Origin of the sequence: Erythrobacter oryzae, from assembly GCF_030271515.1 — a bacterium.
GTDB lineage: Bacteria > Pseudomonadota > Alphaproteobacteria > Sphingomonadales > Sphingomonadaceae > Erythrobacter > Erythrobacter oryzae.
Map to the genome: position 1 here is coordinate 1 of NZ_JASCXI010000005.1, position 57671 is coordinate 57671.

The window sequence follows — 57671 nt, forward strand, 5'->3', positions numbered from 1 at the left end:
CTACAGCGCTGACCGCATCGGCATGGGGCAGCCCATCCGCAAGCCATTCCGATATAGTGGAGAGCTTTGGGTCTGTGTCGGCACAGGCCCTGCGGGAGCCGAGGGCTACCGGCTCGTCCACCCTTCGCTCTATGGCGGCACGGCGCGCAGCTATCATGATCGGTGCAGCGATGGCGATCGCGCGCGCGGCGATCAGGCAGGCTTTTATGACGGCATCATTGTGCGTCACGCGGGACGGGAGCTTGTGATGGCCGGTCCGCCCGTCATGTTCGTCGCAGGCGAGGAGGCGCAGCTGTCCCTGTTCTGATCTGGTCGGTGGATGGAGGTCTACTGGCCGAGGCGCGCCGCCTGACACGTCAGGCGGCGCGGTGATCCACGAAACAATGTTCATTGTGCCAGTCGAGAAAAGCGGGTTCGGGATCGAACCGCGCTGCCGGGCGCAGCGTCGCCTTCTCGAATTGCTGGAAATAGTCGCGCGTCTCGCGGCTGCGGCTGTCGCGCAGCTGGCGCGAGACATGAATGCGCCGCGCGCGGTCCACCGTTATCAGCCCGCGATCGAACGCCCGGTCGAGCGTTGCCGACAACAGCAGGCCATTGGCAGGATTATGGCGGTTCTGGCTGTCCTTGCCCCACGGCTTGATATGGCTGGCGGTCAGCAGGCGCGGATCGGCAATGCCGGTGATGCAGCACGCCTCCTCATAATTGGCGAGCACCGCACGGCGGAAGAAGTCCTGACCGACGCGCTGGTTCACTTCCGCCTGCGTGGTGGACTCGCCTTGCCAAGGCTCGAATTTGAACTCGCTACGTTTTTCATGGAGGAGCTGGCTGACGGGCAGTGGCAATTGCGCGGCGGCCATCTGGCGGTCGACCTGGCTGGACCACAGCTCTTCGGCCCGCGCCACAAGGCCCGACCAATCCTGCCCGAACTCGGCATAGGTGGCGCGGTCGAGCTTCGATGCGCCGTCCAGCCCCTTGCGCCCGCTCTCCGTGATCTTGGGATCGAGGCTGGCAAAGTTGCACAGCTTCATCGCCACCGAGCTGCTCGACCGGTCGATGGCAGCGGCCAGCGTCTGGATTTCGGGATTGCCCGAATGCAGCTTTCCGAACGGCAGCTGGAAATAGAGGTAGAGCGCGAGCACCGTCTCCTCCTCGCTCCAGCGTTTCCGCGCGGTGCCTTCCATTGCCATGACAAGGGTTTGGGGCAGAGCGTGGCATGGTGCAAGCGGGGGATAGAGGGGCTGGCCTGTGTGCCCTTCGGTCCGGTGGCTTCGTTTTGAGCACCCGCACTGGCCGCACGCGGTCGAGGGTCAATGTCCGGCCCGCACCGGTTCCTTGCAGTCAGCCGTGTTGGACATGACCCTGCGCCCTACGCCGCGCGGCCTCTCTGTTTGGTGCAACGAGCCACCAACACGAAAGGAACATTCCATGGCCCGCACCACCCAAGCATCCGCCCCAGCCACCGCGCCCGAGCCCAGGGCTCCCGATTTCATCGCCTGGCATGTCAGCAATCGCGGCGAGAAAGCCTTCTGGACCAAGGTCGGAGCCGCCTGGTTCCACCGCGACCGCAAGGGCCTGTCGCTCCAGCTTGAGGTTGTGCCGATCAATGGCCGGATCGTGTTGCGGACCCCGCTCGACGAGGAGACCAAGGAAGTGCAGCCGGGTGCTTAGCGCCCGGCGATGCCCGCTACGCCCCGGCTTTGAATGCTAGCATTGGGTCCAAGCCGACGGATCTAAAGCCGGACAAGACGATTCTTGTCCGGCTTCATGCGATCAGACCTCTTCGGTATCGCGTTCTTCGCCTTCCCCCTGTTCCTCGCCTTCGTCAGCGTCCCACTGATCTTCGATTTCGTCATCAAACTCGCGATCAGCATCATTGTCGTATGCGGGAGCGGTGGTCCGAGGCTGGCCATGCCGCCGACGAAATGCGCGCGACCAAAGAAGCAGCTCCTCGTCAACTGAGCGCAGCGCTTCACGCCACGGCTCCGTCAGCCTCAATTCGACTCCCCTCTGTTCAACGAGCGGCTGGCCATCATCGCCAACTACGTCGGCCAGAGCATCAAAGCAGCGCTGCAATTCCTGCATCGCTCCACCGAGTGCTTCGACCGCCCGGTCATAGCGATCCGTAGGCGAGTCGCCGGGCCGCGCAGCCTTAGCCTTACCCGCCGGAGGATACTCATTGCGCAGCCACACATCGCTGACGACCTGTTCCTCTCCGCTGCCCTGCAACTTACGAACCGCGCCATCCTCGCCAACTGCACGGATGGCTACGCCATCAGAGTAGTCGCGCAAGGCCTGCGCAAGCTGACGAACCCCCTGCGGATTCCGCCGCATCGCATCGAGAACTTCACCGGGAGTGCGGCGGTCAGGCTGGTCATTGTTTGACGTGCCACGATCCGCGTTGAGGCGACCATCGACCACAAGCGGGAAGGCTGCCCTCACCGCCAACTCAACCGATGCTGGTCCCGGCTCCTCGCCCTGTGTGGCAATCGCCTGGGCGACCTCCTTAAGAGCGGCGCTTTCGAGATCAGAAATTGACCGGCTCGTGGCAGTCCAAGCCTCGCGACGATGAGCTGCCTTACCAAAAGCGTGACGCAGATAGCGCCGAATCTGGTCAACGTCGGCGCGATCCTTGGAAACCGCGCGCAGGATCAGCGCAGTCGCCAGATCGTTCTTGAGCTTTGGCGTCATGCGCTTGCGCGTGGACTGACTGGTCACGGCCGTCCGGATGGCTTCAAAAACCTCGCCGTCTCCTGCCGTGAACAAATGCACCAGCCGGGCCGCGCGCAATACAGGATCGTCAGGCAAATGCGCAGCGCGCGCTTCGGCCTTCGTGCAGGAACCTGCATAATACTCGCGTTCAGTAGCGGTAATCAGGCCACGGCGCAGCAGTTCATCGAGCACTTCGTCTGCCAGAGACTCATTTTCAGGCCCTTCGCCCCAGGGCTTCGGCGGATCGACGTGACGAAGCGCCACGAAAGAACGCACGGCAGTCGGAAAGCCGGTAGCGCCGCCGGGATATGGCTCAAAGCCTACCAAGATAAGTGCCGGAATCCGCTCGCAGCGCAATGCAACCAGCGTGTCAGAGTCCCGTTCTCCCCGGTCGAATGCATCGTTCAACCGCTTAACCCGGGCGCGCATACCGGCATCGTTGTCGTCGTATGGCACGTCGCCCGACACAACCTGAAGAAGGTTGTGCACAGCCGTTGCACGCGACGAGCCTTCCGCCGTCGTCAACGTAGTTGCGGGATCGGAGCCATCGGCGTGCTTGAACGTCGTGGCAACCAGCCACACAGCTTCCATTACGCCCTGGCTCCGGATCGAAACCCGCCAGTCATTGTCATTCAGGACGTAAGCGGCAGTCTGCTGTGCGGCCCATGCCAAATGGTGACGGCTCTCTACTTCTACGGCGAGTTCCGCCGACTGTGGCCGGTCCAAATCGAGCGGCTGCGGTTCAGGAACGGGACGGAAACGCGAATCCTCATCGCCAGTCCCCGGATCAACCGCGAAAGGATGCTTCCGCGAAGGAAGGGTGCGGGGATTACGAGGGTCGGGCATGACACGCCGCGCCCAAACCTGAGTGCGGATACCGAGCAAGGTACCGCCCGGCACCGGGATGCGCTCAACGTCAGGATCGCTGGGTTCACCGATTGAACGCCGGACCTCAGTCGGATTCACGATGGCATTGGCGATAGTCGTTGCGGAAGCCTCAGTCAGTCCAAAGGCATCGGTCAGCCTTTCAGCGAGGGTCTGGCGCGCCTTGGCATTTGCGTAGTCGGGCAGACGCTCAACAGGACGCGGAAGAACGTGGTCATCAGGGTTGATCTTAATCATGGGAATTTCCTTCCGAGCTCATCAGCTCGCGAAAATGGAACAAGGGGTGAGTAAGTGCCGCGCGAGGACAACGCCTCGCGCGGCATCGCTGTTCAACGGTCGTTCGCGGCACGAAGCTTGCGCTTGAGCAACGCGAGCATGTTCTTCACGCTCCGGTGATCGGAGGGAGTGCCCGGCCCGATGATACACCCGCTGATCGCAGGGTGCTGAAACTTGATGTGACCCTTGCGCGTGCGGGTCGCGATAAAGCCATCCCGCTCAAGTTCGCGGATCAGCTTGGACATGTCAGAATGTGTAGCCATGATAATACTCCTCGGCACGCGCCGGGAGCATGGAGCCAACCCGGACGCGCAATGGTTGCGGTTTTCCAGGCTGCCAAGGAGCATTGAGCTCCGTGCGCATCCCCCAACGCTTGCCGACAAATTCCGGCGTCACGCAGGGCGGCAACGGGTCATAAAGGCGGTTCCGAGACGTGAGAGTTGGCCGATATGATCGACCAGCTTTCGTTGCCGCCCTCGCGATCGAGTCGAGAGGTGAAGCGCCCGCAAATCCGTGTCGCGGTGAATCCCACATACAGGATGGCCAGAAAAGTGCAACCCAAAGATTTCGCGACTGGCTGAACGGTGACTAAAGGCACTACCGCGTCAGAATGACCGCTCTCGGCTTGAAGTCCGTCAATTAGCGGCGCCTCAAAAGGTATCGGGGCGGCTAAACTATGGGGTGTTGGAGCGACCCCGCATCACCTCGTTTGAAGGCTACGTAGTGCCGCTCCAGATGGTAGCCTAATTGGCGGATTTGCCCGCCCTCAGATCATCCAAATAGTCGCTCCACCACTGCGCCATCTTGACCCGCTCATCCCAGTACTGGCCGCGGTTGTACGTACCACGAATGGCATTGCTGTCGCCGTGCGCCAGCGCCCGTTCGATAGCGTCTGGGTGCCAGAGCCCACTTTCGTTGAGCAGCGTCGACGCCGTCGAGCGAAACCCATGGGCGGTCATTTCATCCTTGCTGTAGCCCATTCGGCGAAACGACGAGTTGATCGTGTTTTCGCTCATTGGGCGCAGTCGGGTGTGAAAGGCAGGGAAGATGTAGCCTTGCCCCCCGGTAATGGCCTTCAGCTCTCTGAGCAGTTCGAGCACTTGGCGGGACAGTGGCACCGCATGCGTGCGGCGCGCTTTCATCTTGCCCGCGGGGATCGTCCAGATCGCTTTTTCGAAGTCAATCTCCTGCCACTCGCCATGCCGCATCTCGCCCGGACGTACGAAAATGTGCGGGGCAACCTTCAGTGCAAGCTTTGTGATTGGGTAGCACTCGAACGCGTCAATGGCGCGCAGCAACTCGCCTAGCTTTTCCGGTTCAAGGATTGCAGCATAGTGGCGCGCCTGCGGCGTCAGGAGCGCGCCTTTGAGGATAGCCGTCGGGTCTGTGGCGCAGCGCCCGGTGGCGGCTCCATAGCGGAACACCCTGCTTGCAAAGGAGCGGCACTTCTTCGCGGTCTCACGGTTGCCTCGCGCTTCCAGCTTCTTGAGCGGCGCGAGCATCATCTGCGGGTCCACATCCGAAATCGGCATATGCCCGATCGCTGGCTTGAGCAGGTCGAGGAACCAGCGAGCCTTGAGTAGGGTGGCCTCGGCCCGGCCTTCGCCGACCATCTTGATCTCGATGTACTCGCGCCCGACCGACTCGAAGGTGTTGGCGGCGCTGATCTTTGCCGTCGCCTTGTTCTTCTTTCGCGTCAAAGCAGGGTCTTCGCCCTTGGCAATACGCAGCCTGAGCTCGTCGCGCTCGAGGCGGGCCGCCTGAAGACTAACTTCGGGCCAGGCTCCAAGAGCGATCCTCTTTTCTTTCCCGCCTACGTAATACTTCAGCCGCCAGAGCTTCGAGCCGTTGGGGAAGATTTCGAGGTAGAGGCCGCGCTCATCGGCGCGCTTGTAGGCGGTAGCTCCGGGCGAAAAAGCTCGGATTTGTAAGGCTGTCAGTGACATTTGGGGGCATGACCTTTCGCCAGAAAGGGGCATGTGGGGGCATATGCCCCGCTCCATGCCCCTGATTGTGGGGGCACGGCCTGAAACAGCGTGAAACACGCGGCATCAAAATCCAGCCAAAAATGGCAGAATTCTGCGGTTTTTTCAAGGTTCTTGATGCCACTCCCGCAGGAGTTTTGGTGCCCAGAAGAGGACTCGAACCTCCACGCCCTTGCGAGCGCCGCCACCTGAAGACGGTGCGTCTACCAATTCCGCCATCTGGGCACGGGGCCTTCGGTCATCGCTGCCGCAGGCCGGGTAGGCGCGGGCCATTAGCGAAGGGTTCGGGGGGCTGTCAATGCAAACCTCCTGCCTCGCGCGCATTTCGCGTGGCGATGGTCGCGCCGCCTCTTGCGCCCTCTTGCCTCGTCCGCGTGCTTGCCGCAAAGCACCCGCGCAACACTTGGCAGCCAAACGAGCGAGCACACCCCAATGCCCCCCTCCAATCCTTCCCCGCTGGCCGGCAAGCTGGTCACTGTCTTCGGCGGCACCGGCTATATCGGCAACTACGTCGCGCAGGCTCTGCTGAGCCGCGGGGCGCGGCTGCGGCTGGCGAGCCGGGCGCCGGCCAAGGCGCAGAGCTTGAAGCCGCTTGCCAATCTCGGCCAGCTTCAGCTGACCCCCCGCGACGTCACCAACCCGCTGCATGTCGCCGCCGCGCTTGACGGGGCGGACCATGTCGTCAACCTCGTGGGCGCCTTCGCGGGCGACCTCGAGAAGCTCACCGGCGAGGCGCCCGGGACCGTCGCCCGGCTGGCCAGCGAGCGCGGCGTCACCGCACTCGTCCAGATCAGCGCGATCGGCGCCGACCCTGCCAGCCCCACCGCCTATGCCCGCGGCAAGGCGCTCGGCGAGGCCAACACCCGCGCCGCCTTCCCCAATGCCACCATCCTGCGCCCCTCGATCGTGTTCGGGCAGGACGACCAGTTCATCAACCTCTTCGCCGGCATGATCGAGCTCTTCCCCGTCCTCCCCGTGTTTGGGCCCGAGGCGAAGCTCCAGCTGGTCCACGCCGAGGACGTTGCGGAAGCCGTGGCCCGCGCGCTCGAGCACCCGGAGCTCCACGGCGGCAAGACCTTCGAACTGGGCGGGCCCGAGCAGCTCACCATGATGGAGATCCACCGCCGCATCGCCGCCGCGCAAGGCCGCAAGCGCACCTTCCTCGCCATGCCCGACGGCGTCTCGGCGACCTTCGCCGCGCTCCCGCTCACCCCGATGAGCCGCGACCAGTGGACGCTCTTGAAGTCCGGCAGCACGGTGGCCGAGGGGGCCCTCGGTCTTGCAGACCTAGGGATCGAGGCGAAGCCGCTCGGCCTGTTCCTCGACAAGTGGATGCTGCGCTACCGCAAGCACGGCCGCTTCGGCGCGGCGAACGAGCGGGCCAAGCGCCACAGCGCCTGAGGCGGGCGGCGGCGAGTCGTCCCGCCCCGTTCAGCTTGCTGCGTCTCTGGCCCGCTGTTGGAGACACATGAGACACTGTCCAGGAGCGGAAAACCCTCCTCCCGCGCAGCGTGCTGCGAGGGGCGGGCAGGAGGCAGACAAGGGGCAGGGGACGGGCCATGAGGGCGAGCCTAACCCCGCGCAGGGGCAGTAGGAAAGCGCGCAGTTCCGCGAGCGCAGGGCCCGCGATTTCCAACCGGGCCGCTGCGCCATCCCGGCAGCAGGACGGCGGCTTCACCTTCGCGACGGAAAATTCCTGACATTCTGCAATCGACCCCGAAGCGGTCGCTCCCATTTCGTCGCCCCGCATCTTGGAGCCTGCGCTTGTTGATGTGTCGCCCCCCATGGGTGCAAACCCCGTGGCAGTCGACTATGGTATGCCGCTTTTGGCTAGACGGGGCGGACCTAACTTGGCGAAACCTTATTCCAATTCAGACCTGATGAAGCTCGCTGTCGAGGAGCATTTGAAATGCACAGAATTCCCGAAAGTAGGAGTGGTGGTAGCCAAAGAAGGTGAGCTTCTTTCCACTGGATTCCGAGGAGAGGTCCCTAATTTGCATGCGGAACGGGTGGCGTTAGAGAAGTTGTCGCCGTCAGCTCGAATTGGAGCAACGGTCTTTACGACCCTCGAGCCGTGCGTCTCGATTCAGCCTAGCCAAGTAATTGAATCGTGTGCCGACTTGATTATCGCTTCCGGGGTTCGGGAAGTGTTCGTTGGCGTCCTTGATCCCAACGGAACCATATACTCTCAGGGTTTCAGAAAACTTTTGGAAAACGGCATCAGCGTCAAGTTCTTCCAACGGAAGCTGAGAGAGGCAATTGAGGAAGAAACCTTCGAATACGGCGTTATCGAGAAGGTAGTCGGAAGCGGCAAGCGCCGCGTGCCAGTTGTCGGGAGCGGGATCAACATCACGGTCCAGTTTAGCGAAGCCGATCAGCGATCAATAGACATTTCATGGGGAAGCCTGCAGCCTATCCACGGATGCGTAGATCTCTTGAGCAATAATGGTGCGGTTCGGATTGCATCCGGTGCTAGCAAGTTCAGCGATATCAGTGACCCAACCGTCTTTAGATTCCCGAGTCATTTCGCCAGAATGAAGAAAGGTATGATTGCGATTGTTCAACCTAAAGGGGCTACGTTCTGCATCTTAATCAAATTGATCGACCTGTTCGAAAAGGACATTTATTTTCAGTGGGAAGTCCGTAATTTACCATAGCTGGCCTCTCTCACCGATAGGGCTGGAACTTTCGGACCCAAGCCATCAAATTAGCCGTTGCAGTTTTATCATCCTCTTTTCAGGCAATTAGTTTCGGAAACAGCATGAAATAGCACTTGTTACTCCTGACACTTGCCGTTTCGCTCCCCACCCAACCCCGCTCATACGCGGGGCGGCCGGGTGGGCTGAAACCTGCCGGGCAGCTTCAGCGGGTTTCGCCACGAAGGCCGAAGGTGTGAAAGCGACCGTAAACTGGTCGCACGATGGCGCAAGGAAGTTCGTCAGAGGGGCCCTGCACCTGAGAGGGCGCTGCCATCCGGAAAGGCGCGTTCGCCCTTGTTCCGGGCAGCATGGCTGCCCCACCGGAATTTTCACGAATCTTGCGCCAAAAACCCGGCGCAGCCGATCGCCGTTGCCTTGAGGGTCGATCTATATATCATCGAATATAGATTCGAACCACGCGCGAGGCCCTCTTGCACACGCTACTCCGGCTCGGCCTCATCGGCGGCGCGCTGAACCTTGCTCCCGCCATGGCGATGGCCGAGAATGCGTCGGCAAGCGAGGAAGCGGGCGAGGCCACCGGCGCGCCGATCATCGTCACCGCGCGCCAGCGGGCGGAGGATGCGCAGGATGTGCCCGCCGCGCTTTCGGTGGTGGACGCGCGCTGGATCGAGCAGTCCTACACCTTCAACACCCGCGACCTGACGACGCTGGTGCCTGCACTCAACTATTCCTCAGCCAATCCGCGCAACACCGCCTTTACGATCCGCGGACTGGGGTCGAGCGTGGTCGCGGTCAGCCAGGCCAATGACGGGCTCGAGCCGGGGGTGGGCTACTATGTCGACGGGGTCTATCACGCGCGGCCTGCGACCGCCGCCTTCGACTTCTCCGACATCGAGCGGATCGAGGTGCTGCGCGGGCCGCAGGGGACATTGTTCGGCAAGAACACCACGGCGGGCGCGATCAACATCGTCTCGGCCGCGCCCAGCTTCACCCGCAGCTACAATGCCGAGCTGAGCGGCGGCGAGCGGGCTTTCGCGCAGGGGCGCTTTTCGGCCACCGGGCCGCTCGCGGGCGAGACGCTGGCCTACCGTCTCTCGGGCACCTTCACCCGGCGCGACGGGGTGCTGCGCAACGTGCGGACCGGCGCCGACCAGAACACCTTGGGCGCGCAGGCCGTGCGGGGGCAGGTGCTGTGGCAGCCTTCGCCGGACTTCCGGCTCCGGCTGATCGCCGACTTCGCCAATTTCGACAGCGAATGCTGCACGCAGGTGTTCCTGCGGGTCGGCACTAGCCTGCGCCCCGCCGCGCGGCAATATCCGGTGCTGGCAGCAGCGGCAGGCTATGCCCCGGCGAGCACCGATCCCTATGACCGTCTGACCGATATCGACGCAGAACTCGGCGTGGACACCAGCGAGGGCGGGGTGGCGGCGACCGCGGACTGGGACATCGGCCCGGCGACGATCACGTCGATCACCGCATGGCGCTTCTGGAACTGGGATGCGGCCAACGACCGCGACTACACCGGCCTGCCGATCCAGTTGATCCAGCGCATCCCCTCGCGGCAGGACCAGCTCAGCCAGGAGGTGCGGATCGCGTCGGACGGGGATCGCCCCTTGTCCTACGTCGCGGGGCTCTATTTCTTCCGGCAGGTGCTGACCGGCAGCCCCAATTCGGTGTTCGGCCCCTATGGCGCGCCGTGGCTGATCGGGGCAACGACCGGCTCGAGTGCGACGCCCGTGCCCGCGAACCTCCTCGACGGTTACGGCCAGACGGGCGAGACGCGCTTTGCGGTGAACAGCTATGCCGCCTTCGCCGAGGCGAACTGGCGGATCGCGCCGCGCCTGACGCTGACCGGGGGCCTGCGCTACACCTACGAGAGCAAGGAGGGCGACTACAGCACGCGGGTGTTCGGGGGGGCGGAGGTCACCGCGCCCGCGCTGATCAATGCGCGGCTCGGCGTGCTGCGGCCGCAGACCTATGCCGCGCGCGACAGCGAGGGGAGCCTTTCGGGCCGCGCCAATATCGCGTGGGAGCCCGCGGACGACCTGCTGCTCTACGCGAGCTTCGCGCGCGGGTTCAAATCGGGCGGGATCAACATGTCGGGCCTGCCGCTCGATGCGAACAACCAGCCCGCGCTGGCGACGGCCGTGATCGCGCCGGAGCGCAACACGACATGGGAGGCGGGGCTCAAGGCGGCGCTGTGGGGCGATCGGTTGATCCTAAACCTCGCCGCCTATCGCACCACGGTGCGCGATTTTCAGGCGACCGTGGTGGATTCGAGCCAGACCGTGGCGCTGCGCGGTTACCTCTCGAACATCCCCGAAGTGCGGGTGCAGGGGGTGGAGGCCGATGCGCGGCTGACTGTCGGCCGCCTCACGCTTATTGGCGCGCTTGCCTTTGGCGACGGGGAGTATACGGACTACCCGGCGGGCCCCTGTCCGCTCGAACGCCAGACGGCCGCGACTGCCGCCTGCGACCTGACGGGCGAGCGCGTTGCGGGCCTGCCGCGCTGGTCGCAGACGCTGAGCGCGGATTATGCCGTACCGCTCGGCCGGGGCGCGGTGTTCCTGCACGCCGACAGCAACTGGCGCAGCGGCTATCCGGGCGACCCGAGCCTGTCGCGCTTCACCTATATCGAGGGTTACAACCTCACCAATGCCAGCCTCGGCTACCGGCGCGAGGACGCGGGCGGCAAGGGCTGGGAGATCGCGGTCTTCGCGCGCAACCTGCTAGGTGCCGACTACATCCAGAACCTCACCATCCAGGCGGGCAATTCGGGGCTGATCCTCGGCAGCCCGAGCGATCCGCGCACCGTGGGGGTGACGGTCAGGTGGCGGAGCTAGGCGGGCCCCTCGCTGCGCTTCGGGGGTAGGGGAGCGGGGAGCAAGGCTTCGGCGATGGCGGTAAAGCCCGCGCTGGCGGCGGCTTCGGCATCGCCTTGCAACTGGCGGTAACCGGCCAGCACCGCCTCGCCCAGCGGGGTCAGGTGCGCGCCGGCCTTCGGGTTGCCCGGGGTGGTCGCCACCAGCGGCCCCTGCCAGCAGCGGTTCATGGCATCGACCAGCAGCCACGTGCGGCGGTAGCTCATCCCCAGCGCCCGTCCCGCCGCCGAGATCGAGCGGTGCGCGGCGATGGCATCGAGCAGATCGGCCTTGCCCGGTCCCATCGCGATCTCGTCGCCGCACATGATCTGGAGCTTGAGCTTGAGGGGGGAGGGCGTCGTCATGGCGCGATAGGTGCCGGGCGGGGCGAGGCGTCCTAGGCCAGCGCCGCCTTGTAGAGCGCGAGCAGGTCGGCCTCCCCCTTGGTCGCGGCGGCGGCGTTGTAGGCCGGGCTGTCGGACACCATCCAGCCGTGGTCGCCGGCGTAGACTTCGACTGTCGCGCTCACGCCCGCAGCCTTGGCGGCGTCGGCAAAAGTGGTCTTGTCGGCGGGGGCCTTGGCGTCGTCGTCCTGCGCCACCGCGATCAGCAGGCTGGCGTCGACCTTGTCGAGCACCTTGTGCGGGCTCATCGGGTTGTCGGGGCGCACGAGGCCGCCGCCGTGGAAGCTTGCCGCGGCCTTGATCCGGGCGGGGACGGCGGCGGCGCTCCAGACGGTGAAGGGGCCGCCCATGCAATAGCCCTGCGTGCCTATCCCGCGCGCGGTGTCGATGCCCTCCTGCTGGTCGAGCCATGCGGTGATCGCGGTCGCATCGCGCATGATCGTCTCGGCATTGAGCTTGCCGCGCCATGGGCCGACCTTCTGGAAGCCGCCTTGCGAGATGAATGCCGCGAAATCGGCGAACTGCTCGCCGGCGACGTCGCGGTAATAGGGGTTCACCACGAGCACGGCATGGCCCGCGCTGGCGAGGGTGCGGGCGATGTTGCGCTTGGATTCGCGGATCGAGGCGATGTCGGGCCACAGGATCACCGCGGGGTGCTTGCCCGTCTCGGGCTGGACGAGGAAGGCGTCCATCGTGCCGTCGGGGGTGGCGAAGCTGACGCCCTGCTCCTTTAGGCCCGCCGCGACAGTCGCCTTGCTCTCGCTCGTCCCCGAGGCGCAGGCCGCGAGCGCCGCCGCGCCGCTCAGCGCGCCGAACTGGCGGCGGCTCACCACGCCGCGGGCCCATTCCTCGAGCTTGGTTTCATCGCACATCGCTGGTCTCCTCACCGCACCCGTCCGGGCCCCGTTCTGGCGCGCCCGCGCGTGTTCCACAAGCGACAATGGACAAGCCGTGCATCGCGCGGCAACATGCGACAAAAGAGAATACGGGGAGAGGGATCGATGGACGTGAGGCGCTGGGCCGCGGGGGCGGCCGTGTTGCTGTCGGCAGGGATGCTGGCGAATTGCAGCCAGATCTTCGGCGGCGAGAGCGGCGAGGGCGTCACCACCGCCATGCTGGTCGGCGCGGACGGCGACAGCGCCAACTGGATCAGCCACGGGCGCACCTATTCCGAGCAGCGCTTCTCCCCGCTCGACGCCGTCAACCGCGACAATGTGGGCCAGCTCGGCCTCGCCTGGTATGCCGACATGGACACCGCACGCGGGCAGGAGGCGACGCCGATCGTCATCGACGGCAAGCTCTACCTCACCACCGCGTGGAGCAAGGTGAAGGCCTTCGACGCGACCACCGGCGCGAAGCTGTGGGAATACGACCCCGAGGTCCCGGGCGAGACGGGCGTGAAAGCCTGCTGCGACGTGGTCAACCGGGGCTTGGCCGCCTATGGCGACAAGCTGTTCTTCGGCACTCTGGATGGCCGCCTGATCGCGCTCGACCGCAATACCGGCAAGCCCGTGTGGGAAAAGGTCACGGTCGACCAGTCCAAGAGCTACACCATCACCGGCGCGCCGCGCGTGATCGACGGCAAGGTGATCATCGGCAATGGCGGGGCCGAGTTCGGCGTGCGCGGCTTCGTCGCCGCCTATTCCGCCGACACCGGCGAGCAGCTGTGGAAGTTCTTCACCGTCCCCGAGGGCGGCGACGCGAAAGACCAGCCCGCCTATCTCCAGAAGGCCGCCGAAACCTGGAACATGGATGTCCTCGGCGCCAATGACGCGATCGGCGGCGGCGGCACCGTTTGGGATTCGATGGCCTACGACCCCGAGCTTGACCTGCTCTATATCGGCGTCGGCAACGGCTCGCCCTGGAACCGCGCCTATCGCTCGCCGGCCAAGGACGGCAGCGGCGGGGAGGGGGACAACCTCTACCTCTCAAGCATCGTCGCGATCCGGCCCAAGACCGGCGAATATGTCTGGCACTACCAGACCACGCCCGGGGAGACGTGGGACTTCACCGCCACCCAGCACATCATGCTCGCCGACATGGAGATCGAGGGCAAGCTGCGGAAGGTGCTGATGCAGGCGCCCAAGAACGGCTTCTTCTACGTGATCGACCGCGAGACGGGGAAGTTCATCTCCGCCAAGCCCTATGTCAGCATCAACTGGGCCACCGGCATCGACCCCGCGACCGGCCGTCCGATCGAGAACCCCGAGGCCCGCGTCGACCGCACCGGCAAGCCTGCGCTGGTGATGCCCGGCGCGCTGGGCGGCCACAACTGGCACCCGATGGCCTTCAGCCCGACCGAGAAGCTGGTCTACATCCCGGCCTTCGAGGCGGGGATGATGTATGCGCCCGAGTCCGGGTGGAAGCCCGACAAGGCGCGCGGGTTCAATGTCGGCTTCAACTTGGGCGCGGGTGATCTGCCGCCCGACGGGGGCTTCAGGAAGCAGGTTGCCGGAACGCTCCGGGGGATGCTGGTGGCGTGGGATCCCGTAGCGCAGAAACCGCGCTGGACGGTCGAGCATCCCGGCCCGTGGAACGGCGGCTTGCTGGCGACCGGCGGCGGCCTCGTGTTCCAGGGCACCGCGGGGAGCGAGTTCAACGCCTACGACGCTGCCAACGGCAAGAAGCTGTGGAGCTTCGCCGCCCAGACCGGCGTGGTCGCGCCGCCCGTCACCTACACCGTCAATGGCGAGCAATATGTCGCCGTGCTCGCAGGGTGGGGCGGGGCCTATGCGATCACGGTCGACGGCGATCTGCTTGAGCGCAAGGCCCCCGTGCGCAACATCAGCCGCCTGCTGGTGTTCAAGCTCGGCGGCAAGGCGCAGCTGCCCGCGCCGCCCGCTTCGGCCGACCTGCCGCTCGACCCGCCGCCGAGCACCGCGCCCGCTCAGGTGATCGCGGTGGGGCAGACCAAATATGCCCGTTACTGCGCAGTATGCCATGCGCCGGGCGCGGTGGGTTCCACCGTGCTCCCCGACCTGCGCCGCGCGGGCGCTCTGGAAAGCGCCGCCACGTGGAGCGCGGTGGTGCATGATGGCGCATTGAAGGATCGCGGTATGGCGAGTTTTGCGGGCTCTTTGTCGAAAGACGAGATCGAGGCGATCCGCGCCTATGTCATCAAGCGCGCGAACGAGGACAAGGCGCTCGAGGCGGGGAAAAAGATCGCCCGGCGCTAATTTCAGGGGGTCGCACCGCATGAGAATGACCATTGCCGCAGCGCTCGCCGCGCTGGCCTTCACCGCGCCGCTCGCCGCCGAGGAGGCACCCGCGCCCACCCAGACTCCGGCGGCATCGGGCGAGTGGCGCACCTTCGCCACCGAGGCCTATCGCGGCAAGCGGGACTCGGTCAGCTTCGTCGACCCCGACCACGGCTGGTACGGCACCGGCGCGGGCGATCTCTTTGCGACGACAGACGGCGGCGCGACATGGGAGAAGGTCGCCAGCCGCCCCGGCACCTTCGTGCGCGCGGTCGGCTTTGTCGACCGGATGAACGGCTTCATCGGCAATATCGGCACCGACTATTACCCCGGCGTCACCGACACGACCCCGCTCTACCGCACCCGCGATGGCGGCAAGACTTGGGAGGCGGTCGATACCGGCGAGGCGACCATCAAGGGCGTCTGCGCGATCGACATCCTGACGGTGAAGCGCATCTATCAGGGCACGCTGGTGCCGCGCACCGTGATCCACGCCGCCGGGCGCGTGGGCGGGCCGACCGGCATCCTGCGCTCGGTCGATGGCGGCGAGACTTGGGACGTGATCGACATGGCCCCGCACGCAGGGATGATCCTCGACATCAGGTTCTTCGACGAGAACACGGGCCTCGTCTTCGCCGCCACCAATGCCGACCCCCAGCAGGCCGAGGGGCTGGTGCTGCGCACCGAGGACGGGGGCAAGACGTGGAAGGAAGTCTACCGCTCGGGCCGCAAGCTCGAGCTGATCTGGAAGGCGAGTTTTCCGCAAGGCGGCGACACCGGCTATGCCACCGTCCAGTCCTATGATCAGACGCGGGCGACCCAGCTGGTGATCCGCAGCGATGATCGCGGACGGACATGGCGCGAGATTGAAATGGCGCAGGACGCGACCGCGCGGCAGTTCGGCATCGGCTTTGTCAGCAAGGACGTCGGCTTCGTCGGCACCGCCGCAGGGGGCTTCGCCACCCGCGACGGCGGCGCGACATGGGAGCGCGCCCCGATCGCGCGGGCGGCGAACAAGTTCCAGACGGTGCCGACCGACAAGGGCCTGCGCGTCTACGCCATCGGCACCGAGGTGCAGGCGATCGACCTGCCCGCCAGCGCCGGGAAGTGAACCCTGTGCTGCATATCACGGCGCGCCGAACATCGCGCTCCCGAGCAGGCGGCCGGGGAGGAAGCTGAAGGCCCCGGCGATCACCAGCCCTGCGTAGAGCCCGGTCATCATCCCCCGGTGCGCCGCGATCCGCCCCTGCCGCGCCGCGCGCACGGCGAGCGGCACGCTCACCAGCGTCCACACGGTGAAGGCGTGGATGAAGCTGAAGCCGGTCCCCGCGATGCCGCCTCCCGGCGAGCGGATGAAGGCCGAGGTGATCGCCGTCACCAGCATCAGGCACACCCACACGCGGCCCAGCATCCGGTGCGTCGCGTCGCCCTTGCGCCGCAGCAGCACCACCGGGCCGAGCAGCAGCGCGGGCACCACGGTGGCGAGGTGGAGCATGATCGGCAGCGACAGCGCGCGCGCCTGCGGGGTGGCCGGGCTGCCCGATCCGAAGCCGCCGAACATCATCGACAGGATGGTGAGGGCAGCGGTGACGAGAATGGTGAGCGCTGCCGTCGCGCCCAGGCTGATCTGGCGCTGCGGGGCGGCGTTGTGCTGGCTCATGCTTGCCTCCTTTCGGTCTGGCGATTTATGACGATGGCCATGAAAAGCCGCCGCTTCCGCCCTGCCGCAAGCCCTCCCTTCGCGGGCTGTCGCGGCGATGCGCGGATGGTCGGCGGGGCTGCGTGAATGGTCGCGCGGCGACTATCCGGGGCCGAGCGCCTGATGGCCGAGGCGGGCGTCGTGGCGATGGTCGCGGTGGTGGTGGCGGTGTTCGATCTCCTGCCCTTCGGCGAGGTGGCGCTGGGCGCGCGGCTGGCCCTCTCGCTCGCCGGGTTTCTGGCGGCATGGCTGGTTTATCTTGCAGCCGCGCGTATCGGGATTGCGGTGGCGCGGTTGCTGGGGCTCGCCGACTATTGGGGCCATGCGCTGGCGGTGCCCTTCGTCGGGGTGGCGGTGACCTATGGCGTGCTTGGCCTCGTGGGTGGCCCGCGCGCGATGTTCGGCAGCGAGTTCGGCGCGGTGTGGGTGCAGGCGCTGGTGGTCGCTGCGGGGTTCTTCGCGCTGTTCTTCGTGCTCTATGCCCGCGCCGAGCACGCCCGCTTGCCCGAGCCGGTGGAGGCTGTGGCGGCGCCCGAGCCGCCCCCTCCCGCGCCGCCCGTCCCCGGGGTGGCGACCTCTGCGCTGCACCAGCGGCTTGCGCCCGGCTTCCCTGCGATCCTCGCGCTGGCGGCGGAGGACCACTATGTCCGCGTCATCGCCGAGGGGAAGAGCGCGCTGGTGCTGATGCCGCTGGCCGAGGCCGCCGCGCTGATGCCCGAGGGTGGCGGCGCGCAGGTGCATCGCAGCTGGTGGGTGGCGAAGAGCGCGGTGACAGGCCAGCGCCGCACCGGGCGCGACCTGCAACTGGTGCTCCACGGAGGGCTTGCCGCCCCGGTCAGCCGCAGCCGGATTGCAGAGTTGCGTAGCGCGGGCTGGATCAGCCCCTGAACACCCTAACCCCTGAACACCACCGTCCGGTTGCCGTTCATGAGCACGCGGTCCTCGGCGAACAATCGCACCGCCTCGGCGAGCACCCGGCGCTCGATGTCGCGGCCCTTGCGGACGAGGTCCTCGGGGGAATCGGCGTGGGTGATCCGCTCGACATCCTGGTGGATGATCGGACCTTCATCGAGGTCGGCGGTGACGAAATGCGCGGTCGCGCCGATGATCTTCACGCCCCGCGCGTGGGCCTGGTGATAGGGCTTGGCGCCCTTGAAGCCGGGGAGGAAGGAGTGGTGGATGTTGATCGCGCGGCCCGCAAAATGGCCCGAGAGGTCGTCCGAGAAGACCTGCATGTAGCGCGCCAGCACCACCAGCTCGGCGTCGGTTTCGTCGGCGAGCGCCCGCAATTGCGCCTCGGCGGCAGGCTTGGTGTCGGGGGTGACGGGGATGTGGTGGAAGGGAATGTCGCCGATATCGACGCGGATCGCGGCATCGCGCGGGTGGTTGGAGACGATCGCCACCGGATCGATCGCCAGCTCTCCCGTGCGCCAGCGGTAGATCAGGTCGACCAGACAGTGGTCGAACTTGCTGACCATGATGATGGTGCGGCGCGGACGGTCCTCGCGCGCCATCTTCCACTCCATCCCGAATTCGCCCGCCAGCGCCGCGAAATCGGCGCGCAGCATGTCGCGGGTCGAGCCGTCGGGGTCGAACACCACGCGCATGAAGAAGCGGTCCGTCCCGCCCGCCTCGCCGCGGTCGTTGAACTGCTGCGCGTCGAGGATGTTGGCGCCCCGCTCGAACAGGAAGCCGGTCACGCGCGCGGTGATGCCGGGCCGGTCGGCGCAGGCGAGGGTGAGGACGAGCGGGTCGGCCATGCTACCGCGCCAGCGCCGCCTCGGCCTGCGCCATCAGCTCGGCGATGATGTCGGCGGCGGGTTCTTCCTTGGTCACCATGCCGACCGACTGCCCGGCCATGACCGAGCCGTTCTCGACATCGCCCTCGATCACCGCGCGACGCAGCGCGCCGGCCCAGAAATGTTCGATCTGGAGCTGGGCCTCGGCCATGTCGACCTCGCCCGCGTCCAGCAGCGCGGCGACTTCGCGCTGCTTGGCGGTGAACTCCTCGGTGCCCTTGTTCTTCAAGGCGCGCACCGGGATCACCGGCAGGCGCGGATCGACCTGCACGCTCGCGACCGCCTCGCGGGCCGAGGCGCGGAAGAAGGCCTTCTTGAAATCGGGGTGGGCGATGCTCTCGGTGGCGCAGGCGAAGCGGGTGCCCAATTGCACGCCAGCCGCGCCCATTTCGAGGTAGGAGGCGATCGCCTCGCCCCGGCCGATGCCGCCCGCGACGAAGATCAGGTGATCGGCGGCGAGCTCGGGCAGGATTTCCTGGGCCAGCACCGAGGTCGAGACCGGGCCGATATGCCCTCCCGCTTCCATCCCCTCGATCACCAGCGCATCCGCCCCGGAGCGCAGCAGCTTCTTGGCGAGGGCAAGGGTAGGGGCAAAGCAGATCACCTTGATACCGCTCTCGTCGGCCTTGATCGCCTCGACCGAGCCCTTGGGCGGGATGCCGCCCGCCAGCACCACATGCGTGACGCCATGCTTGCGGCACACCGCGATCAGATCGAACAGCGCCGGGTGCATGGTGATGAGGTTGACGCCGAAGGGCTTGACGGTGAGAGCCTTGGTCGCCGCGATTTCGGTATCGAGCAGTTCGGGCGTCATCGCCCCGCAGGCGATCACGCCGAAGCCGCCTGCGTTGCTGATCGCGGCGACGAGGTTGCGCTCGCTCACCCAGCTCATCGCGCCGCACAGGATCGCGGTGTCGCAGCCGAGGAAGTCGGTGCCGCGCTCCATCAGCGCGGCGGTCTTGGGGTAGGTTTCCATCCGCTGCGCCCTAGTCGCTGGAAGGCGAATAGACAATCCGCACGGCCGTTGCCGCCTGCTTGGCAAGGTCGATCGCTGCGGGCGCGTCGGCCGCGCGGGCCAGCGCCACGCCCATGCGGCGATAGGGGCGGGTGACGGGCTTGCCGAAGATCCGCACATCGGTGTCGCCCAGCGCGAGCGCTTCGGCGAGGCCTTCGAAGGCGAAGCTGTCCGACTCCCGGTCGGCGAGGATCACCGCGGAGGCGGCGGGGCGGGCGGCGATGCTCTCGGGCACCGGCAGGCCGAGGATCGCGCGGGCGTGGAGGTCGAACTCGGTCAAATCCTGGCTGACCAGCGTCACCATGCCCGTGTCATGCGGGCGGGGGGAGAGCTCGGAGAAGATCACCTCTTCGCCCTTGACGAAGAACTCGACCCCATAAAGCCCCCAGCCGCGCCCGCCGCCTTGCAGCGCCATCACGACCTTGGCGGCCATGTCCTGCGCCTTGGCGAGCGCGGCGGGAGACATCGCGGCAGGCAGCCAGCTTTCGCGGTAATCGCCGCGCTCCTGCCGGTGGCCGATCGGCGGGCAGAAGCTGATGCCGCCCGCGTGGCGCACGGTCAGCAGGGTGATCTCGTAGTCGAAGGCGATGAACTGTTCGCAGATGACCCTTGCGCGATCCCCGCGCATATTGGCGACGGCATAGTCCCACGCGGCCTCGAGCGCCTCGGGCCCGTCGACCTTGCTCTGGCCCTTGCCCGAGGAGGACATCACCGGCTTCATCACCAGCGGATAGCCGATACGCGCGGCGATGGCCTCGCATTCGGGGAAGCTCTCGCCATAGCCGTATTGCGAGGTCACCAGCCCCAGCTCGCCGGCCGCCAGGTCGCGAATCGCATCGCGGTTCATGGTCAGCTGCGCGGCGCGGGCCGAGGGGACGATAGTGAACCCTTCCGTCTCCAGTTCGGCCAGCATCTCGGTGCGGATCGCCTCGATCTCGGGGACGATGAGGTCGGGCTGGTGCTTCTCCACCGCCGCCCTCAGTGCCGCCCCGTCGAGCATCGAGAACACCTCGCGCCCATCGGCCAGCTGCATCGCCGGGGCGTCGTCGTAGGAATCGCAGGCGATCACCCGTGCCCCGAGGCGCTTGGCGGAGATGACGAATTCGCGGCCCAGCTCGCCCGAACCGAGCAGCAGGATGGTGGCAATGTGGCTCATGAGGGCGGTTTAGCGAACCGCCCGCGCGAGTCCAGTTATGCGGCTCTGCGATGCCCGGCGACGGCCACCTGCCGCCCGCCGCCTGCGCGCGCCAGCACCAGCCCCAGTTCCGCCTCGCGCAAGGTCCAGTCGACCGTGCACTCGACCCGCGCGATCCCCGCGCTTGCGGTGAGGTGCGGGGTCCTGGCCTTGCCGGCAGTGGGGGCGGGCGCGGCGAGGCCGGCGAAGGTCTCGATCACGTCCTCGGTCCATTCGCGCGCGGCTCTCGCGGTCATGTCGGGCAGCAGCACCGCGAAGCGCTCGCCATCGAGCTGCGCCAGCTCATGGCCCGGCAGCGCCATCGTCTCGAGGAACTTGGCAAAGCCCCACAGCACCTCGTCCGCGGTGCGCTGGCCATAGCGCAGCAGCAGCGCGCGCATGTTGTCGACCGCGAAGACCGCGACCTTCTGCCCGCCGCCGCGCGCGAGGTGACGGCGCAGGCTGGCGCAGAAGGCGGTGCGGTTGGCGAGCCCGGTCAGCGGATCGGTGACCGCACGGGCGTGGAGCTCGCCCTCGAGGCTGCGCAATTGCTGGACCGAGCGCATCAGGCACAGTGCCCCGTCGGGGGTGCCGTCGGGCATGCACATCGGCTTCAGCGTGAGCGCATACCAGCGCGGGAAATGCACCTCGCGGATCGTGCCGCGATCGGCGCAGGCGGCGACCGGAAACTCGATCCAGCCGACCTGCGTGCAGCCCTGAAGGCCGCGCGTCACCTGCTCGCCGAGGAAGGCGGCGTGATCGCGTTCGGCCAGATCTGTGATGTGCGGCGGGAGCAGCGCGGCGGTCAGATCCGATCCCAGCTCGGCGATGTTCGCCGATGCGTGAACGATAAAGCCATGCCGGTCGATCCTGATCACGATATCGCCGGAAGTTTCTTCCAGCAGACCATGCAGAACATGGCCTTCGACCTCACTTAAACCAATTTTCATCCCAATAGTGCCCCAGCGGTCCAACGATGAATTCGCCAACTCGCTCCTAGTCAGATTTACTTGGTAACTAAATTAAGCCGTACCTAAGAAAACTTTCCCCTGTTTTCCCGAAGACAAAGCAAATTCTTGTTAGCTAAGTAATGTTACTCGACTAAAAAACGAATCACCTCCGGGTTCCGTTTACCATAATTTGCCAATGGAGCAGCCCATCCAATACGTATTGGACGCAGTAGGTAGCGCTTTCTAGCTGCGGGAACTCGTGCGAATCAGAGCTCTATCATGATCCGCACGGCTTCCGGCGCGGTGCCGCAGGCCGCGGCAATGCGCGCGCGGCACTCGGCGATCACGCCCTCGATCTCGCGCGGGGCGGGCGCGGCGGCGAGGATCTCGGGATCGACACCCAGCGCGGCGGCGATGGAATCGAGGCGTTCGGGCAGCGGGCGGGCCTTGCCCTTCTCCCACGCCCAGACGGTCGGCTTGCTGACCCCCAGAGCATTGGCGACATCGGCAAGCGTCAGCCCCGCCTCGCGCCGCAGCCGGTTGAGCCTGCTGCCGAGCCCCTCGCTCGCCGAAGCGCCGGAAGGCGGCGCGGCGGCCGCAAGCGGGCTCTCCGGCGGCCGGGTCGGCACGCCGGGGGCAAAGCCCTGCAACTGTGCCGCGGCGAGCGCGGCATTGCTCAGCGGGGTGGCGAAGGCGCAGCCGTAGAGCTTCTCCGAACGCCACACCACCGTCGCCACCACCGCGCCCGCCTCGGGCAGATCGAGCGCGAGCTCATCGCCCTCGGCCAGCACCAGCGCGGTCTCGAGCAGCAGGCCGGCGGCCGAGATGTTGTGGATCGTGACATTGGCCGCCACGCCATCGGGGTCGGCATCGGCGGGAAAGCCGCTGGTCTCCAGCCACAGCGCACGGCGGGGGGCGCCGCGCTGGTTGCCTTCGGGGCTGGCGACGGGCTGGGAATCGAGGTGGGCCTTGATGGCCATGACACAGGGGGCTCCGGGCTCGGGAGTGAGCCCGGTTACACTCTGGTGAGAATCCTTAAGGCGAAGTCACCGAAGATGGTTAATGCCGATATAGCGGGCTATCTTTCAGCTAACCCGCTCCCTGGCGTCAGTCCTTCGCGTCGAGCCCGTAAGCCGTGTGCAGCACGCGCACCGCGAGTTCGGTCTCGTCCTCGTCGATCATCACGCTGATCTTGATCTCGCTGGTCGAGATCGCCTGGATGTTGATCCCGCGGTCGGAAAGCGCGCGGAACATCGAGGAGGCGACGCCCGCGTGGCTCTTCATGCCGACGCCGACGACGCTGATCTTGGCGATCTTGCTGTCGGTGATAATGCGGTTGAAGCCGATTTCGCCGCGCCGGTCTTCCAGCAGCGCCTGCGCGCGGGCGAGGTCGGACTGGGGGACGGTGAAGGTCACGTCGGTCTCGCCCTTGTCGCGCCCGACGTTCTGGATGATCATGTCGACATTGATGCTGGCCGCGGCGAGCGGCTCGAAGATGTTGGCCACCGCGCCCGGACGGTCGGGCACGCGGGTGAGGATCACCTTCGCCTCGTTCTTGTCATGCGCGATGCCGGTCACAAGCTGGCGTTCCATCAGGCCCTTCTCCACCAATTCGTCCATTTCCTCGTCCGAGACGATCATCGTCCCGGGCAAATCATCGGCAGGCGGCGCGCCCTCGCCGATGAAGCTCGACAGCACCTGCACGCGCACCTTTTCCTTCATGGCAAGGCCGACCGAGCGGGTCTGGAGCACCTTGGCCCCGACGCTGGCGAGTTCGAGCATTTCCTCGTAGGTCACCGCCTTCTGCTTCTTCGCCTTGGCGACGATGCGCGGGTCGGTGGTGTAGACGCCGTCGACATCGGTGTAGATGTCGCAGCGATCCGCCTTGATCGCGGCTGCAACCGCGACTGCCGAAGTGTCCGATCCGCCGCGCCCGAGCGTGGTGACGCGGCCCGCTTCCGACAGGCCCTGAAAGCCCGGAATCACGGCGATCTCGCCCGCTTCCATGCTGGCGATGAGAGCCTCGGCGTCGATGCTCTCGACCCGCGCCTTGGCGTGGGCTTCGATGGTGTGGATGGGGAGCTGCCAGCCGAGCCAGCTGCGCGACTTGCAGCCCAGCGCTTGCAGGGTGAGGGCGAGGAGGCCGCTCGTCACCTGCTCGCCGCTGGCGACGACCACGTCATATTCGGCCGGGTCATAGAGCGGATTGGCCTCGCGGCAGAAATTCACGAGGCGGTCGGTCTCCCCCGCCATCGCGCTGACGACCACCGCCACCTGATCGCCGCGCGCGGCCTGCGCGCGCACGATATTGGCGACGCGGCGGATGCGCTCCGTCCCGGCCATCGAGGTGCCGCCGAATTTCATCACGATCCGGGCCAAAGCTCAGCTCCTGCTGGTGAGTGTTCGCGCGCGCTGTTAGGGATGGATGATGGCAAACGCAAACATTCCGAATGTTACAATCCGCCCCGAAGAGGCAGATTTTTTCGCAAAGCTGGCGCGTGACTGGTGGAATCCGAAAGGCCCGATGGCCTCGCTGCATCAGGTGAACCCGGTCAGGCTCGCCTTCGTGCGCGATGCGATCGACGCGCATTGGCCCGAGGCGGCGCGCGCGGCAAAGCCGCTCGCGGGCAAGTCCGCGCTCGATATAGGCTGCGGGGCGGGGCTGCTGTGCGAGCCGCTGGCGCGGCTTGGCGCGGCTGTGACGGGCGTGGACGCGGCGGCGGAGAATATCGCTGCCGCGAGCGCCCATGCCGAAGGCGTGGGGCTCGATATCCGCTACATGGCGGGCGAGGTTGCGGGGCTCGACATCGGCCAGTTCGATCTGGTCACCAGCGTCGAAGTGATCGAGCACGTCGCCGACAAGCCCGCCTTCCTGCGCGACGTGGCGGCGCGGCTGGCGCCTGACGGGTTGCTCGTGATGTCCACCCCCAACCGCACCGCCGCGAGCCGCGTGCTGCTGGTGGGGGCGGCCGAGGCGGTCGGCTACGTCCCGCGCGGCACCCACCACTGGGAGGATTTCGTCACGCCCGACGAACTGGAGGCAATGCTGGCCGATGTAGGGCTGACGGTGACCGCCAAGCGCGGGATCGCATGGCGGCCCGGCAAGGGGCTGCACCTGTCGGACGACATGGCGCTCAACTACATCCTGTCAGCGCGGCGCGCCTAACACTGGGCGAGCTGGAAGGAGGTCGCCTCGACGCCGATGTTCGAGATGATCTCGACCCGGATCTTGCCCCCGCGGGTGAAGATGTGGCGCACGCTCGAGATGTCGCACAGCTTGCCCCGCAGCAGCTTGCGCGCGAGGTTGGGGTCGAGCGTGTCGTAGCCGGTCGGCGCGTCGACGATGCGGACGGTGATGGTGTCCTTGCCATCGACCTTCGCCTCGACTCGCGCGTCGCCGAATTCGGACGGCAGCGACACAGTCCCGCGCCGGTTGAAGAAGCCCGCGGCATCCTCGAGGGTTTCCTCTAGCGTGGCCGGCGGGCCGAACAGCGCGCCGCAGCCGGACAGGCAGACGAGCGCAAGCGGCAGCAAGGCGTATTTCATGTGCGACCCCGATTGATGTGTTTCGGGGAGAGTTAGCCGGAATAAGTGAAAAAAAAGTAGTGACGGAACAGAGCGGAAACCGCTCTAGCCCGCCGGGCAGCTGCGCCCCTTCAATGGCCCGTCGCTGAACACGCCCGCCACGCCCGCCGCCTTGAGCAGCGCGGCCAGTTTCACGTCACCGCAGCCGCGGCCCTTGGGGTCCTCGCCCGTCCGCAGCATCGGGGGGAGAAAATCATTCTCCGGGCGGATCGTCCACGCGTGGACCTGCAAGCCTGCCGCCTTCGCGTCGGCGACCAGCGCGGTGGGCGTGCCGTCGGGGTTCAGCACCATCCCGGCATAGGCACCCACCACATCGGCATACTTCGCCACCTCGGCGAGCCCCGTCGAGCTCACCATCTCGGCATAGCGCAAGGAGGGTTCGTCCGCCGGGCCGCCGAGCGGTTCGACCAGCAGCACCTGCTTGAAGCCGGGGGCGCGCTGGCGGAGGCGCTGGAGCGGGGCGACCTCGAAGCTCTGGATGAACACCGGGTCCGCCGTCGTGATGCCCAGCACCCGGAAGTCGCGCAGCAGCAGGTCGACGAGGTCGATCCCTTCGCTCTGGAGCAGGAAGGTCGGGTGCTTGAGTTCCGGATAGAGCCCGATCCGCCGCCCGGTCTCGGCCTCCTTCGCACGCACCAGCTTCACGATGTCGGCGAGCGTCGCCACCTGATAGAGCCCGTCGAAGCGCGTATTGGCGGGGCGCAGCGCGGGGATGCGCTCCTTGGCGCGCAGGGTCCGCAGTTCGGCGAGGGTGAAGTCCTCGGCGAACCAGCCTGCCACCAACCGGCCGTCGATGGTCTTGTCGCGGCGGCGATCCTCGAATTCCTCGCGGGTGGCGACATCGGTGGTGGCCGAAAGCTCGTTCTCGTGGCGCGAGACGAGGACGAGGTCCTTGGTCGCCACCAGATCGGGCTCGATATAATCCGCGCCCTGATCGATCGCGCGTTCATAGGCGGCGAGGGTATGCTCGGGCCGCTCGGCGCTCGCCCCGCGGTGGGCGATGATCAGCATGTCCTGCGCGGCCGCGGGTGCTGCGGCGAGCAGCGCGGCGAGGATCATCACGGGTTTCATCATTCCATCGCTCCTATCGCCGCGCGTGCCGCCGCGAGCCGCGCTTCGCCTTGCCCGGAAACCCGTGCGAAGGGCACGCCGGCATCGACCAGCACCTGTTCCACGATCATTGCGAACCTGTGACGGTCGGCGGAATCGCTGAAAAAGCGGGTGCCGTCGTCGACCCAGGGGAGGTCGGGCTCGAACAGCAGGTAGAGGTCGCACTTTGCGGCCTGCATCAGCGCGGCGGGGCGTGTCCCCAGCAGCATTTCGGCCCACGCGGCGGTCATCAGCGCGTCGGTATCGGCGATCAGCAGCGGCCCGGCGTAAGGCGCGGCGGCGGCGATCATAGCGGTCTGGGCGCGGCCGATGAGGAGGAGGTCGTCAAGGGTGAGCGGGCCTTCATGCACCTCGCAATGGCTGCGACCATATTCGCCCACGGTGAGCGCGCCGGTCTCGGCGGCGAGGGCGGCGGCGAGGGTGGACTTGCCGGTGCTCTCGGCCCCGTGGAGGCAGACGGTGCGGCGGTAATGGGCCTGCACGGGCGCGGGGAGGTAGCGCCAATGCGCTGCCGGATCGGCGCGGATCGCGCTGGCCGAGAGGCCCGCGACGGGATCGTCCGACAGGCCCAGCACCCGGCCGCCCAGAGGGACGAAGAACCCGCCCACCTGCCGCGCCAGCTCCGCCCCGTAATCCTCGCCCGCGAAGAGGTAGTCGATGGGTTCGGGGTGCACCTCCGCGACAATGGCGCGCCAGATCGGCCAGAAATCGGCGCTGTCTTCTGGGGCCTGCGGGACGACTGCGCCGTGGCCGACCACGCGGCAATCGGGGGCCAGCGCGCGCATCCATTGGAGGCGCGTCTCGCCCGGGATCGGATCGTCCGGCAGCCAGCACACCAGCACCGTCAGCTCGTCCACCAGCGCGCGCGCGGCGCGGATCAGCGACAGGTGCCCGGCGTGCGGGGGCATGAACTTGCCGAGGAGGAAGCCGCGCTTCACGCTTCCACCGCCGCGCCGCTGCGCGCCGCCTTGGTCCATTCCCTCAGGCCCGCCACCGCGAGCACGAGGAACACCACATAGAGCCCGGCGGTGAGATAAAGCTCGCGGTTGATATAGACCCCCACCGACAGCACGTCGATCGCGATCCACAGCGCCCAATTCTCGACCCGGCGCATCGCCAGCAGCACCTGCGCGACGACGCTCGCTCCGGCGATGGCGGCATCGGCAAAGGGCAGGGCGGCATTGGTCCAGGTCGCCATCGCCCAGCCGATCGCGAGGCTCGAGGCGGCGACCAGCGCCAGCGCGGCGACGCGCGCGGGCCAGCCCATCCATTCGACTTCGACCATCCGCGCCAAGCCCCCGGCGCGGGCCCACAGCCACCAGCCCCAGCCCTGCACGACGAAGAAGAACACCTGCAAGCCCGCCTCGCCATAGAGTCGCGCCTCACGGAAGATGACGAAGTAGAGCGCGACCATCGCCATGCCGAAGGGGTAGTTCCAGATCGAGCGGCGCACCAGCAGGCCGACATTCGCGATGCCGAGCACGACGGCGATGATCTCGAGCGGGTTCATTTTGTGCGTGGAGTTGGGCTCAGCCGAGCGCGGCGGCCCATTCGTCGGGCTTGAAGCCCACGAGAATGCCGCCCGCGTGTTCGGCGATGGGCCGCTTTATGACACTGGGGTTGGCGGCCAGCAGAGCGGGCGCGGTGGCGGCATCGGCGGCACGGGCCTTGTCGTCCTCGGACAGCGCGCGGAAGGTGGTGCCCTTGCGGTTGACCACGAGATCGAGCCCGGCGGCAGCGATCCAGCCCGCGATGCGCTCCGGATCGGCGCCCTCCTTCTTGTAATCGTGGAAGATGTAGGCGCGGCCCTGCGCGTCGAGCCACGTGCGCGCCTTCTTCACCGTGTCGCAGTTGGGGATGCCGTAAAGGTGGATCGTCATTGCAATTCCGTTGCTTGCCTCAATTTGCCGTCTTGACGGGCCGGGGCCCGGAGTGGGACGTGTTTGGCGATCAATCGCGGGGGTGGCAATGGCGATCTGGGATGCGGACCTTTCGACGCGCGGCGGAGCGGAAACCGCTGCCGATCAGGGCGGGCTGGCGTGCTTCATCACGGCCGGGCTGACGGTGCTGAGCGCGCTGTTCTACGGCGGGATGGCGGGCTTCGACACCTTGGAGGGTCAGGTCACCGCAGGGATGATCGGCCTTCAGGCGCTGATCGCGCTCATCGCGGGGTTCCGGCTGAAGGCGGGCAAGGGCGTGTTCTGGGGCGGCGCCGTGGCGGCGATGCTGGTGCTCGAGATCTTCAACAAGCTGCTGACGCTAACCGGGCTGGGCGGGTTGGTGCTCAACCTGTTCTTTCTGGTGATGGTGGTGCAGGGCGTGCGCGGCGCTTGGGCGCTGCGTCGCGGCACCGGATTCGGCGACGACGACCTCGAGGTCTTCGAATAGTCAGCCCCGCGGCGCGAGATGCGCGTCGGCGATGGCGACTGCCAGCGCATCCGCCGCATCGCTCCCGGCGATCTGCACCCCGGGGAGCAGCACCTTGACCATCGCGGCGACCTGCGCCTTTTCCGCCGCGCCGGTGCCGGTGACCGCCTTCTTGACCAGCCGCGCGGCGTGTTCGTTGACCGTCAGCCCCGCCGCCCCGCACGCCGCCAGCACGCTCCCGCGCGCCTGCGCAAGCTTGAGGGTCGACTGCGGGTTCTTGTTGACGAAAATCTCCTCCGCCGCCGCGCGGTCGGGGCGGTGAGCGGCGATCACTTCGGCGAGGCCCGCCTGAAGCGCCGCCAGCCGCTCCGCCATCGGGGCGGCGGGGTCGGTCTTGATCTGGCCATTGGCGACATGGCTGAGCCGCGCGCCCTCAACGCGGATCACGCCCCAGCCGGTCGAGGACAGCGATGGGTCGAGGCCGAGGATCAGCATCGCCTTACAACCCGATCGTCAGGCCGAGGCGCCAGGCGGCGGCCAGCAGGAAGGCGCTGCCGAGGGCAATCGCCAGAAGCCATTCCCGGAAGGTCAGCCGAGCTTCTCCATCACCTCGTCGGAGATTTCGTAATTGCCCCACACGGTCTGGACGTCGTCATCGTCCTCAAGCGTGTCGATCAGCTTCATCAGCGTGGCGGCCGTGGCTTCATCGGCTTCCACCGTCAGCACCGGCTTCCACGCCAGCTTCACATTGTCCGCCGGGCCGAGCACCTTTTCGAGCTCGCCCGCCACGCCGTGCAGGTCTTCGGCGGCGGTCCAGATGGTGTGGCCGTCCTCGGAGCTTTCGACATCATCCGCGCCCGCCTCGATCGCAGCCTCGAGGACCTTCTCCTCGTCGCCCGCAGCGGCGGAGTATTCGATCAGCCCGCGGCGTTCGAAACCATGCGAAACCGAGCCTTCGCTGCCCAGATTCCCGCCGTTCTTGCTGAAGGCGGTGCGGACATTGGTCGCGGTGCGGTTGCGGTTGTCGGTCAGCGCCTCGACGATCAGCGCCACGCCGCCCGGGCCATAACCCTCGTAGCGCATCTCGATATAATCCTCGCCGCCCGCCTGCGCGGCCTTGTCGATCGCGCGCTGGATATTGTCCTTGGGCATCGACTGCGCCTTGGCGGCGTTAACCGCGAGGCGCAGGCGCGGGTTCATGTCGGGATCGGGCATGCCCATCTTGGCCGCCACGGTGATCTCGCGCGAGAGCTTGGAGAACATCGCCGCGCGTTTCTTGTCCTGCGCGCCCTTGCGATGCATGATGTTCTTGAACTTGGAATGGCCTGCCATTGGATGACTTCACCGGAAATGTTGGAGATACGGGCGCGGGCCTTACTCCGGCAGGCGCGGGGGACGCAAGGGCGCGTGCGCTGAGCTTGCGCGCGGGGGCAGCCGAGGCGGCGCGCTTCCTGCTGCGCCCGAGCTACGCCGCGCAGCTCGTGGCATCGCCGGGCGAGCGGGCGCGCGTGCTGCTGGCGGCGGGCGCGGTGCACTTGGTGCTGCTCGTCGCCGTGGTCGGCCCGCTGTGGCTGGCGAGCCGCAGCGCCGGGGTGCTGCCTACGCCCGACGCCGAGGCGAAGGGCCTCGCGACCAGCCCGCTCGCCTTCCTCGTGATCGCCCCGCTGCTCGAGGAGCTGGTGTTCCGCGGCTGGCTCTCCGGGAGCGTTGCGGCCCTGCGCTTTGCCGCCTGCGGCTTTGCGGCGATGGCGCTGATGCTGGCGGGGGTGGCGCTGGTGCCCGAGCATGGCCGGATGCTGGCATGGGCGGGCGCGGGCGTGGCGCTGGCGGGCCTCGTCCACTGGAGCCTGACCCAAGCGCGCGCCGATGCCCGCACAGTGCCCCCCGCCTTCATCCGCCATTTCGCCGTGATCGTGTGGGCACAGGCGCTGCTGTTCGGCGCGATCCACCTCGGCAATTACGCCGCTCTGGCGAGTCCGCTGGGCGTTGCCGTAGTGCTGCCGCAGGTGCTGGGCGGGCTGCTGCTCGCCTTCATCCGCACCCGCGCGGGGCTGGCGACGGGGATGGCGTACCACGCGGGATATAATGCGGTGGTGCTGGTGGTGGGGGCTATGTGATGCGAGGGGGTGGGGGTCAGGATGCTAAGGGAACCCAGAAATGCCCTTCAATGAGGCTCGGTGCGCCATAGAGCTGATAGGCGGGATCAATTGCCAGTCTGACCTCGGCATAATCCGTTAAAGGATCTGCGGTCCCTACGTCCACGCGCGCTTCGCGGAGCGGAAACCGCGCGCGGGTCTCGTCCGACATCGTTTCGTCGGTGCTTACCCACGTCTGGACCCAGTCGGTGAAGTCGGCTTGGAGGGTGGCGGTATCTGTCTTGCTGACCAACCGATCCCGGTGCATGCACATAAGGTGATGCGCGAAGCGGGCGTGGGCGAGCTCGTAATGCAAGCGCGATCCCATAGGGCTGCTGATTGGAGACGCATCGTCGACCGACCGGTAAAGCGTCTGCGCGCTGACAAAGCATGTCCGATCGGCGTCCTTTATGCCCAGCACAGGCGTAAGCCCCAGCTGTGAGAGCGCCCATTCCCGGCGATCAGTAACCATCACCTCGACATTGCGGGGCTGCACTTCCCCCTCGAATAGTGCTTCGGGCAAGTTGTCGATGATGCCGCCGCTTTCAGCTCCCTTGATGCGGACCGGCCAACCATAATCTGCGCAGGCTCGGGCAATGCAATGCCCGAGCCCCCAGGCGGCATTGATCAACACTGGGGGGGAGTTCTCGTTGAAGGAGAAGGCCTCGACCGGATTGTCGCGGTCCGACCACTGCGGACGGCCTACTATACCCGGCAGAGTCAGGACTATATGCCGCGCCGCATCAGTGTTGCGGAACCACTCGGTATAGTTGCGACTGCCCGACAGCGTCAGCCGGTCAGGATCCAGATCGCGGGGATCGGCGAGGTTGTCCCAGCTATTCAGTTCGAGCGCTGCTGGGGCGGCTGCGGCGATGAAAGCTGTGCGGGCATATTTGCCGATGGTGCCGAGCTGCTCGAGAATGTCGAGATCATCCTTGCCGTCGCCGAAGGCAAAGTCGCAGACTATGGCCGTGAAAGGTTCTCCGCCGCGCTGGCCGAAGACCGCTTCGTAGATGTGCCGGAACAACTCCCCTCGCGTGCCATCCGGGGCAAGCGGCGCGCGGCACCGAGATGCCGCCGACAGCTCATATCGAGCGATGTCGAGTACCTTGATCTTGAGGTTTGGCCCGGTCGCACTGCGGCTCAAAAGAAATTCGAGCCCACGCCATGTGCTCTCCAACCTGCGGAAATCGGGATGGGTCATGATCTGATTGATCTGGCGTCCGATGTAATCGTCGAGCACCGAGATTGCGGCGTCGATGGTAGAGAAGGCGTCGCCATCGTTGAGGTCGGGATAGTCGGCGAGAATGGCGCAAACTTCGGCGATCGCTATTTCGATCCGGTCCTGCCGCTCTTGATCTCGCGGGGCGAATGCTACTTTCACGCGTTCGCTGATCACCTCCACAATCTGCGCAGGAAGGGGCTTTTGTTGCCGCTTGAAGGACTGCCTGCGCGAGCGCTTCCGAACATGTGGGTCGGGTTTCGTTCCCCTCGACTGACCTCCAGTCTGCCCCGAAACTTCGCCAAGTCCTTCCTCCTGAAGCGCCAACAGGCGAGCCAGAAATGCCTGATCACTTGCCAGTTGTGTTTCCGGACTGCCGCGTGGGAACCCCTCCATCGTTGCGATTGCGCCTGAGATGTCGCCTTTCAGATATTGCTCTCGGGCCAAGCGCCTTTCGCTATCGTAACGGCGGCCGAACCGCCCGACCGTCATGGTCGACAACGCAAAAATGTAATCGTCCTTTGCAAACACATCCCGCATCAGGCTCTGGGCCCCGTCTTTCCCATCCATGAAGGCCAATAGGTCCGTTAGGCACTGGCGGGCACTGTAAAGAGACTTTATTTCGGGTACTTGCTCCATGATTTTGTCCGGCTGAAAATCAGCCATCGTTGCGAAGGAAAGGCGGCACTCACTTACCGAAACGTCTGTGATGACGTCCCGAACCATCAGATTCAGGAACGGTCGAATGCGCGACATTTGCGCATCGAGGTTGGCATAATCGACCTCGACAAACTCTCGCATTGCCAGCCGCGTGCGTCCCGGCATCCGATGCCCCCCAAGGTCAGCGATGACGCCGATGACAAAGGGAAGCTCTACCGGCCGTATCTTGCCGAACATTTCGGTTTCGTATGTAAGGTGGACGCGCGGCTTGCGCCTTTGCTGGACAAATCTCTGCGTCGGGGCGCGCACCCTCATCCGCGTGCCGTCCTCCGCTGTGATCGTGAGATTGTCGCTCCCCGTCTCTACAAGCGTCGGCGCGTTGGCGCGCAGGGCGAGGGGGTGGGTCTGCCCGCCGTTCTCGCGCACCTCGATCACCTGCGGGAAGCGCGCCGGCAGGCTGATCCGCTGACCGTAGCGCGCCTCGCTCGCCGGGCCGAACTCGATGCCGCCTTCGACCAGCGTCACACCCAGTTCGGTTCGATCCATCGCTTCGGGGGCGAGCCAGTCGAGCCATTCGCCGAGCCTGTCGTCCGCGAGCGTGGCCAGTTGGTCGCGTTGCCCGCCGGTGCGCATCGCCGCGCCGATGCCGAGCATCCGGTATTCCTCGAGCTCGCGCACCGTCGGATCCATCCGGCCGATCGCATCGATCGCCCAGGCGGCAAAGCCGGGACGTCCGGCATCGACCACCGTGCTCACACAGGCCCGCAGCAGCTCGCGGACCGCCGGGGTGTCGCCGCGCAGGGCGTGCCATTGCAGCAGCTCCTCGGTGCGGGCGGTGGCGGAAATGTGCTCATGACGGGCGGACACGAGCTGCCAGGCCTGTTCGAGCCGCGCGGGATCGGCAGCGAGGCGCAGGCGCAGATGGTGTGCCGCTTCCGGCCTCAGAACCAGTCGCGCGGGATTGTGATCGAGCACCAGGTCGCTGAAGTAGAGATCGGCCTCGGTCTCGGGCCCGGCGCCGGGCAAGGACAGCCGTGCCTCGCGCAGCAGCGTGCGCTCGACGGTTACCGCCAGCGAAACGATTTCGGCCAGCGCCACGGCTGCGGGACGGGTCGCCGCGAGTGCCGCGATCGCGGCAGGGCCGTCGAACGGGCGGTTCATGCCGCGTCGCTCGCTCCGGCCTGTGGCCCGGACGTCGCAGCGCGGGTGCGGGCCTTGCGCAGGTCGGCACTGCGCAGTGCCTCATGCCAATGGAGGATCACCGCCGATGAGCCCATTGCCGCGGGCCAGCGGTCGGGCGGGTAGGGATTGAGCACCAGCACGCGGCAGCCTTTTGCCGTGAGCGCATCGAGCTCGCCGGCGGGCAGCGGGAGGGAACGCGGACCGATCCCGAGGTCGCCGAGAATGACGATCGCGTCACCGGCCTGGACCTCGCCGAGTCCGGCCCCTTCCGCGGCGCGGGGATCGCGCGGGCCCCAGACGATCGACCCGGCAAAGCGCAGGACCCTGATCCGCTCGTGCCCGACCGCGCGGCGCAGCGCGGCGGCGAAAGCCAGCTGGTCGGCTGCGAAGGGATCCATCCCGGGTCCCGCGTCGAGCAGCAGCAGGATCCGGGCGGGAAGATGACTGGCAGCGCGGCGCGGCAGGCGGCCAATCTGGCGTCCGCGCGCGACCTGATCGACCAATCGCGCCAGATCGAGCGGCCCTGTCGCAGCCTTGCGTGCGGTCAGCTCCAGCAGGAGCGAGCGGCGCGAGGCGAGCGGGAGCAGGCATGGCTGTGCACCTGCGGGACGCGCGGGGAGGGATTTGGGGCGCGCTTCGGGCAGGGGCGGCGCCGGGATGGTGTGTTTTCCCAGCCATTGCGGCCGGGCGGTGGGCTGCGCCTCGAGTTGCTCGATTTCGGTCGGCCGTGGTTCCGGACGCTGCGGTGCCGGTTGGGGACGTCCGGGCTCGCTGCGGCGCGGCGGCGCGAGGGGCGGCGAGGCGGAGTTTGCAGCGGGCGCAGGACGCTCTTCGCGCTGCTCGACAAGCTCTACCCTGAAGCCTGCGCAGATCGCGATGCGCGCGGCGCTGCTGGATGGCCGCAGCCGTTCCAGAGCGCGCAGGGCGCCAGCAAGATCGGCGACAAGGCTCACCGCGAGGCGAAGCGCGACTTGGTCAGCGTCGCATCGATCACCAGGCCGAACATTTCGTCCTCGCTGGTGATCCCCAGCTCGGCGCAGGCCTGAACCAGATCGAGGAATTCGGCGGTGCTCACGCCCGATCTTTCGGCCTCCATCGCGGTGATTGCCAGATCCGCCAGCCGCGCCAGCGTGGCCGGGTCGAAATCCGGGAAGTGCGCCATCGCGATCGCCTCAAGCTGCGCGCGATCGGGAAAGGGGATCACCAGCTCGATGCAGCGACGCACGAAGGCGGCGGGCATGTCGCGTTCGTCGTTGGTGGTGATGACCACCAGCGGCGGCTGCTCGCAGGCAATTGTCTGCCCGAGCGGTTCGACCATGAAGGCGAGGTTGCCGAGCACCGTGAGGAGGTTGTTCGGCACGTCCGGATCGGCCTTGTCGATCTCGTCGATCAGCAGCACGGCGGGCTGCGCGGCGGGGGGCCGGGCACCGTTGTCGCCGTCCTGCGGTGCCGCTCCCCGACGGTAGGCCGCAGTTTGTGCCGCCGCCGAATGTTTGTCGAATGCGATCCACAGCGGCCCGGGCCGGATATAGGCGGCGTCGGGCTTGAGTTGCTGGACCTGCGCATCCTGCAGGCGGCGGATTGCGTCGAATTGCCACAGCAGGTCCTGTGCCTCGATGCGCGAGGTCATCTGCACCTCGGTCAGCACCCGCCCGGTGCGGCGGGCGAGATCGCGCGCGAGCGAGGACTTGCCGGTGCCGCTGGGCCCGCGCACGAGCAGCGGCCGGCCCGTGGCGAGTGCGAGATTGACGGCCAGCACGACGGCGTCCGAATAGACATAGGCGACCGTATCGCTGCGGTCGGCAATGCGGGTGGCCGTGCCCATGCCGGCGGGGCCGGGCTCAGGCAGCGGCGCGGCGAGCGGATCGAAGAGCTTTGTGTATGACATGCGCCGGTCAATTCCCCGTCAGCTGGCTGTTGATGTTGTCGTATTGAAGCTGGGCTCTGGCCACGTCGTCCGGCCCGAGCCGCGGTTCGATAATGCGCAGGCCCGGCAAGCCAGCCGCCTCGTCGCTGTCGGCACCGCCCAGCACGATAAAGCACAAGGTCGGGAAGCGCTGCTTCAAGGCTTTCAGATGCTGCATCAGTCCGGCAGAATAGCGCATCACCACGAAGACTGGCTTGCGGGCCGCTTTCCTTTCCTCCAGCAAACCCGCCAGCCGGTTATCGAGATTGCCCGCGTGGAAATCGTCGACCAACCGCAACTTGTTGATCAGCGCTTCACGTAGTCCCTCGGCCAGGCTCTCGACGTCCTCGTCGAGCACGTCGGCAAGGGGCACGTAGGGCCAGCTTTCCGGATTGGGGCTGCCGCTCGCGCGGCGGATGAACATCTCCGCTGCCCAGGTTGTCTCAGTGTTCAACAGCAGGGACGTGCCGGCATCTTCGCCCACCGCCAAGCCGGCAAGGTGATGCGCGGCGCATAGATCCACCCAGCCAGGAGCGATCACATCCAGCACCGATCTGAGACAGGCGGCGGCCGTGCCGTATTCGTGCAGATGCACCAGCGCTTGTTCGCTGCCCGCCATGCCGAGATGGAGGATTTGCAGCGCGAGGCGGTCGATCAGGTCGGCATCCGGCCGCCACGGGCCAAGTTCGACATTCGTAAGTTCGGCTGCCCTGGGCAGGAGGCGAGGACTGACTTTCTCCAACTCGGTAGCGAGCCGGTCCGCGAGGCGCCTGACGGGTGCCTCGGCGGCAATTCCCGAACCGCCCGCCTTGCTCTTCAGCCGATCGGCCAGCGGCTCTATCCACGCGTTCCCGCCGTCATCGGTCACGACCTCGCTCTGCACCGCTTCGAGCAGCAGGTCGCGGAACGGCCCGGCCTGGAGACTCTCCACTGTCACCCCGTCGACCAACACCGGAACCACAGTGAAGCCCGGGTCCAGCGCACGGCGCCACATCAGGATTGTCGCCTCACGCGCCACCCACGGATTGTCCGGCTCGAGCGCGCGCGGGGCGATGAGCACCACGGCCATGTCGCACAATCCGAGCCAGGTGTAGATCTCTTCGCGCCAGTCATCGCCGGGTTCGAGGTGGTCGCGGTCCACAAGCACATCGAAGCCGCGCGCGACGAGAGCATCGCGCAAACTTTCCAGCCTTTCGGTGGCGGCGGCGGTCTTGCTGGTGTGGCTGATGAACAGACGGCGCTTCAATCAGTCCCCCGTCGACTTCAGGCCGATACGCCGCCTTGTTGTTGCGCAAGGGGCAGGGCAGGTCAATGGTGATGCAGGTGCCCGATTGTCGATGACTTGCCCGCAGCTTGCGCTAGTCTGCAGTTCCAATGGCCCAGCGAATCTTCATCTCTGCCGTTTCGCGCGAATTCGGGGATGCGCGCGATGCGATTGCCGATCGGCTGCGCAGCCGGGGGCTGACGGTCGAGGTGCAGTCGGCCTTCGCGCAGGTCGAGGGCACGACGCTGGCCAAGCTCCACGATTACATCAAGGGCTGCGACCGGGTGCTGGCGCTGGTCGGCGACTATTCGGGTGCCTACCCGCCCGAGGGCGCGGTGACCCCGGAGCTGCGCGCCATGGTGCCCGAGGCGCTCGCGGCAAAGCTCGCGCAATTGTCCTACACCCAGTGGGAGGTGGTTTTCGCGCGCCATTACGGGGTGAAGACCTTCCTGTTCGAGAGCGACCGATGCGCGCCCGAAAGGGAGCCCGGCGCGGATGACGACGCGGCGGCGCAGGCCGCGTGGCGGGCGTTCCTGTTCGACGGCACCATGGGCCTCGACCGGCGGCAATTCGCCAACCCCGACCAGCTCGCGGCCGAGGTCATGTCGCTCCACTGGCCGGTCGCGGGCAAGCCCTGCAACCTGCCGGGCAGCATCGGCCATCTGTTCAAGGGGCGCGACGATTTTCTCGATCAGCTCACCGAAAGCTTCCGCAGCAAGAGCGGCGCGGCCGCCATCGTCGGCACCGCGATGCACGGGCTGGGCGGGGTGGGCAAGACGCGCGCTGCGGTCGAATACGGCTATGCGCGGCAGGAGGATTACTCGGCGCTGTTCTTCCTCGTCGGCAAGTCGCCCAACGACCTGACCGACGGCCTCGCCAATCTGTGCGGGGTGCTGGAACTGGAACAGAAGGACGCGCCCGATCTCAACATCCGCGTGGCGGCGGTGGTGCGCTGGCTCAAGGCCAACCCCGGCTGGCTGCTGGTGATCGACAACGTCGACGATGCGGCGGCAGCGGGCGCGGTGCGGCAGTTCCTCAACGAGGTCGCGAGCGGCAAGGGCCATGTGCTGATCACCAGCCGGCTGGACGATTGGGGCTTCGGGGTCGAGGCGTTGCAGCTCGACCTGCTCTCGCTCGACGCGGCGATGGAGCTGCTGCGCGAGGCGACCCCCCACCGCACCCGCACGGCGGACGAGGATGCGGCGCTGCGGCGGCTGGCGGACGAGCAACTCGGCTGCCTCAGCCTCGCACTGGTGCAGGCCGCCGCCTACATCGACACGCGCCGGATCAGCTTTGCGCGCTATTCGCAGGATTTCGACAAGCAGGCGCCGACCCTGCTGGCGAAATTCGGCGCGAGCGATGCAAGCAAGCTCGCCTACCCGATGGCGGTCGCGCAGACATGGCTGACGAGCTTCGAACAGCTGGGCCCGGAAGCGCGGCTGCTGCTCGACATGCTGGCCTGGCTCTCGATCGAACCCTTGCCGCGCAGCCTGTGGGACGTGTGGCCGCTCGCCGAAAAGATCGATCTGGAGGAGGCCCTCGCCGACCTCTCGCGCTACAGCTTCGTGCGCTGGGAAGATGGCAACGCGGCGATCACCGTGCACCGGCTGGTGCAGGAAGTGGCGCGCGATTTGCAGTCGCGCGACGAAGCGCGGCGGGATGCGGTGCTGGAGGCGCTGTTCGGGTGGCTGTATGCTGCCAATCCCGAAATGCATGCCAGCGACGTGCGCTGCTGGCCGGTGCTGCTGCCACTGCTGCCGCATGGACTGCGGTTATTCGAGCGGACCCGCGATCTTGGTCCCTATGCAGCACAAACCGCGTCTTACAATGAGTATGCCGCGATACTTGAAGCGCTTGCCCGATTTGGCGAGGCCGAGCCGCTGTATCGCCGGGCGTTGGCGATTGAGGAGGCGAGCCTTGGCCCGGATCATCCCAATGTGGCGACTCGGCTCAATAATCTCGCAGAGCTATTGCGTACCACCAACCGGCTTGGTGAAGCTGAGCCACTTTATCGCCGGGCGCTGGCGATTCACGAGGCAAGCCGTGGCCCGGATCATCCCAATCTGGCGATCCGCCTCAACAATCTCGCGGGTCTCTTGCAAGAAACTAACCGGCTTGCCGAGGCTGAGCCGCTAGTTCGCCGGGCGCTGGCGATTGATGAGGCGAGCTACGGCCCGGATCATCCGGAGGTGGCGAGAGATCTCAACAATCTCGCATCCCTCTTGCAAGCGACCAATCGACTAGGCGAGGCCGAGCCGCTGTATCGCCGGGCTCTGGCGATTGCTGAGGCGAGCCTTGGCCCTGATCATCCCGAAGTGGCGATCCGCCTCAACAATCTCGCAGGACTTTTTCAAGATACTAGCCGGCTAGACGAGGCTGAGCCGCTGTATCGCCGGGCGCTGACGATTAACGAGGCAAGCTATGGCCCAGATCATCCTAGGGTAGCGACCTGCCTGAATAATCTCGCAGAGCTATTGCGCGCCACTGACCGGCAAGGCGAGGCCGAGCCGCTGCATCGCCGGGCACTGGCAATTGACGAGGCGAGCTATGGCCCGGATCATCCCGCTGTGGCGGTCCGCCTCAACAATCTTGCCTTGCTGTTGTCTGCCACCAACCGGCTAGGCGAGGCCGAGCCGTTGTTTCGCCGCTGCGCTCTGATCCTGCTCAAATCCAGCAAAGCGAGCGGGCATTTGCTACCCTACTTGCGCCCAGCCATCATCAACTACGCGTCGTGCCTGGTCGACCTCGGCTGGCCCCGCGAAAAAATCATCCAGACCCTCGCCGAACTCATGATTGAAGGCGGCTTCGATCCCGCCGAACTCTGGCCGCACATCTTCCGCGACGACTGAACCGCGCTCTGTTGCCCCATCCCTGCCGCGACTGCACAATGGCCTGGGGCGAATCGCGCTGGGGAGCGTGTGCGCCGCATCGGGGGCTTCATGGCGGTTCAGCATCATCTCTTCCTCTCCTATGCCCATGCCGACAACCAGCCTGCCCGCCCCGGGGCGATCGGCTGGGTCGAGGGGTTCAAGCAGCGGCTCGAACAGCGCCACCGTGCCTTTTCGGGCCAGCCGCTGCGCATCTTCTACGATTCCCACTGCCTGCGCGCCGGAGACGACTGGGAGAACCGCATCGGTCAGGCGCTGCGCTCGTCGCAATTGCTGCTCGCCTTCCTCTCGCCCGCCTATCTCCAGAGCGCCTGGTGCCGCCGCGAGTGGGAGGAATATCTCCGGCTGGAACACACGCTGTCGCGCTCGGAAGGCGGGATCGTGCCGGTCTATTTCGCCTCCGCGCCCGAGCTCGACCCCAAGCAGCAGGTCGAGCTGGAAGAGCAGTTCCGCGCCTGGATCGCCGACATCCAGCGGGTGCAGCATCAGGAACTGATCGATGTGCGCCCGTGGTATGATGGCGGGGCAGAGGCGCTCGAACTGCTCGCCAGCGAGGAGCGGTTGCAGCAGCTCGCCGCCGCCCCGCGCGCCGACGCCACGCTGCGGGCGCAGGACTTTGCCGACCAGCTCGCCCAGCTCGACCGCGCCATCGCTCACCGGCTCGATCTCGCCCTGCTGGCCGAACAGGCCCAGATGGGCGGGTTCCTGACCGCGAGTTACGAACGCTTTGTCGGGCGCGGGCAGCAATTGCGCGATCTCCACCGCTTGCTGAGCGCAGGCCGGGTGTCGCTGATCGCTGCGCTGCATGGCCTCGGCGGGCAGGGCAAGAGCGCGCTCGCGGTGCAATATGCCTATGCCTATGGCGGCTACTATGCCTGCGGCGGGCGCTGGCTGGTGGGGTGCGAGGGCAAGCGCAATCTGCTCGAGGTGTTCGAGACGCTGGCGCTGATGCTCGGCTGCCCGCTGAGCGATGCCGAGCAGGCGCTGTCCGATCAGGCCAAGTTCGCGCTCTATCGCCAGCGGTTCCAGGCGCATTGCGAGGCGGGGCGGGAGCGGATCGTGGGCCTGCTCCGGCAGCAGGGCGGCGACTGGTTCACCCCGGTCGAGCAGCGCGATTGCAACATCGCCCCGCGGATGCTGGTGATCCTCGATAATGTCGATCAGCCCGAATTGCTCGGCGGGCAGCAGCTGGGCGCCTTTCCCAAGGACGAGTGGCTCGATTTTCTGGTGACCAGCCGGCTGGGGCCGGACGAGCTCGGGCTGGAGGAGGCCGCGGCGATCGAGATCGGCGATCTGCCCCCGGCCGACGCGCTGGCGCTGCTGCGCTCGCACCATGCCTTTGCCGGCGACGCCGAGGAGGCCGCCGCGCGCGAGCTGGTGGCGATGGTGCAGGGCCATGTGCTCTCGATCGACCTGATCGGCGCGCATGTGCGGGTGCAGGCGCGGGCGGGCTATTCCTATGCGAAGATGCGCGATGCCCTGAAGGCGCAGGGCGTGGGCGCGTTCGAGGATCCGGCGTTGGGCAAGGCGCGCGGCGAGCTGCGCGCGGCGGTGACGGCGCAGACGATCAGCGCGATCATGGAGCAGACGCTGGCGCGGCTGAGCGCGGCGGAGGTGACGATCCTCGAATACGCCAGCCTGTGCCCGCCCGATCTGGTGCCGGTGAACTGGCTGCGCGATCTGGTGGAGAGCGACCACCCCGAACTCGCCGCGCCCGAGGGCCCGAGCCTTGCGGCCGATCCGTGGCCACAGGCGCTGGAACGGCTGGACGACTGGCGACTGCTGAGGGCCAATCCGCAGGAGGGTGAGAACGAGGAGCCGAGCGCCAGCATCCACCGGCTGGTGGCCGAGACCTTGAGGGTGCGCATGGGAGCCGAACGGCGTGAGGCGCTGCGGGAGTTGTTGATTGGGTTGGCTGACGATTTTGCGACTGTGCTGGAACATCAGGCGCGGCTTCAGCGCGGTATGACAGAGCGGTGGCTGACACCTTTGACCGAGCTGACGATGGCCTTGCTCGAACGGGATCGACCAGACCAGCGCCTGATCTCCAATATCGGAGTGTGCGCCCATTTCGCCACGCGCCTGAGCGGGATCACCGCGGCGCAGCGCTTGGTTGAAATGCGCCACGAAATGGCGGTGGCTCATGCTGAAGCAAATCCGCAGGATGGGCAGGCACTGCGTGATCTGTCGGTGGCGCAGAACATGCTGGGTGATTTTCACCAGCGGCGTGGCGGTGCGGGGGATGCCGATCTGGCGCTGGGCTATTATCAAGCGAGCCTTGCGACGCGCGAACGTCTGGCGCGCGACAACCCGCAGGACGAGCAGGCGCAGCGCGACCTTTCGGTGTCGCAGGAGCGGCTGGGTGATTTTCACCAGCGGCGTGGCGGTGCGGGGGATGCCGATCTGGCTCTGGGCTATCATCAGGCGAGCCTTGCGACGGCCGAACGGCTGGCGCGCGACAATCCGCAGGATGCGCGGGCGCAGCGCGATCTGTCGGTTTCGCAAACCAAGCTAGGTGATTTTTTCCTTCGCCGCGGCGGTCCGGGTGATTTCGATCTGGCGCTGGGCTATTATCAGGCGGCTCTTGACGCAACCGAGCCATTCGCCCGTGACAATCCGCAGGATGGGCAGGCGCAGCGCGACCTCTCGGTTTCACAGAACAGGCTGGGTGACTTTTACCGGCGGCGCGGCGGTCCGGGTGATGCCGATCTGGCGCTGGGATACTATCGGGCGAGCCTTGGGACCCGCGAACAGCTAGCGCGCACCATTCCGCAGGACCGCGAGGCGCAGCGCGACCTGTCGGTTTCGCAGGCCATTCTCGGTGATTTTTTCCTGCGCCGTGGGGAACCTGGTGATTTCGATCTGGCGCTGGGATACTATACGGAGAGCCTCGTGACGCGCGAACGTCTGGCGCTCGACAATCCGCAGGATGGCGAGGCGCAGCGCGACCTGTCGGGTTCCCAGACCAATCTCGGTGATTTTTTCCTACTCCGTGGCGATCCTGGTGATACTGATCTGGCTCTTGCATTCTATTTGGCGAGCCTTGCTACAGACGAACGGCTGGCGAGCGACAATCCGCAGGATGGGGAGGCACAGCGCGATCTGGCGATCTCGCATGAGCGGCTTGGTGATTTTTACGAGCAGCGGGGCGGTTCAGGAGATCTAGAGGCTGCGCTTGACTATTTTGAGACAGCCGCAGTCACCCGTCATGAGTTGGTCGCGGCCAATCCTGCGATCGGCGAGCTGCGCGCCGAACTCATTGTCCCGCTGACACGATTGCTGTTTGTCCTCTTGAAGCTCGGTCAGGAAGAGAATGCCTTCGCCGTCGCCCGCACGCTAGCAACGCATCTCGACGAGTGGGACGCGATGGGGTTTGAACCCGATCGTCGGATCGAAGGCGCGCGCAAAACTCTGCTCCAGTTGCTCGGCCGAGGAGACACCCCATGACCGCCCCTCTTACCGCCCCCACCGCCGCGCCGCCCCTTGTCTTCACCGTTGCCATAACCGGGCATCAGGATATCGCCGCCGACGCCCATCCGGCGCTGATCGGGCAGATCGGCACCGTGCTATCGCTCGCGGCCCGGCACCTCGATCGGGAGAAGGTCCGCAATCCGATCGACGCCCCGCGCGAGGTCACGCTGCGGTTCCTGTCGGCGCTCGCGCCGGGGGCAGACCAGATCGGTGCCCGTGCGGCGATCTTGCCCGAGAGTGCGGGCGCGGGGTGGAGGCTCGAGGCGATCCTGCCGTTCGAGACCGGCGTCTGCAAACAGCTCGCCCGCGCCGCGCTCACCAAGCGCAATGCCGAAAGGAAGGCCCGCCGCGCGCCGCAACTGGCCCCTGCGGACATCACCGCCGGGGTCGATGGCATCGCCGAACTCGCGGGCAAGGCCGGGCGGGTGCTGACGCTCGCCGACTGGCAGCCGAGCGGTGACGCGCGCGCCGACGAGGACTGGCAGGCGCGCCGCTATGCCACCATCGGCCAGATGCTGGTGCGCCGCGCCGATTTGCTGATCGCGCTGTGGGACGGCACGCCCCCGCGCGGACGCGGCGGCACGGCGGACGTCGTCACCGAGGCGCTGCGCAGCGGGGTGCCGGTGGTCTGGATCGACCCGGCGAAGCCCGCGAGCAGTGTCAGCCTCCTTCCCCGCACCGACGGCGCCCCCATGGCCGCGAGCGACATGGTGCGGCTGTGGTCACCCCCCGCTCCGGCGAGGGACAAGACCGCTCCCGTCTGCGACAAGGCATGTCAGGCAATCGATCTTGCGGTCGGGCAGGTTCTGCTCGGCAATGACGATGCCCGCGCGATCTGCATCACGCGCTATCTGAACGAAAAGCCGCCCGAACAATGGATCGAAAGCCATGCGCCGGGCGAGAACCCGCCCGATCCGGTGCCGGGTGACACCCATCGCGCCTATGCCCGGATGCTCTACTGGGTTCTGCAATATCCGAAGGCGGCGCTGCGCCAGCTGACCAAGGCCCAGCGCAAGGCGGGGAAGATCGCGACGGAATTGCGCACCAACCCCTTCCGCCATGCGCGCCCTGCCACGGGCGGGTGGTATCGTTCGGCCCTGCTTTACGGCTTCTGGTTCGGGGTCAAACGCGGCGACGCGGGGACGGCCAATGCCGCCCCGTTGCTGGATTACGCCGCGCAGGCCGATGCGCTCGCGACCAGGCTGAGCAACCAGTACCGCTCCGCCTATGTCTGGATTTTCCTGCTCGCCCCCCCGGCTGTCACCTGCGCGGTGCTTTCGGCTCTGCTGATGTTCGATTTCCCGAAGTCCAAACCCATACTGGTCTTGATCGAGCTGGGCGTTGTGTTGCTCGCCACCGCGATCTTCATGACCAACCGCGCCAATGATCCTGCCGATCGGCACTCGCGCCGCCGGGGATCGGGCTGGCTGCACGCGCAGGACACTCACCAGCGATGGCTCGATGCACGGCTGATCGCCGAGAGCCAGCGCAGCGGGCAATTGCTGGCATGGGCCGGTTTTTCGGGGCGCCGTCCGCTCGAGGCAGCGGCGCTCGAGGATCATGAAGAGCACCACGACCACAGCCATGGCGCGGGCCACGCGCCGCCGCGCACGGTGTGGGCGCCGCACTTTGCCAATGCCATCGCCGCCCTGCCCGAATTGCCGATCGACGAGGTTGGCCACGGCCCCGCTACCGCAATGACCCCGGCGCGCATCGCCGCTGTGGCGCGTGCGGCAAGGACAGTGATCGACGATCAGATGGTCTATCACGAACTCAACCACCAGCGGCTCGAGGCGCTCAACCACCGGCTCGACACCATCAGCCTGCGCGCGATCCAGTGGGCTGCGGGTTTCAGCCTTGCCTTTCTGGTGCTCTGGACAGCTTACGCGGCAGGGCTGATCGAGCCGCATTCGCCTGCCTATCTCCTCAAGGACGCAGTGGGCTACGTCGCTGCGTTTGCCGGTGCGGTCCTGCCGGCGGTGGCGGCCGCAGCGGCGGGGATCCGGTTCCAGGGCGATTTCGAGCGGTTCGCGATGCGATCGAAGGACACCGCCGATCGCCTGAAGGCGCTGGCGAAGCGGGCGGCACAGCTCGAGCAGCGAGCTGCGGACTGCGACCCGAACCCCTGCAAAGGCCAGCCGCCGCTGTTCGAACCGCTGCTCGACCTGCTGCTCGATACGCAAGGTATGCTGGACGAAGACCTCGCCGACTGGCGCTTCGCCTATGCAGCGCGGCCGATCACGCTGGGGTGAGGTGGGTGCCTGTGCCGGGATTATCGGTGTCCGCTGCGACAACGCCCCGCTTCTGGCCGGGCTTGCCGCGATCGGGACGATTGATGCGACCCGCGATATCGACCAAGCCATGCAAGAACTGATCAAGACTTTGTACGCATCGACATAGACTGAGCCCGATCATGACCCCCACGCCTAACCTCGCCGCCCGTTTCGCCCGCTGGCTGGTCCGCAGCGCCCGGTCGCCCTTGCGCGCGTGGCGGATGGTGCTGCTGGGATTGCTGATCCTCGTGACGGCGACTTGCGCCATATGGGCCGTGGCCGAACGCTACCGGACGGCGGGGACGGTGCCCGGCCTCGCCCAGGCGACCGATTTCGTGTACGCGCCGTTCCTCTACCTCGCCCCGCAGTTCTCTCTAGCCGATGCGGCCAAACTGACGCTGCCTGAGATCATCGCCCGCACCACAGGGCCGCTGATAGCGTTTCTCGGCGCCTTCTGGCTGCTGCGCCAGCGCCTGCTTCTGTGGCTGGCGCGCTGGCTCGCGGCGGGCAGGATGCACGGTCATGCGGTGGTGTTCGGCCAGGGGGGGAGCGCCGATGCGCTGGCCTTGGCCAGTGCCAGTGCGGGGGAGGCCATCGTGCTGATCGATCCCGGCCTGCCGGACGATCAGGACCGCGAGCAGCAGCTCCACACCGCTGGGATCGTCTGCCTCCCCGCGGTCCCGGCCTCGGTCGCCGGGGCGAGCGCGGTGGTGGTGTGGCACGCCAGCGATGCCGACAACATCGCCGCCGCGGCCGCCTTGCGGAGCGGGCACAGCCTGTCGGTCGGCGAGATCGATGTCCGCGTCCAGTCGCCCGCGCTCCAGAACGCGCTGCTGCAATCGCCCGATCTGATGCTCGACAAGGCGATCCGGCTGCGGCCCCATTCGCTGTCGGGCGCGGCGATCCGCGCGGCGCTCGCCAATCCCGCGATGCTCGAACGCGCGGTGGAGCGCGGCCAACCGCGCGTCACGCTGTGCCTGTGGGGCATGAGCGAGGCGCTGGTCTGGGCGGCCGAGACGGCGCTGCGGCAATTCTGGTCGGTGAGGCTGGGCGCACCGCGGATCGTGTGGGCGGGGCTGTCTGCCGAGACCGCTCTGCCGGACACGGTCGCGCAGCTCTCACGCCATGCCAGGGCGGTGTTCGGTGCGGGCGATCAGTGCCCCGAGGTCAGCATCCTTTCCGCCGATGCGGCGTGTGCGGCGGTGGAGATCACCTGCCACCTGGTCGATGCGGGCGATGCCGACGCGACGCTGGCGCAGGCCTTCGCGCTGGCAGCGCGGCTGCGGCAGGCGCATGCCGACCCCGCCCCGGTGCAGCCGGTCCTCGCCACAAGCTGCGCGATCGGGCCGCTGCTCGCGAGCGAGAAGCTGGTGTTCCTGCCGCCGATCATCCCCGGCGCCGGGGTGACGGTGAACACCCTGCGCAGCCGCGATGCCGACCAGCGCGCCGCCGAAATCCACCTCGCCTATGACCGCCAGTTCGGCGGTGGCGGCACGGCCCCCGCAAGCGGGCGCTGGCAAGACCTCCCCGAAACCTACATCGCCGCCAACCGCGCCGCGGCCGATCACCTGGCGATCAAGCAATGGGACGCGGCAACCAGCGGGCTGGAAGGCGAGGCGCTGATCGAGGCTTTGGCCGAGGCCGAACACAACCGCTGGAGCGCCGAGCGTCTGCTGGCGGGCTGGGCTCCGTCAGGCGAGGAGCCGCGGGACAATGCGCGAAGGCTGCATCCGGACTTGCGGCCTTGGGCGGCGCTTTCGGAGGAGGCGCGGGAGAAGGATCGGGGGGCGGTGCGCTCCTGACGTCCAGCGCCAAGGCTTCACCTTGCGGGTCGCTTGAGTTTTTCCCGCAGCTGAAGGAGGTCTTCCCGGGCGGGGTCAAGCTTGAGCCCGCGCTCAACCAATAGCGTAGCCCTGTAACGATCCGGTTTGACCTTGCCACGGCCGCGCTCGAGAAGCTTGGCGGCCGATGCGCACGCGGCTGCCAGACCGCTTTCACAAGACTGCTCGTAAAGCTCGAGGGCTCGGACGGGGTCGGGCTTTGTACCCCATCCGTCCTCGAACATGCTCCCCCATAGGCCGCAGCCAAGATAGTTTCCGCGCTCGCATGATTCTTGAAAGGCAGCGAATGCCTTGGTTTTGTTTTTCGGAGAAGGATCTTTTGACAAAAGTGCGACAGAAAGCACAGTACAGCTTTCCGAAATCTTTTCCGCACATGCTTTATTCAAGAAAGAAAAGCCCAACTGCTCGTTCTTTTCAACTCCCGCTCCCTCGATCAGCATTAGCCCAAAATGTTGGCAAGATAGCAAGTAACCTTGCTCGCAAGCGGGTTTCCACAAGGCTACCGCTTTTTTGTCATCCTGAGGCACACCTTCGCCCGATTCAAAAGCTTCTCCCAAGAGATCGCAGCTCTCTAGCTGGCCGTTTTTGCATCCCTGCTCGAAGATCTGGGCGGCACGTTTTCCGTCTGCGGGAATGCCGCGGCCGTCAAACAGCATTTTGGCCCATTTCAAACAGGCTCCGCTTTCCGGATCTGTCTCGCATGCCAGTCGATAGAATTGCGCCGCCTTCGGAAAGCTCTTCTCGACCCAATTGCCATCGAAGTGTTGGTCACCCAACTGCTCGCATGCCTCGGGGACCCCGCCGTCACAGGCAGTGCCATAGAGCCGGGTTATCATCGCTCGGTCAGGGTTGACGTCGATCAGCCGTGCCATGTCGGCCGCGTCATGGCACCCGAGCGGAACCCCGCCCTCACACGCAAGATTGTAGAAGTATCGCGCCTTGACGAGATCCTTGGCCGGGCCGCGTCCGAATTCGAACTTCAGGCCGAGTATGCCGCAATCCCCCGCCGATCCACCCCGACAGGCCCGCTCATAGAGCGTCATCGCCTTGTTCAGATCTATCGGAACGGTTGATGATCCGACCCAGAATTGTTCAGCGGCATCGCCACAGGCCTTGGCATCCCCGCGTTCGCAAAGCTCCTCGAACGTCAGGGGGCGGGGCATCGGGGCCGGGTAGGTCAGCTGTGGTGGGGCGCGAAGCGTGATGTCCTGCTGCCGCGCCCGTGCCGCGGCAAGACGCGCTGCCTCTTTCTTCTCGGCGCGTTCGCGCTCGATTTGCCGTCTGGCCTCCAGGTCAAATTTCGCAATCCGCCGCTGGAGTTCCGGACAGGGCCCGCTCAAACGCTTCGCCGCTTCGCGCGCGGCCGCGATCTGGCCGGGCTTGCCCGATGCGACGGCCCGCTCCCAGCCGGCCCTCACACCGCCGCATACGCCTGCCGGGTCGTTCGCCAAGGCGGGCCGGGTTTCCAGCGCATGGCATGCGAAGAGCGCAAACAGGACAAGAAGTGCTCGAAGCCGACTACGAGTCATACGCCACACCTGTTAAGCGTTATGGGCGAGGCGTCATTGCCTCCGCTGACACTCAGCAAGAGCTGCGCGCCGTCGATGCGCCAGAATACCCGGTCGATCTCAAACCAGCCTTCGGCATTCGGGGTCAGGCTGCCGTCGACCGGCGTCCCGTTGAGCCGCCACCCCTCAGCCTCGTCCCACTGGAACTGTTGGCGGCCGTTCTCTTCGGTGGCTTCGGCACACGGGACGCCGGCGTGGGTCCATGTCCCGACAAGCTGCAAAGCCGGAGCGGGAGAGTTGGTCTGCACCGGTTGCGGCGCAGCTCCGGTCTCCGCCGCCACGGTTTCGAAGGGAGACACCTCTTTTGCGGGCGAGGGCTTCATCAGGCTCGCGATGGCAACCACGACCAGCATGGTTGCAATCATCCCGCCGATGACCATTGCGACGATGGGCTTGGAAGTCTGTCTTTCGGGAATTGGCGTTGCTGCGCCTTCGTCCGATCCCGCCGGCGAAAGCGCACGATCGTCCGCCTTCGCCGGCGGGGGCGCATCATCCTCAGGCGTGTTTGTGGGAGCAGCCGCAATCGGTTCGGACCCCGGTCCCAGCGTCGGCTCGTCGGTTTCGGGCGTCTCCGGCTGGGGACCGGAAGACGCTTTCGGCACCGGCTCCGGCCCGGGTTCATTCGCTTCGAGCGGCGGCGCGGGCGTGATCGGGCCTGCGGGGATCACCGCCTCCGGCCGCTTCAGCGCATCCTCCAGCCGCTTCATCTTGCGCGAGGCGTGGCTCAGCTTTGCGCGGGCGGATTGGGCTGCCGAGGTTGCTTCGGCAAGCGCAGCCGCGCGTTCGTCGACCAGCTGCTGGGCTGCCGCGATCGCCGCAGCGAGAACCTTCGGGTCGAGGTCCAGCTGGGCAATCCGCTTGAGCTCGTTGTTGGCGATGGCAGCGGCAGCCTTGGCCTCCTGCTCGGCTTCCAGTGTGTCGTAGAGTGCGACCTGCGCTTCGGAGAATGCCTCTGTCGCCGTGCGGTGTTCAAGCTTGAGCGCGGCCCATTCCGCCTCGACCCGGTCGAGCGCCGCCACCACGGCTCCGGGCGGCACATCGCCGGCCTTGACCAGAAAGCTCTCGGCGGTCTGCACCAGCCGCCGCCACCCGTTGTGCGGCTCCCGGCCATCCCAGCCGTCCAATGGCAAACCGTTGATCCGGGCAAAAGGTTCGCGCGGCTCCGGGACGCCGATCAACGCGTTGATGAGCTTGTCTTGCTTGTAGGCAAGGCGCGCCTCGTCGCCGACATTCTTGCTGTCGAGGGATTTGGGCGACCACAACACCATGACGGCCGCCATTTCGGTGATCCGGTAGGTCAATTCGAACTGCCAGTCGACGCCCGGCATGTCTTCGTCCCACCACACCTCGACGCCGAGCGCGCGCAGACCCTGCACGACCGCATGCGCATGGTCGCGATCGGCACGCGAATATGACAGGAAGATGCCACCCAAGATCACGGTCCCCAAATGCCGCGGTGGCAAGGTATCGCAAAGCCGCCATCGCGCAACCGCTTAGGTGGACTTTCGCGGCAGAAATCGGGCCGGACCGTTATGCTAGCAGAGCGTGCATGCGTCCCTTCAGACCCTGACCGCCGTCCCGCTCGCCGAAACCATCAGCATCGAGCCCTGTGCGCCGATCACCTCGTAATCGAGGTCGATCCCGACCACCGCGTTCCCGCCGAGCGCGGCGGCTTCGGCCTGGAGTTCCTGGATGGCCTGCGTGCGCGCGTCGGCGAGGATGCGCTCATACGAGCCGGAACGCCCGCCGACGATGTCGCGGATATTGGCGAAGAGGTCGCGGAACAGGTTGGCGCCGACGATCACCTCGCCGGTGACGATGCCGAGATATTCCTGGATCGGCCGGCCCTCGAGGGTCGGGGTGGTGCTGACGATGACGCCGCGCGCGTCTCTCCACGGGGATGCCATTGATCTCTCTCCTTGCAAGGCTGTGTTACGGAGATAACACGGACCGATAAGGTTTCAATGACGGATCATCGCGCGGGCGCCACGCCTCATGCCATGCCGAGCGCGGCCTTGTAGGTTTCGAGCAGCATGTCCTGCTCGCTGCGGTCGTCGGGCTTCATTTTCCTCAGGCGCACGATCTGGCGCATGATCTTGGGATCATAGCCCACGGCCTTGGCTTCCATGTAGACGTCGCGGATGTCGTCGGCGATGCCCTTCTTTTCTTCCTCTAGGCGTTCGATGCGCTCGATCAGAAGGCGCAGGCGGTCGTCGGCGGTTTCGGCCATAGGGGGGCTCCATCTTGTGTGAGAATCGGTTGGAGGGTGCGATAGCCAGCCCGCCGCCGCGATTGAACCGCCTGCGAAAATTATTCCTGTGCGTTCTTCGCCACGCTCTCGGTCATGCGGGCGAGCTGTTCCTCGGTGGCGGGGGTCTGGCGGGTCTCCTTCCATTCGGCGCTCGGCATGCCGTGAATCACTTCGCGCGCCTCTTCCTTGTCGCCCGGGTAGCCCGCGTCGCGGATCCAGTCAGCGAGGCAATTGCGGCAGAAGCCCGCAAGCCCCATCAGGTCGATGTTCTGCGCATCGTGGCGATGCCGCAGGTGGCGCACCAGCCGGCGGAAGGCGGCGGCGGCCTGTGCGTCATCCAGCGTATCGAGCGGATCGGCATTGGTATTCATCACGGCTTTTCCTTGAGTTGAAATGCGCCTGTGCCATAGGCATCGCCCAAGAGGGATACCCACTAATGTCACGACGGATCGACCCGCGCGGCCGCAAGGTCAAGATTCTCGCCACCATCGGCCCCGCGAGCCGCTCGCCGGAGATGCTGGAGCGGCTGGTGCGCGCCGGCGCAGATGCCTTCCGCCTCAACATGAGCCACGGCAGCCATGCCGATCACGAGCCCGTGGTCGCGGCGATCCGTGCGCTCGAAAAGCAGTTCGCCCGGCCGATCGCGATCCTTGCCGACTTGCAGGGGCCCAAGCTGCGCGTCGGCACCTTCGCGCAAGGGCAGGCGGTGATCCGCCATTCGGGCCACTTCGTGCTCGACCGGGACGAGACGCCGGGCGACGAGAATCGCGTCTGCCTGCCGCACCCCGAGCTGTTCGGGATCATGGAGCGCGGCCAGCGCCTGCTCATCAACGATGGCAAGATCCGCCTGAAGGTGCTCGAAGCGGACGACAGCCGCATCCTGTGCAGCGCCGAAGTCGGCGGGGTGATCTCGGACCGCAAGGGCGTCAACGTGCCCGATGCCGAAGTGCCGATCCCCGCGCTCACCGAGAAGGACCGCCGCGACCTCGCCTTCGCCACCGATCAGGGGGCGGACTGGATCGCGCTCTCCTTCGTGCAGCGGCCCGAGGACATTGCCGAAGCCCGCAAGCTCATCGGCACCCACGGCACCGCGATCTGCGCCAAGATCGAGAAGCCCAAGGCGGTCGACCGGCTCGAATCGATCATCGAACTCGCTGACGGGATCATGGTCGCGCGCGGGGACCTTGGCGTCGAGCTCGAACCCTACGAGGTGCCGCCGCTCCAGAAGAAGATCGTCAACATGGCGCGCGGCGCGGGCAAGCCGGTGATCGTGGCGACGCAGATGCTCGAGTCGATGATCGAGGCGCCGACGCCGACCCGCGCCGAGGTGTCGGACGTGGCGAATGCGGTCTATGACGGGGCCGACGCAGTGATGCTCTCGGCCGAAAGCGCGGCGGGCGCGTGGCCCGAGGAATCGGTCGCGATGATGGACCGGATCGCGGTGCAGGTGGAGCGCGACGAGGGCTACAAGGCGCGGGTGCGCTTCCTCGAGACACCGCCCGATGCGACCACCTCGGACGCGCTGGCGCATGCCTGCATGACCATCGCCGACACCGTGCCGATCAGCGCGATCACGGTATTCACCACCAGCGGCTCGACCGCGCGGCGGGTGGCGCGCGAGCGGCCTGCGACGCCGGTGCTGGTGCTCACCCCCTCGATTCGCACCGCGCGCAAGGTCGCGCTGCTGTGGGGCGCGCACGCGGTGGCGACCAAGGACATCGGCAGCTTCGAAGAGATGATCGGCAAGGGCAAGCGCATGGCGCTGCGGCACAAGGTCGCGGGTGCGGGCGCGAAGCTGATCGTGCTCGCCGGGGTGCCGTTCGGCACGCCGGGCGCGACCAACCTGCTCCACGTGGTGACCGTGACCGGCGACGAGCTCGACAAGCACAAGGACTGAGGCCCCCGCGCGCCGCGCCTCAGAACGACTGGCTGACCCTGACGTTGATCCGGGGCGTCCTGTCGCCGGTGTCGTAGCGGTCTTCGGTGAGCGGCACCGCGATCTCGAAATCGAGGTCGAGGTCGCGGGTGATGTCGGTGCGCAGGCCCGCGCCGCTCGACGCGAGCGTCTCGCTCCCGCGCCCGGCGGCAAGGTTGGTGACCGTGCCCCCATCGGCAAAGGCATAGAGCTGCAGGTTGCGCACCGCGCCCAGCGCGCGCGGCCAGTCGTAGCGCAGCTCGGCAAGGCCTGCCGCGCCCTCGTCACCCACGGCCTGCGCGAAGTCGTAGCCGCGCAGGAACTGCGTGCCGCCGAGCGAAAAGGTCTCGCCGATCAGCAGCGGGGCGGTGGAGAGCTGGCCGATGCTGGTGAGTTGCAGGCTGACGCGCGGGGCCACCCCGCGGCGCCAGCTGAGCCACCAGCCGAGCGTGGTGAAATCGGGCTCGGCATCGATGCGCGAGGCGAGCGGGCTGCCGGTCGGGGTAGCGCCGAAGGTGGGGACCCCCTGGCTCGCGGTCAGGCGGCCCTGGAGGTTGCCGCCGGCGAGCGGGGCGAAGCCGTAGAAGCCCAGCCGCACCAGCGCGATCCGGTCGTGGCGGGCAAGCGTGCCGAAGCTGTCCTGCGACAGGTTCTGCAATTCGGCGCTGGTCTCGAGCCACAGGCTGCGCTTCTGGGTGCGCATCAGCGGGTGGCGGATGCGGATGCCGCCCTGCCACGATTCGCCCTGCAACTCGCGGCCCGCGAGATAGGCGCCCGGTTCGGTGCGCGAATAGGAGCCGAAAGCGCCCACCGTGGTGCCCCGATCGTTGATGACCACCGAATAGCGCGCGCTGACAAAGGCGAGCTCCTCGGGATCGAGCGGGGTCGCCAAGAAGCTGAGATCCACCCGGTCGCGGGGCGAAATCAGCCCGTTGGCGTCAAGATCGATCCGCGCCCGGATCGGCCCCAGCGGCTTGGTGCCGTCGGTGGTGGCGAGCACAGTGCCGCCGAAATCGCTGCGCCGCGCGTCGACCACGAGAATGCGGCGTTCGCCGTCGCGGTCGAAGCGGGTCGAGCGGATCCACACCCCCGGCAGGTCGTCGGCCAGCAGCACTTCGCGCTGGAGCGCGGCGAGGGTGACGGGGCGGCCGGTGGTCAGCCGTTCGAGCTGACGGCGGATCGCGGGATCGTCGGAGCCTTCGACCCGCACCCCGTCGATCCGGCCTTCCTCGATCCGCACCCGCAGCATCCCGCCGATGAGCGTCTGTTCGGGGATCCATGCGGTGGCGAGGACATAGCCCGCCTCGCGCGCGCGGGCGGCAATGGCGTCGGTCAGGCGGCCGAGTTCGGCACGGTCGAGCGGGCGTCCGGCGAAGGGTTCGACCACCGGCGCGAAATCGGCTTGCCGCATCGCCACGAGGCCATCGACCACGATCGCGCCGACATCGAGCACCGGGCCGCCGGTCGGAGCGAGCGGGGTGTCGAGCACCGGCAGCACCTCGATGCGCACCTGATCGTCGGCGGGCAGGGTCTGGTCGTCGCGGGCTGCCTGGGTCTGGGGATTGGTGCGGTCGAGCACGTCCTGCGCCGCCAGCGGCCCAGCCGCCAGCGCCGTGATCGCGCACCCCCACAGATTAACCCGCCGCAAGATTGGGACAGCCCTTTCGATCGAGAAAGAGCCTCTCCCCTACATTTCAAAGGTTAACCGAGTCTCAGCCGCATAATTTTTTAACCAACTCCGTAAACGGCAAATCCGCAGGTCCCGGGATAAGGGCGAAAGTCGGAGAACCCCTATGCGGATCATGCAACGCCTCTTGCTGCCCCTTCTGCTGCTGCTGTTCAGCGGCGCGCCCGCGCTTGCGCAGGGAGCGGTCTGGACCGTGTCCGAGGCGAAGGGGGCCGTTACGGTCATCGACGCCAAGGGAACCCGGCCCGCCAAGGTCGGAACCCAGCTTGCGCCGGGCGCCACGGTGCGGACGGCGGCGCGTTCCTCGGCGGTGCTGGTGCGCGGCAAGGAATTCGTGACGATGCGCCAGAACGCGCAGCTGCGGATCGCGCCGGCCCAGCGCGAGCGCGGGATCGTCCAGATCCTGCAGGACTACGGCAGCGCGCTGTTCAACATCGGCAAGCAGCCCAACCCGCATTTCGGGGTGGACACGCCCTATCTGGCGGCGGTGGTGAAGGGCACGACCTTCGTGATCACCGTGACCAACGAGGGCGCGAGCCTGCAGGTCACCGAGGGCGCGGTCGAGACCGCGACGCTCGATGGCGGCGCGGTCGAGCTCGTCACGCCGGGCAATGTGGCGATGATCGCGGCGGCCGATCCGCTGCGGATGGTGATCGAGGGCGAGGGTCGCCGTGTGCTGGATTCGCCCGGGCGCTCTGCCGCCCCGCCGGCTGCGACGCCCGCTCCGTCCGGCCCTGCGCCGGCTGCCGCGGGCGCGGGTGCATCTCCGGCTCCGGCCCTGCAGCCGGCCGCAGCCGAGCCCGCGGCGAGCCTGCCGGACACCAGCCCGCGGATCGACCAGGCGATCGTCAGCACGCCGCAGGACCTCGGCCAGGTTTCGAACGGCTTTGCCAGCGGCGAGGTCGTGGTGCTGGCCGCCGTGGCGGTCGCGGATGTGCGCGGCGAAGGTAACGCCGGGGGCAACGGGGGCGGCCAGAGCGAAACCCCGGACGGATCGTCGGGCAATGGCAATGGCAATGGCAACGGCAACGGCAACGGCAACGGCAACGGCGGTGTCCCCGACGGTGCCGAGGTCTGTGTCGGCAACACCTGCGTCTCGGCCGGCGAGGGTTCGGGCAACGGCAATGGTGGCGGCAACGGCAACGGTAACGGTAACGGCAACGGTAACGGTAACGGCAATGGCAACGGCGGCGGCGGTGTGGTCGAGGGCGAAGTCTGCCTCGTCGGCACCTGCGTCTCCGTCGGCGGCGATGGCAACGGGAACGGCAACGGCAACGGCAACGGCAACGGGAACGGGAACGGCTCCGACGACGCCGATGACGGTGACAAGGGCAACGGCAACGGCAACGGGAACGGCAACGGCAACGGTTCCGACGACGAGGCCGATGACGATGACGGCGGCAAGGGCAACGGCAACGGCAACGGCAACGGCGGCGACGGCTCCGACGACGATGACGGTGATTACGACGACGATGACGGCGACATGGGCAACGGGAACGGCAACGGTTCCGATGACGATGACGATGGCGACGACGGCAAAGGCCGCGGGAACGGCAACGGCAATGGCGGCGGCAACGGCCGCGGGAACGGCGACGACGATGGCGATCGTGATGGCAAGGGCCGCGACGGTCGCCGCGGCGGGGGGCGCGGGGGGCTGGCGTTCGGCCTTGATGCGAACCCGAACCCCGTCACCGTCGCCCTCCGGGCCTGAGCGGATCGGCCGCCGCGACCATGCGCTTCCTGCGCCGCATCCTCACCCGCTGCCGCGACGCGCTGCGATCGGATAGCTGGCGCATCGGCGCGCTGATGGTCGCCGCGCTCGCAGTGCCGGTCTCGGCCGCCGCGCTGACCGGGGTCTTCCGCAGCACCGAAAACCGCCTCGGCGAATTCACCTTCGCGCTCTTCGGCCACGCGGCGAGCGGGCAGGTCCACGTGGTCGAGATGGACGCCGCCAGCATGGCCGCGATCCGCCGCTACCCGTGGCCGCGCGACCATTTCGCCGACGTCGTGCGCAATCTCGACGCTGCGGGCGCGCGCTCGATCAGCTTCGACGTCGACTTCTCGAGCCCCGCCGACCAGGCCGGCGATGCTGCCTTCGGCGCTGCGATCGCCGCAGCCAGAGCCCCGGTCGCCCTGCCGACCTTCGCGCAGGCCGCCGGATTCGATGACAAGCGCCAGCTCGATTCGCTCCCGATCCCGGTGCTGCGCGAACACGCCCAGCTCGCCTCGGTCTCGGTCGCGCCCGATCCCGACGGCTATGTCCGCCGCCTGCCGTTCGGCACGGTGACGAGCGCCACCCCGCGCCCCTCGCTCGCCGCGACCGTTGCCGGGCGCAGCGGATCGGTGGGGGCCGACTTCCCGATCGACTTCGCGATCGATCCCGACACCATCCCGCGCTCCAGCTTCATCGCCGTTGAACGCGGGATGTTCCCGAAAGGCAGCTTCGCGGGCAAGGACGTGATCATCGGCGCGACCGCAATCGAGCTGGGCGACCGCTATGCGGTGCCCGGCCACGGGGTGATCCCGGGAGTGGTCATCCAGGCGCTGGGGGCCGAGACACTCCTCAACGGCGTGCCGGTCTACGGCTCGTGGTCGCTGCCGCTGTTGTTGGCCAGCGTTCTTGCGCTGGCGATCCTTGCTGCCGGAAGCCGCCGCGCGGTGATGCTGCGCACCGGCCTTGCGGCGTTGGTGCTGGTCGCGGCCTGGATGGGTGCGCGGGTGGGCCTTTCCGT

General features: G+C 66.9%; 48 protein-coding genes and 1 tRNA gene (1 of these 49 running past the window's edge). 18 read left to right on the plus strand and 31 right to left on the minus strand.

From position 1 onward, the window contains the following. On the plus strand, nt 1-307 hold a 307-nt coding region (locus tag PFX90_RS15770; RefSeq protein WP_285713612.1), incomplete at its 5' end, for a hypothetical protein. A 49-nt stretch (nt 308-356) separates the two neighbouring features. On the opposite strand, the gene PFX90_RS15775 is transcribed toward PFX90_RS15770, so the two are convergent. Further along, the gene (locus PFX90_RS15775) at nt 357-1187 is read right to left on the minus strand and encodes an HNH endonuclease (RefSeq protein WP_285713613.1); all 831 of its coding nucleotides are present in this window, start codon (nt 1185-1187) and stop codon (nt 357-359) included. 238 nt (nt 1188-1425) lie between these two features. On the opposite strand from PFX90_RS15775, the gene PFX90_RS15780 reads away from it, so the two are divergent. Next, nucleotides 1426-1668: a hypothetical protein gene (locus PFX90_RS15780; protein ID WP_285713614.1), complete on the plus strand. Its 243-nt coding sequence runs from the start codon at nt 1426-1428 to the stop codon at nt 1666-1668. Nucleotides 1669-1770: 102 nt separating this feature from the next. On the opposite strand, the gene PFX90_RS15785 is transcribed toward PFX90_RS15780, so the two are convergent. The 4 genes from PFX90_RS15785 to PFX90_RS15800 form a co-directional block, all read right to left on the minus strand. Further along, complete coding sequence (locus PFX90_RS15785) at nt 1771-3831, minus strand: hypothetical protein (protein ID WP_285713615.1); 2061 nt, start codon at nt 3829-3831, stop codon at nt 1771-1773. Between the two features lie 92 nt (nt 3832-3923). Beyond that, the gene (locus PFX90_RS15790) at nt 3924-4115 is read right to left on the minus strand and encodes a type II toxin-antitoxin system HicA family toxin (RefSeq protein WP_285713616.1); all 192 of its coding nucleotides are present in this window, start codon (nt 4113-4115) and stop codon (nt 3924-3926) included. Between the two features lie 498 nt (nt 4116-4613). Further along, nucleotides 4614-5816, minus strand: coding sequence for a tyrosine-type recombinase/integrase (locus PFX90_RS15795; protein WP_285713617.1), 1203 nt, complete (start codon nt 5814-5816; stop codon nt 4614-4616). Nucleotides 5817-5993: 177 nt separating this feature from the next. Beyond that, nucleotides 5994-6080, minus strand: a tRNA-Leu gene (locus PFX90_RS15800). Between the two features lie 207 nt (nt 6081-6287). Here PFX90_RS15800 and PFX90_RS15805 point away from each other — a divergent pair. The 3 genes from PFX90_RS15805 (at nt 6288) to PFX90_RS15815 (ending at nt 11358) form a co-directional block, all read left to right on the plus strand. Further along, entirely contained in the window at nt 6288-7256 is a 969-nt protein-coding gene (locus PFX90_RS15805; protein ID WP_285713618.1) for a complex I NDUFA9 subunit family protein, read from the plus strand. Nucleotides 7257-7735: 479 nt separating this feature from the next. After that, nucleotides 7736-8512 carry a hypothetical protein gene (locus tag PFX90_RS15810; protein ID WP_285713619.1) on the plus strand — a complete coding sequence of 259 codons (777 nt, stop codon included), beginning with the start codon at nt 7736-7738 and terminating at the stop codon, nt 8510-8512. A gap of 530 nt (nt 8513-9042) precedes the next feature. After that, entirely contained in the window at nt 9043-11358 is a 2316-nt protein-coding gene (locus PFX90_RS15815) for a TonB-dependent receptor (RefSeq protein WP_285713895.1), read from the plus strand. On the opposite strand, the gene PFX90_RS15820 is transcribed toward PFX90_RS15815, so the two are convergent. Both PFX90_RS15820 and PFX90_RS15825 read right to left on the minus strand, forming a co-directional pair. After that, entirely contained in the window at nt 11355-11741 is a 387-nt protein-coding gene (locus PFX90_RS15820; protein ID WP_285713620.1) for a winged helix-turn-helix domain-containing protein, read from the minus strand. The genes PFX90_RS15815 and PFX90_RS15820 overlap by 4 nt on opposite strands. A 32-nt stretch (nt 11742-11773) precedes the next feature. Next, nucleotides 11774-12652 carry a dienelactone hydrolase family protein gene (locus PFX90_RS15825; RefSeq protein WP_285713621.1) on the minus strand — a complete coding sequence of 293 codons (879 nt, stop codon included), beginning with the start codon at nt 12650-12652 and terminating at the stop codon, nt 11774-11776. 129 nt (nt 12653-12781) lie between these two features. Here PFX90_RS15825 and PFX90_RS15830 point away from each other — a divergent pair, with 129 nt between their 5' ends. Together PFX90_RS15830 and PFX90_RS15835 are read left to right on the plus strand one after the other, a co-directional pair. Continuing rightward, the gene (locus PFX90_RS15830; protein ID WP_419180113.1) at nt 12782-14956 is read left to right on the plus strand and encodes a PQQ-dependent dehydrogenase, methanol/ethanol family; all 2175 of its coding nucleotides are present in this window, start codon (nt 12782-12784) and stop codon (nt 14954-14956) included. A 19-nt stretch (nt 14957-14975) separates the two neighbouring features. After that, entirely contained in the window at nt 14976-16088 is a 1113-nt protein-coding gene (locus PFX90_RS15835; protein WP_285713622.1) for a WD40/YVTN/BNR-like repeat-containing protein, read from the plus strand. A gap of 15 nt (nt 16089-16103) precedes the next feature. On the opposite strand, the gene PFX90_RS15840 is transcribed toward PFX90_RS15835, so the two are convergent. Continuing rightward, the gene (locus tag PFX90_RS15840) at nt 16104-16637 is read right to left on the minus strand and encodes a DUF2306 domain-containing protein (protein WP_285713623.1); all 534 of its coding nucleotides are present in this window, start codon (nt 16635-16637) and stop codon (nt 16104-16106) included. A 126-nt stretch (nt 16638-16763) separates the two neighbouring features. Between PFX90_RS15840 and PFX90_RS15845 the strand changes: the two genes are divergently transcribed. After that, nucleotides 16764-17564 carry a LytTR family DNA-binding domain-containing protein gene (locus tag PFX90_RS15845; protein ID WP_285713624.1) on the plus strand — a complete coding sequence of 267 codons (801 nt, stop codon included), beginning with the start codon at nt 16764-16766 and terminating at the stop codon, nt 17562-17564. 5 nt (nt 17565-17569) lie between these two features. Here PFX90_RS15845 and purU read toward each other — a convergent pair whose 3' ends face one another. The 6 genes from purU to PFX90_RS15875 form a co-directional block, all read right to left on the minus strand. Beyond that, the gene (gene purU / locus PFX90_RS15850) at nt 17570-18436 is read right to left on the minus strand and encodes a formyltetrahydrofolate deformylase (protein WP_285713625.1); all 867 of its coding nucleotides are present in this window, start codon (nt 18434-18436) and stop codon (nt 17570-17572) included. Between the two features lies 1 nt (nt 18437). Beyond that, a complete protein-coding gene (locus tag PFX90_RS15855) occupies nt 18438-19451 on the minus strand; it encodes an NAD(P)H-dependent flavin oxidoreductase (protein WP_285713626.1) in 1014 nt (337 codons plus the stop codon). A 10-nt stretch (nt 19452-19461) separates the two neighbouring features. Further along, a complete protein-coding gene (purT, locus tag PFX90_RS15860; RefSeq protein ID WP_285713627.1) occupies nt 19462-20646 on the minus strand; it encodes a formate-dependent phosphoribosylglycinamide formyltransferase in 1185 nt (394 codons plus the stop codon). 35 nt (nt 20647-20681) lie between these two features. After that, nucleotides 20682-21614: a sensor domain-containing diguanylate cyclase gene (locus tag PFX90_RS15865; RefSeq protein WP_285713628.1), complete on the minus strand. Its 933-nt coding sequence runs from the start codon at nt 21612-21614 to the stop codon at nt 20682-20684. A 266-nt stretch (nt 21615-21880) separates the two neighbouring features. Beyond that, nucleotides 21881-22594 carry a helix-turn-helix domain-containing protein gene (locus PFX90_RS15870; RefSeq protein WP_285713629.1) on the minus strand — a complete coding sequence of 238 codons (714 nt, stop codon included), beginning with the start codon at nt 22592-22594 and terminating at the stop codon, nt 21881-21883. 127 nt (nt 22595-22721) lie between these two features. Next, the gene (locus PFX90_RS15875) at nt 22722-23993 is read right to left on the minus strand and encodes an aspartate kinase (protein ID WP_285713630.1); all 1272 of its coding nucleotides are present in this window, start codon (nt 23991-23993) and stop codon (nt 22722-22724) included. A 49-nt stretch (nt 23994-24042) separates the two neighbouring features. On the opposite strand from PFX90_RS15875, the gene ubiG reads away from it, so the two are divergent. Further along, the gene (gene ubiG, locus PFX90_RS15880; protein WP_285713897.1) at nt 24043-24780 is read left to right on the plus strand and encodes a bifunctional 2-polyprenyl-6-hydroxyphenol methylase/3-demethylubiquinol 3-O-methyltransferase UbiG; all 738 of its coding nucleotides are present in this window, start codon (nt 24043-24045) and stop codon (nt 24778-24780) included. On the opposite strand, the gene PFX90_RS15885 is transcribed toward ubiG, so the two are convergent. From PFX90_RS15885 to PFX90_RS15905, 5 genes are all read right to left on the minus strand, one after another. Continuing rightward, the gene (locus tag PFX90_RS15885) at nt 24777-25160 is read right to left on the minus strand and encodes a hypothetical protein (RefSeq protein WP_285713631.1); all 384 of its coding nucleotides are present in this window, start codon (nt 25158-25160) and stop codon (nt 24777-24779) included. The two genes, ubiG and PFX90_RS15885, sit on opposite strands and share 4 nt — an antisense overlap. A gap of 84 nt (nt 25161-25244) precedes the next feature. After that, entirely contained in the window at nt 25245-26273 is a 1029-nt protein-coding gene (locus PFX90_RS15890) for a glycerophosphodiester phosphodiesterase family protein (RefSeq protein ID WP_285713632.1), read from the minus strand. Continuing rightward, on the minus strand, nt 26270-27247 hold the full coding sequence (locus PFX90_RS15895; RefSeq protein ID WP_285713633.1) for an AAA family ATPase: 978 nt from the start codon (nt 27245-27247) through the stop codon (nt 26270-26272). Before PFX90_RS15895 ends, PFX90_RS15890 begins: the two co-directional genes overlap by 4 nt. Further along, the gene (gene pnuC, locus PFX90_RS15900) at nt 27244-27819 is read right to left on the minus strand and encodes a nicotinamide riboside transporter PnuC (protein ID WP_285713634.1); all 576 of its coding nucleotides are present in this window, start codon (nt 27817-27819) and stop codon (nt 27244-27246) included. The genes PFX90_RS15895 and pnuC overlap by 4 nt, the downstream gene beginning before the upstream one ends. Before the next feature lie 19 nt (nt 27820-27838). Then, nucleotides 27839-28189, minus strand: coding sequence for a Spx/MgsR family RNA polymerase-binding regulatory protein (locus PFX90_RS15905; RefSeq protein ID WP_285713636.1), 351 nt, complete (start codon nt 28187-28189; stop codon nt 27839-27841). Nucleotides 28190-28277: 88 nt separating this feature from the next. Between PFX90_RS15905 and PFX90_RS15910 the strand changes: the two genes are divergently transcribed. Then, the gene (locus tag PFX90_RS15910; protein WP_285713637.1) at nt 28278-28697 is read left to right on the plus strand and encodes a hypothetical protein; all 420 of its coding nucleotides are present in this window, start codon (nt 28278-28280) and stop codon (nt 28695-28697) included. Here the strand turns inward: PFX90_RS15910 and ruvC are convergent, their stop codons facing one another. After that, nucleotides 28698-29171, minus strand: coding sequence for a crossover junction endodeoxyribonuclease RuvC (gene ruvC / locus PFX90_RS15915; protein WP_285713639.1), 474 nt, complete (start codon nt 29169-29171; stop codon nt 28698-28700). 93 nt (nt 29172-29264) lie between these two features. Next, nucleotides 29265-30008: a YebC/PmpR family DNA-binding transcriptional regulator gene (locus PFX90_RS15920; protein ID WP_285713640.1), complete on the minus strand. Its 744-nt coding sequence runs from the start codon at nt 30006-30008 to the stop codon at nt 29265-29267. Between the two features lie 86 nt (nt 30009-30094). Here PFX90_RS15920 and PFX90_RS15925 point away from each other — a divergent pair, with 86 nt between their 5' ends. After that, nucleotides 30095-30793, plus strand: coding sequence for a CPBP family glutamic-type intramembrane protease (locus PFX90_RS15925; protein ID WP_285713641.1), 699 nt, complete (start codon nt 30095-30097; stop codon nt 30791-30793). Nucleotides 30794-30809: 16 nt separating this feature from the next. Here the strand turns inward: PFX90_RS15925 and tssC are convergent, their stop codons facing one another. From tssC to PFX90_RS15945, 4 genes are read right to left on the minus strand one after another with little or no spacing between them, the layout of a single operon-like run. Continuing rightward, nucleotides 30810-33854 (minus strand): type VI secretion system contractile sheath large subunit, encoded by a 3045-nt coding sequence (tssC, locus tag PFX90_RS15930; protein ID WP_285713642.1) that lies wholly within the window; start codon nt 33852-33854, stop codon nt 30810-30812. Then, nucleotides 33851-34828: a hypothetical protein gene (locus PFX90_RS15935; RefSeq protein ID WP_285713643.1), complete on the minus strand. Its 978-nt coding sequence runs from the start codon at nt 34826-34828 to the stop codon at nt 33851-33853. Before PFX90_RS15935 ends, tssC begins: the two co-directional genes overlap by 4 nt. Then, nucleotides 34825-35763, minus strand: a complete 939-nt coding sequence (locus tag PFX90_RS15940; protein ID WP_285713644.1) for an AAA family ATPase — start codon at nt 35761-35763, stop codon at nt 34825-34827. Before PFX90_RS15940 ends, PFX90_RS15935 begins: the two co-directional genes overlap by 4 nt. Before the next feature lie 7 nt (nt 35764-35770). Then, nucleotides 35771-37027, minus strand: coding sequence for a toll/interleukin-1 receptor domain-containing protein (locus PFX90_RS15945; protein WP_285713645.1), 1257 nt, complete (start codon nt 37025-37027; stop codon nt 35771-35773). Between the two features lie 128 nt (nt 37028-37155). Between PFX90_RS15945 and PFX90_RS15950 the strand changes: the two genes are divergently transcribed. The 4 genes from PFX90_RS15950 (at nt 37156) to PFX90_RS15965 (ending at nt 47479) form a co-directional block, all read left to right on the plus strand. Beyond that, nucleotides 37156-39894 (plus strand): tetratricopeptide repeat protein, encoded by a 2739-nt coding sequence (locus tag PFX90_RS15950; RefSeq protein ID WP_285713646.1) that lies wholly within the window; start codon nt 37156-37158, stop codon nt 39892-39894. Between the two features lie 90 nt (nt 39895-39984). Continuing rightward, on the plus strand, nt 39985-43380 hold the full coding sequence (locus tag PFX90_RS15955; RefSeq protein WP_285713647.1) for a toll/interleukin-1 receptor domain-containing protein: 3396 nt from the start codon (nt 39985-39987) through the stop codon (nt 43378-43380). Beyond that, nucleotides 43377-45656 (plus strand): hypothetical protein, encoded by a 2280-nt coding sequence (locus PFX90_RS15960; protein ID WP_285713649.1) that lies wholly within the window; start codon nt 43377-43379, stop codon nt 45654-45656. The genes PFX90_RS15955 and PFX90_RS15960 overlap by 4 nt, the downstream gene beginning before the upstream one ends. A 161-nt stretch (nt 45657-45817) precedes the next feature. Next, nucleotides 45818-47479, plus strand: coding sequence for a RyR domain-containing protein (locus PFX90_RS15965; protein WP_285713650.1), 1662 nt, complete (start codon nt 45818-45820; stop codon nt 47477-47479). 17 nt (nt 47480-47496) lie between these two features. Here the strand turns inward: PFX90_RS15965 and PFX90_RS15970 are convergent, their stop codons facing one another. The 5 genes from PFX90_RS15970 to PFX90_RS15990 all read right to left on the minus strand — a co-directional run bounded on the left by PFX90_RS15970 (nt 47497) and on the right by PFX90_RS15990 (nt 51708). After that, a complete protein-coding gene (locus PFX90_RS15970) occupies nt 47497-48969 on the minus strand; it encodes a tetratricopeptide repeat protein (RefSeq protein ID WP_285713651.1) in 1473 nt (490 codons plus the stop codon). 74 nt (nt 48970-49043) lie between these two features. Next, nucleotides 49044-50519: a toll/interleukin-1 receptor domain-containing protein gene (locus tag PFX90_RS15975; RefSeq protein ID WP_285713652.1), complete on the minus strand. Its 1476-nt coding sequence runs from the start codon at nt 50517-50519 to the stop codon at nt 49044-49046. 126 nt (nt 50520-50645) lie between these two features. Then, nucleotides 50646-50993: a heavy metal-binding domain-containing protein gene (locus tag PFX90_RS15980; RefSeq protein WP_285713654.1), complete on the minus strand. Its 348-nt coding sequence runs from the start codon at nt 50991-50993 to the stop codon at nt 50646-50648. An 86-nt stretch (nt 50994-51079) separates the two neighbouring features. Beyond that, nucleotides 51080-51316, minus strand: a complete 237-nt coding sequence (locus PFX90_RS15985) for a DUF2312 domain-containing protein (RefSeq protein WP_026092160.1) — start codon at nt 51314-51316, stop codon at nt 51080-51082. 80 nt (nt 51317-51396) lie between these two features. Next, nucleotides 51397-51708: a DUF1244 domain-containing protein gene (locus tag PFX90_RS15990; RefSeq protein WP_285713656.1), complete on the minus strand. Its 312-nt coding sequence runs from the start codon at nt 51706-51708 to the stop codon at nt 51397-51399. Nucleotides 51709-51773: 65 nt separating this feature from the next. Between PFX90_RS15990 and pyk the strand changes: the two genes are divergently transcribed. Beyond that, a complete protein-coding gene (gene pyk, locus PFX90_RS15995) occupies nt 51774-53234 on the plus strand; it encodes a pyruvate kinase (protein ID WP_285713658.1) in 1461 nt (486 codons plus the stop codon). 19 nt (nt 53235-53253) lie between these two features. Here pyk and PFX90_RS16000 read toward each other — a convergent pair whose 3' ends face one another. Continuing rightward, a complete protein-coding gene (locus PFX90_RS16000; protein ID WP_285713659.1) occupies nt 53254-54900 on the minus strand; it encodes a ShlB/FhaC/HecB family hemolysin secretion/activation protein in 1647 nt (548 codons plus the stop codon). A gap of 154 nt (nt 54901-55054) precedes the next feature. Between PFX90_RS16000 and PFX90_RS16005 the strand changes: the two genes are divergently transcribed. Continuing rightward, nucleotides 55055-56650, plus strand: coding sequence for a FecR domain-containing protein (locus tag PFX90_RS16005; RefSeq protein WP_285713660.1), 1596 nt, complete (start codon nt 55055-55057; stop codon nt 56648-56650). Between the two features lie 20 nt (nt 56651-56670). Beyond that, nucleotides 56671-57671, plus strand: partial view of an EAL domain-containing protein gene (locus PFX90_RS16010; protein ID WP_285713662.1) — the start only. It continues 1363 nt past the right edge of the window; the window shows 1001 of its 2364 coding nt (coding positions 1-1001); its start codon is at nt 56671-56673; its stop codon lies beyond the right edge, outside the window.

Coding starts and splice junctions, on each gene's coding strand:
- ubiG (WP_285713897.1), top strand. CDS start 24,043: ATGGCAAACGCAAACATTCCGAATGTTACAATCCGCCCCGAAGAGGCA.
- PFX90_RS15985 (WP_026092160.1), bottom strand. CDS start 51,316: ATGGCCGAAACCGCCGACGACCGCCTGCGCCTTCTGATCGAGCGCATC.
- PFX90_RS15825 (WP_285713621.1), bottom strand. CDS start 12,652: ATGTGCGATGAAACCAAGCTCGAGGAATGGGCCCGCGGCGTGGTGAGC.
- PFX90_RS15830 (WP_419180113.1), top strand. CDS start 12,782: ATGGACGTGAGGCGCTGGGCCGCGGGGGCGGCCGTGTTGCTGTCGGCA.
- PFX90_RS15805 (WP_285713618.1), top strand. CDS start 6,288: ATGCCCCCCTCCAATCCTTCCCCGCTGGCCGGCAAGCTGGTCACTGTC.
- PFX90_RS15795 (WP_285713617.1), bottom strand. CDS start 5,816: ATGTCACTGACAGCCTTACAAATCCGAGCTTTTTCGCCCGGAGCTACC.
- PFX90_RS15840 (WP_285713623.1), bottom strand. CDS start 16,637: ATGAGCCAGCACAACGCCGCCCCGCAGCGCCAGATCAGCCTGGGCGCG.
- PFX90_RS15785 (WP_285713615.1), bottom strand. CDS start 3,831: ATGATTAAGATCAACCCTGATGACCACGTTCTTCCGCGTCCTGTTGAG.
- ruvC (WP_285713639.1), bottom strand. CDS start 29,171: ATGCTGATCCTCGGCCTCGACCCATCGCTGTCCTCGACCGGCTGGGGC.
- PFX90_RS15835 (WP_285713622.1), top strand. CDS start 14,976: ATGAGAATGACCATTGCCGCAGCGCTCGCCGCGCTGGCCTTCACCGCG.
- PFX90_RS15780 (WP_285713614.1), top strand. CDS start 1,426: ATGGCCCGCACCACCCAAGCATCCGCCCCAGCCACCGCGCCCGAGCCC.
- PFX90_RS15845 (WP_285713624.1), top strand. CDS start 16,764: ATGGTCGCGCGGCGACTATCCGGGGCCGAGCGCCTGATGGCCGAGGCG.
- PFX90_RS15855 (WP_285713626.1), bottom strand. CDS start 19,451: ATGGAAACCTACCCCAAGACCGCCGCGCTGATGGAGCGCGGCACCGAC.
- PFX90_RS15820 (WP_285713620.1), bottom strand. CDS start 11,741: ATGACGACGCCCTCCCCCCTCAAGCTCAAGCTCCAGATCATGTGCGGC.
- PFX90_RS15775 (WP_285713613.1), bottom strand. CDS start 1,187: ATGGCAATGGAAGGCACCGCGCGGAAACGCTGGAGCGAGGAGGAGACG.
- PFX90_RS15865 (WP_285713628.1), bottom strand. CDS start 21,614: ATGAAAATTGGTTTAAGTGAGGTCGAAGGCCATGTTCTGCATGGTCTG.
- PFX90_RS15990 (WP_285713656.1), bottom strand. CDS start 51,708: ATGAATACCAATGCCGATCCGCTCGATACGCTGGATGACGCACAGGCC.
- purU (WP_285713625.1), bottom strand. CDS start 18,436: ATGGCCGACCCGCTCGTCCTCACCCTCGCCTGCGCCGACCGGCCCGGC.
- PFX90_RS15940 (WP_285713644.1), bottom strand. CDS start 35,763: ATGTCATACACAAAGCTCTTCGATCCGCTCGCCGCGCCGCTGCCTGAG.
- PFX90_RS15905 (WP_285713636.1), bottom strand. CDS start 28,189: ATGACGATCCACCTTTACGGCATCCCCAACTGCGACACGGTGAAGAAG.
- PFX90_RS15885 (WP_285713631.1), bottom strand. CDS start 25,160: ATGAAATACGCCTTGCTGCCGCTTGCGCTCGTCTGCCTGTCCGGCTGC.
- PFX90_RS15955 (WP_285713647.1), top strand. CDS start 39,985: ATGGCGGTTCAGCATCATCTCTTCCTCTCCTATGCCCATGCCGACAAC.
- pyk (WP_285713658.1), top strand. CDS start 51,774: ATGTCACGACGGATCGACCCGCGCGGCCGCAAGGTCAAGATTCTCGCC.
- PFX90_RS15950 (WP_285713646.1), top strand. CDS start 37,156: ATGGCCCAGCGAATCTTCATCTCTGCCGTTTCGCGCGAATTCGGGGAT.
- pnuC (WP_285713634.1), bottom strand. CDS start 27,819: ATGAACCCGCTCGAGATCATCGCCGTCGTGCTCGGCATCGCGAATGTC.
- PFX90_RS15870 (WP_285713629.1), bottom strand. CDS start 22,594: ATGGCCATCAAGGCCCACCTCGATTCCCAGCCCGTCGCCAGCCCCGAA.
- PFX90_RS15790 (WP_285713616.1), bottom strand. CDS start 4,115: ATGTCCAAGCTGATCCGCGAACTTGAGCGGGATGGCTTTATCGCGACC.
- PFX90_RS15890 (WP_285713632.1), bottom strand. CDS start 26,273: ATGATGAAACCCGTGATGATCCTCGCCGCGCTGCTCGCCGCAGCACCC.
- tssC (WP_285713642.1), bottom strand. CDS start 33,854: ATGAACCGCCCGTTCGACGGCCCTGCCGCGATCGCGGCACTCGCGGCG.
- PFX90_RS15910 (WP_285713637.1), top strand. CDS start 28,278: ATGGCGATCTGGGATGCGGACCTTTCGACGCGCGGCGGAGCGGAAACC.
- PFX90_RS15965 (WP_285713650.1), top strand. CDS start 45,818: ATGACCCCCACGCCTAACCTCGCCGCCCGTTTCGCCCGCTGGCTGGTC.
- PFX90_RS15980 (WP_285713654.1), bottom strand. CDS start 50,993: ATGGCATCCCCGTGGAGAGACGCGCGCGGCGTCATCGTCAGCACCACC.
- PFX90_RS15960 (WP_285713649.1), top strand. CDS start 43,377: ATGACCGCCCCTCTTACCGCCCCCACCGCCGCGCCGCCCCTTGTCTTC.
- PFX90_RS15815 (WP_285713895.1), top strand. CDS start 9,043: ATGGCGATGGCCGAGAATGCGTCGGCAAGCGAGGAAGCGGGCGAGGCC.
- PFX90_RS16005 (WP_285713660.1), top strand. CDS start 55,055: ATGCAACGCCTCTTGCTGCCCCTTCTGCTGCTGCTGTTCAGCGGCGCG.
- purT (WP_285713627.1), bottom strand. CDS start 20,646: ATGAGCCACATTGCCACCATCCTGCTGCTCGGTTCGGGCGAGCTGGGC.
- PFX90_RS15920 (WP_285713640.1), bottom strand. CDS start 30,008: ATGGCAGGCCATTCCAAGTTCAAGAACATCATGCATCGCAAGGGCGCG.
- PFX90_RS15810 (WP_285713619.1), top strand. CDS start 7,736: ATGAAGCTCGCTGTCGAGGAGCATTTGAAATGCACAGAATTCCCGAAA.